The sequence below is a fragment of the Streptomyces sp. f51 genome (assembly GCF_037940415.1).
GTDB lineage: Bacteria > Actinomycetota > Actinomycetes > Streptomycetales > Streptomycetaceae > Streptomyces.
The window spans coordinates 5,091,454-5,148,676 of the sequence record NZ_CP149798.1 but is presented as its reverse complement, the minus strand read 5'-3'; the positions used below and the strand labels follow the sequence as shown (position 1 = coordinate 5,148,676).

Below are 57,223 nucleotides of genomic sequence, written 5' to 3'. Positions count from 1 at the left end.
CTCATCTCGATCCTCTCCAACAACGAGTTCGACAACATGAGCCCGCAGGACCGGCTGACGTTCGACCCGACGTTCATCAGCTTCGCGGGCATGACCCTCGGCCAGCTCGCGATGATCGTGTTCGGGGTGCTCGTCGTCGGCAACGAGTACAGCACCGGCATGATCCGCACCTCGCTCTCGGCGGTCCCGCAGCGGGGCACGTTCCTGTTCAGCAAGGTCGCCGTGGCGGCCGGCCTGGCGCTGGTGGTCGGCATGATCACCAGCTTCATCACGTTCTTCGTGGGCCAGGCGGCGCTCGGTACGCACCGGACGGCGATCAGTGATCCGGGGGTACTGCGCGCGGTGATCGGCGGGGGGCTCTACATGACGCTCATCGCCGTCTTCTCGATGGGGGTCGCGGCGATGCTGCGCTCTCCGATGCTCTCGCTCGGCATCCTGATGCCGTTCTTCTTCCTGATCTCCAACATCCTGGGGGCCGTGTCCGCGACCAAGAAGGTCGGCCGCTATCTCCCCGACCAGGCCGGCAGCAGGATCATGCGGGTGGTGCCACCCCTCGACGACACTCCCTACGGTCCCTGGGGCGGCCTCGGCATCATGCTCCTGTGGGTCGCCGTGGCCCTGGCGGGCGGCTACGCCCTGCTCAAGAAACGAGACGCTTAGGCCCCTGGGGGGCAGGTCGTCCGGGATCGCACCGACGCGGGGTCAGGTCACGCGGGGGCCAGGAACACGAGCCCCCGCCGGACCATCGGGTTCGTCCCCCGTCGGACCATCGGGCTCGTCCCCCGTCGGACCATCGGGCTCGTCCCCCGCCGGGCCGGGAGGCTGATCCCCGTCCCCGCTCCCGTCCTGGCCGGGAGGCTCGTCCCCCTCTGCGCCAGGAGGCTCGTCCCCGGCCGGGCCGGACGGCTCGCCTCCGCCCGAGTCGGGCGAGCCGTCCCCCGCCGGGCCGGGAGGCTCGTCCCCCGCCACGGCGGGGAGTTCGGTCCTCGGACCGGCGGCAGCTGCTCCCGCCGGTGGAGCCGGTGGTTCCGGGTCCGGGGTGTCGGGGGCCAGCAGGGCGTCGAAGTCGGGCCAGCCGGTCCACTTCCACACGTCCTTGCCGAGGTCGGGCTGGAGCGGCACGAACCGGCCGATCTCGAAGTCCCCCGCCTCCAGGTCGAACCAGCGTTCGTCGGCGACCTCGGTGCCGAGTCCGACGGTCCTGGCCGTCAGCCGGACGAGCAGCTTCACCCCGGACGAGGAGGACAGGTCCTTGCCCTGGATCCGGGAGAACGGCAGCCGGGGCACCGGCGCCTCGACCGGAATCCAGACCGTGAACGGGGCCCCTCGCTCGACCGCGAGCCAGCTCCGCTCGTCGGCCGGCTCGCCCTGCGCGTCCAGCACCTTCAGCCACTGCTTGTAGATGACGAGGCTGCCGTCGTGCGGGGAGGTCTCCAGATAGCGCAGATGGGCACGGGCCCTCAGGTCGACGACGGACAGGTTGTCGAACCGGTTGTAGAAGCGGACGGCGATGATGGCGTCGTCGCTGTCCGCGTGCCGCCGCGAGTAGCCGGGGAAGTCGGCGGTCCAGGCCCGCGAGATGCTGGCCCGCCGCCGCCACACGAAGGGGCGCAACGCGAACAGCTTGATCAGGACGATGCCCAGCAGGACCGCCGGCACCAGCGCGCCGGTCACGGACGCGAGCGTGGCGAGCAGCTGATGGGCGGTGCTGTCCGGTTCGGGGGCGAGGCTGTCGGTGCCGACGAAGGCCCGCAGCACGCCCAGACTGAGATCGAGCAGCCGCTCCCCGTCAGAGAACCGCTCCGCCATCGATCGCGCCGAGTGCTCGGTCAGCGTCCAGGCCGCCGCCACGACGACCGAGAGCCCGGCCAGCGCGCCGAGCGCCATCAGCAGCAGCGCGTGCACGGTGCGCCCCGCGATCCACCAGCGAACGGACATGCGGTAGCGCGGGTGCGCCGCTCCCCGCACCGCTACGCCCCGGGGTCGTCCCAGCCTCCGCAGCACCTGCCTCATCGGCCTCAACTCGCTTCCCCCGTAACCGATTTCGCCCCCACGCATACAATAAGGGCGACATCATTCCCGGTGTCGGTTCCGGCCAACCGCGCCCAGCCGGGGAGACCGGGGCCCACGCCGGGTACATCTCGGGTGAAGGCCCAGGTTCATCTCGCGTGAAAGGCTGTGCCCGCATGCGCGCGACACCACCCCCGGAGGGCGTCACCGTGACGACGAAGGACCGAAGCCTCGAAGCGCTGGGCCTGAGCGACGTGCCCGCGAAGAAGCCCCTCACCTATCCCGGCCGGCCCACCACCGAGCCGTCCCTGCTGACCGGCGGCGAGCTGCTCCAGCTGGACGTGCGCCCGCTGCGGCTCGGCGAGTGGTTCGTGGAGGAGCGCCAGGCGCAGCAGCGGCTGGACGAGGCCCTGGCCGACCTGGGGCAGGTGGGTACGGGGCTGCGCCACCCGGTCATCGCCGTCGGCTCGAACGCCTCTCCCGGGCAGGTCGCCCACAAGCTGACCCGCCTGGGCATCCCGGCGACCGTGCCGATGGTCCCGGTGCGGGTGGGCGGGATCGGCGTGGGCTGCTCCGGGCACATCAGCCCGGCCGGTTACGTGGCCGGGACGCCGTACGTGGACCGCGGCGCCGAGACGACGCTCGTGGTCACCTGGCTGGACTCGACGCAGCTCAAGGCCGTCGACGACACCGAGTTCCCCGACTACCGCCGGGCGATACTCCCCGGCGACGCGTTCACGATGACGATGCCGTCCGGGGAACGGCTCGGCGGCGCGTACATCTACTTCAGCGCGCACGGCGTGCTCGCCGATCCGGAGACCGGGCGACCCCGCCCCGGCGGTGGCGACCAGTCCGAACTCCTGGCCGCCCTGCTGGCCGGATCCGGGCGCCTGCGGGAGCTGCTCGGGCCCGACCCGGCGGCCTGGGTGCGCCGCGCGGGCGCGGACCGGTCGCTGCGCGAGGCGGGCACGCTGATCTTCGGCGAGGAGGGCTGGGTGCTGCCGCAGACCGACTTCCTGCCCTACCTCGACGAATCGGCCGAGCTGCGGCTCTACGACGACCTTCCGCCGCTGGACGATTCCCTGCCGCGGCACCCCTGACTTTCCTCGTCGGCGGGCCGGACGCGCATTCCCTTTCCCGCCCGATTTCCCGCCGATCAAGAAAGTCGGGTACCTGACAGGACACCCGTACGAGCCGTCGCCCTCTACTGGATCTTTCACCGTCCGATGGGCGCGACTTTACTTTCCCTTGAGTGGAACCGTCGGCGCCCGGATATCCTCCTAACCCTTACGGGGGCGTGCGCCCCGACGTCCTGAACCTTTCGATGGGTGCGGAGCATGATCGAGGCAGTCGGCCTGACGAAGCGCTACGGCGCCAAGACAGCCGTGTACAACCTTTCCTTCCAGGTCCGGCCGGGTGCCGTCACCGGGTTCCTCGGGCCCAACGGCTCGGGCAAGTCGACGACGATGCGCATGATCCTCGGCCTCGACAATCCGACCTCCGGTCAGGTGACGATCGGCGGCTTCCCCTACCGCAGGCTGCCCAACGCGCCCCGTCAGGTCGGCGCGCTCCTCGACGCCAAGGCCGTCCACGGCGGCCGCAGTGCCCGCAACCACCTGCTGAGCCTGGCCCAGCTGTCGGGCATCCCGGCCCGCCGCGTGGACGAGGTGCTCGGTGTCGTCGGTCTCCAGGACGTGGCGCGAAAGCGCTCCAAGGGCTTCTCGCTCGGCATGGGCCAGCGCCTCGGCATCGCCGCCGCGCTCCTCGGCGACCCCCAGGTGCTGCTCTTCGACGAGCCGGTCAACGGCCTCGACCCCGAGGGCATCCTGTGGGTGCGCAACCTGATGAAGGCGCTGGCCTCCGAGGGCCGTACGGTCTTCGTCTCCTCGCACCTCATGAGCGAGATGGCGCTGACCGCCGACCACCTCATCGTGATCGGCCGCGGCCAACTGCTGGCCGACCAGAGCATCAAGGACTTCATCTCGCACAACTCGGCCGACTTCGCCCGGGTGCGCACCCCGGAGACCGAGCCGCAGCAGCGCGAGAAGCTGACCGCCGCGCTGACCGAGGCCGGCGGCCAGGTGCTGCCCGAGCAGGACGGCGCGCTGCGCGTCACCGGGCTGCCGCTCCCCCGCATCAGCGACCTCGCGCACTCCGCCGACGTCCGGCTGTGGGAGCTGTCGCCGCACCAGGCCTCGCTGGAGGAGGCGTACATGCGGATGACGCAGGGCGCCGTCGACTACCGCTCGACCGTCGACCAGAAGGCCGGGCTCCAGCAGCAGCTGCCGCCGGGCGCGATGCCGCCGCCGCAGATGCCGGTGGCGGGCCAGGGCCAGCCCGGCTGGTACGCGCCGCTGCCGCCGCAGCAGGGCGGGCAGCCGTTCGCCATGCCGCAGTCCGGACCGTACGGGGCTCCCGCGGCCCCCGCCGCCGCTCCCGGCCCCTACGGCGCTCCGGCCGCCCCCGGCGCCGCGGACGTCAACCCGTACGCCCAGGGCCCCGCGGGCACCCCGGCACCCGCCGCCGCCCCGGCGCCCGCCGCGGCTCCCGAGCCCGCTCCGGCCGCCGCTCCCGAAGCCGCCCCCACGCCCGCGCCCGCCGCCGACCTGACCAAGCCCGAGGACGCCCGATGAGCACGCCCCAGCCCCCGATGCCGCAGCAGGCGGCCGCCGCCCCCGCCTGGCAGGCGGCGCCCGGCACGTCGTACACCTCGCCGATCCCCGTCACCCGCACCCACCTCGGGCACGCGCTCAACTCCGAGTGGACGAAGATCAAGTCGGTGCGCTCCACGATGTGGACGCTCGGCACCTTCCTGCTCCTGGTGGTCGGCATCGGCTTCCTGGTCGCCGTGCAGACCACGAACGAGGACTTCACGGACATCCCGTTCACCGTCCCCGCGTTCATCGGCCTGCTGCTCGGTCAGATCTGCCTGCTGACGCTGGGCGTGCTGGTGGTCTCCTCCGAGTACGGCACGGGCATGATCCGTACGACGTTCACGGCCTCGCCGCAGCGGCACCGGGTGCTCGCCGCCAAGCTGATCATCTTCTTCGCGGTCGCGTTCGCCGTCTCGGCCCTGTCGATCGGGCTCATCGGCCTGTTCACCGCGAGCCTGCACAGCGGCGACGCCCACGCCCCGTGGGGCGCCACCGTCTTCATGGGCGCGCTGTACGTCTCGCTGCTCGGCGTGCTCTCGCTCGCCGTGGGCTCGATGATGCGTCACTCGGCCGGCGCGATCACCACGATGCTCGGCGTCGTGCTCCTGCCCTCGATCCTGCCCGCGTTCCTGATGATGTCCGACACCCTGCGGACGATCGGCGAGAAGATGCAGGAGTACGCCGCCATCAGCTCCCTCGCCAAGGTCTTCCGGCTCAACGAGGAGCAGGGCAACGGCGTCGCCCAGCTCGGCCTGCTCGCCGCGGTCACGGCGGTGGCCGTCGCCGCCGCCTTCGTGCTCCTGGAGCGCCGGGACGTGTGACGACCGCACCCGGGCGGCGACGAGAGGCCGGAGGGACGGCCCAAGTCGCCTAGAACCTGGGCGCGTTACGGGACCGCTGCACCCGCGAGGTGCGGCGGTCCTTCGCGTTCCAGCAGGCCTTGTGCCAGTGCCGCCGCTCGTCGACGCCCGAGTGCTCCGGCCAGGCCACCACGTGCGGAACGCCGGAAGGGATCAACTGGTCGCAGCCGGGGCACCGGTAGGTCTTGCCCTGCGCGCTCGCGCCCGCCACGTGGCGCACGCTCCACTCATCGCCCTGCCAGCTCTCCGTGGACTGCCAGCCGCCGTAACGGTCCGACGAGTCCTCCTCGGGGCTCCTGCCGGACGAGCCGGCGTCCTTCGGACGGTTGCGACGCGGGGACAAGGGACACCTCACGGAGCTATACAGGGGGCAGGGGCCGACTCAAGCCTACGCGGGACGCACAGGGGTACGCGTACTCCGCCAACCCGCACAGATCCCCCCTCGGACCGACCTCGGGCCGTCTCCGGACAGCCCAATTCCCAGACAATCCGCAAATCTCTCCGCAAGGCCGTGTCTTCGGCACGTGTCAGGCGGTTATGCCGGTCGGGGGAGCTCCGTGTCGGAGCCGAGGAAGCAGGAAGTTCGATGCACGTTGGAAGTTTTGTACTGGGCGCCCAGTTCCCTGGCCAGGGCCAGGGAGAGGCCCTGCACCGCGCGGTGCGGTCGGCCGAGGTCGCCGAAGAGGCCGGGCTCGACGCGGTCTGGCTGGCCGAACACCACTTCGTGCCGTACGGGACATGCCCGTCGGCCGTCACACTCGCCGCGTATCTGCTCGGCCGCACCGACCGCATCAGGATCGGCACGGCGGTCAGCGTGCTGCCCACCGTCCACCCCGTGGCGCTCGGCGAGCAGGCCGCCCTGCTGCACCTGACGTCCGGCGGGCGGTTCTCGCTCGGGGTCGGCCGCGGCGGCCCCTGGGTCGACCTGGAGGTCTTCGGCGCCGGTCTCGCGGCCTACGAACACGGGTTCCCCGAGTCACTCGATCTGCTGATTCGCTGGCTCCGGGAGCCGACCGTCGCGGGCGGCTCCGAGCGGTTCCCGTTCCGTGAAGTCCCCGTCGTACCACGCCCGTCGGAGGCGCTGAGCGGAGCTCCGGGCCCCGAGGTGGTCGTGGCGTGCACCTCGCCCGCGAGCGTCCGGCTCGCCGCCGAGCGCGGACTGCCGATGCTCCTGGGCATGCACGTCGGGGACGAGGAGAAGGCCGAAATGGTCGCACTGTGGCGCCGGCACGCGCGCGCGGCGGGCCGTCCCACGGACGAGATCCTCACGGCCGCGCACGTCTCCGCCGGCGTCTGCCAGATCGCGGACCGCCGCACCGACGCCGTCGAGACGCTCGTGAAGGCGATGCCGGGCTGGCTGAAGCAGGGACTGGACGCCCATGTGACGGTGGACGGCCGCGCCCGCTCGATGCGGGACCCGGTGGCGTACACCGAACTGCTCTGCGGGCTGCACCCGGTGGGCACTCCGCGGCTGTGCGCGGACCGGCTCGCGGCGACCTCGGAGCGGACGGGCATCACACGGTTCGCCCTGCTCGTCGAGGGCTCGGGCGACCTGGCGGCGACCGAGGAGAACGTACGGCGGCTCGGGGCCGAGGTGCTGCCCCAGCTCGGGTGACCGCACGGAGTCCGGCCCGACGGGCCGGACACGCGGGGAGCTTGCCGCTCCAGTACCAATGCACCTCCCGCGTACGGAGCGGCAAGCAATGCGGCATCAGTGCGTCAGCAGTCCCTGAACTCCGGGGACTGGTTGAGCAGCTGACTGCGGACCGAGGTGAAGCGTGCCAGTGTGTCGTCCACCGATTCGTCCAGTGGGAACACCGCCACCCGGTGGCAGTTCTGGAAGGCCAGCCGCACTCCGAAGTGCCGCTGTAGCGCGCCGCGTATCGCGTCACTCGCGAGCGCACGCAGCAACTGGCCACGTGCCTGCTCGTCCGGCGGAGGCGTCTGGTTGTCGGCGAAATTGCCGCCGTCGACCTTCAGCTGGGCCACCAGGGAGCTGATCATCTCCCATGCGTAGGGCAGGGAGGTCCGGACGCAGTCGACGAATTCAGCTTCATCGACCTCGCCTCGCTCGGCCTGTTGGAGTAGGGCCGGTGAGACGTCGAGCGACATGGGTACTCCTCTCGCACCCCCATACCTCGGGGGTTGCCGGACAGGGACGGGGATCGCGATATCGAACACGCTGAGTACATGTATCGCGACCTCCCGTTCATACGGTAAGCATCGGCAGGTAACGGCACCAGGAGAATGGGCACATAGCGAACGCGCGGTAGGCCGACAATCGGCCACGGAGGAACACGGAACCTTCAGGATCAATGGGGTGACCCGCGAAAACGCCGGGCCGGGCCCGGCGGAGCCGCCCCGTTGGACAAATGGGGCGAACCGCGGATGCCACCTCGGGCCGGGCGCCGGAGGGGGTCACGGGACGGGGCCGGGAATCGCGTGCACCACCGCCGGTCGAGTAGCGTTGCCGACCATGCGTCTCGTCATTGCCCGCTGTTCCGTGGACTACGCGGGCCGGCTCACCGCCCATCTCCCGTCGGCGCCCCGCCTGATCCTCGTGAAGGCGGACGGCAGCGTCTCGATCCACGCGGACGACCGGGCCTACAAGCCCCTCAACTGGATGTCGCCGCCCTGCACACTGAAGGAGGGGTCGGGCGACGACGAAGGCGTCTGGACCGTCATCAACAAGGCGGGCGAGAAGCTCATCATCACGATGGAGGAGATCCTCCACGACTCCTCGCACGAACTCGGCGTGGACCCCGGCCTGATCAAGGACGGCGTGGAAGCGCACCTCCAGGAGCTGCTCGCCGACCGCATCGAGACCCTGGGCGAGGGCTACTCCCTCATCCGCCGTGAGTACATGACGGCCATCGGTCCCGTCGACATCCTGTGCCGGGACGCCGAGGGGCAGACCGTCGCCGTGGAGATCAAGCGCCGCGGCGAGATCGACGGCGTGGAGCAGCTCACGCGGTATCTGGACCTGCTGAACCGCGACCCGCATCTCGCGCCGGTCCGCGGCGTCTTCGCGGCCCAGGAGATCAAGCCCCAGGCCCGCGTCCTCGCCACCGACCGCGGCATCGGCTGTACGGTCCTGGACTACGACGCCCTGCGCGGCATCGAGGACGACAAACTGCGTCTGTTCTGAGCCCCCCGGGTTCGTATACGGCGGGAGGGCCGGTCCGATGTCCGGACCGGCCCTCCCGCCGTTCACGCCCGCGGTCCGGCCGTACGTCCGGACCGTACGGTCAGATCACCGTGCCGCCCGGCGACGTCGTGGCCGGGCCGCTGCCGGCCGGCGTCGCGTCCGTGGCGTGCGGCGCTCCGGTCGACACGGGGCCGCTCGCGGTGTCGGTGGTGCCCGGGCTCGACGACTCGGTGGCCGACGGCGAGGTGGAGCCCGAGGGACTCGGGGAGGTCGCGGAGGGCGAAGGGCTCGTCTTCGAGGGGGACGGGGACGGCCGGTGCGTGGGCCGCTTCGACGGCGACGAGGACGGCGAGTTCGAGGGCCGGCCGGTGCTCGTGTGCGTCCCGCTCGGTTCGGCGGAGGGCCGCCGGCTCCCGGTGGCGGAGGGCGTCGGGTCGTCCGAGGTGCCGTACGTGCCGTCGGGGCCCGGGTCGGTGGGCTTGGGCACGGAGCTGGGAGAGGAGTCGTCGCCCTTCTTCGGCGTGTCCGCGCCCAGACTGTCGTCCTGCGCGTCCTGGGTGGCGGACGGGTTGACGCCGACCTTCTCGGACGGGGTGTCGTTGCCGTGGTCGGAGGTCGCGCCGAGGGTCACCACGGTCCCGAGGACGGCGACGAGGAGCGCGCCCGCGCCCGCGGCCACCAGGTTGCGCCGGGTGCCGTCGACCAGCCGCCCCGCGACGCCGCGCGGCTTGGCCCCGGGAACGCCGGGGCCGCCCGCGCGGGAGAGCATCACGGTGTCGCCGGACGGGTCGGTGACGGCGTACGCGTACGGGACGCCGCCGGGGGGCGACATCGACTCCTCGTGACGCGCGTCCGGCACCTCCTCGCCCGCCGGGGTGCCCCCACCGGTCAGCTGGAGGGGTCCTGAGCGGTCGGCGACCAGCGCGAGGGCGCGGCGGCCGGCGGTGATGCCCCGCTTGTCGGCGAGCTCGCCGCGCAGGGCGACGGAGGCCTCCAGCTCGGCACGGGACCGGTCCAGCTGGTGGCCGCAGAGCGCGATGACGCCCAACTCGTGGTGGAAATAGGCCTGTTCACCGATGTCGCCGGCCAGCTCGGAGGCCTCGACCCCGAGGCGCAGGACGCGCTCCCAGGCGCTCCAGTTCAGCCCCGAGGCGAAGGCGGGCGCCGCGGTGCGGGCGAGCCGGACGGAGGCCGCTTCCTCGCCCTCCTCCAGCGGCGCGGTGGTGACCGGGACGAGCACATCCAGGGCGGCGAGCACCGCGTCCGCCTCGGCGCAGACCCGCTCCGGGGTGACCGAGGGGTGCCCGGCCCACCAGGTGTAGTGGCGGGCGGCGGCCAGCGCGCTCTCCTGGAGCGTCTCCGCGTATCCGGAGGCCAGCAGCTGGGCCTGCACCCCGGCGGCCAGCCGGTAGCGGGAGCCGACCGGGGAGACCAGCGCGGAGGCGGCGAGCTCGGCGAGCGCGGCGTCGGCGTGGGTGTCGCCCACGAGCGCGGGCAGATGGGCCTGGTGGGGCACCTCGCCGCCGAGCGCGACGGCGAAGCGCAGGGTGGCGCGCGCCGACTCGCTGAGCCGGGAGGCGAGCAGCGCGGCGGGCGCGGCGCCCTCGGCGAGGGAGGGCAGCGGTACGTCGGCGCCGTCGCCGCCCTGGAACGGGACGTCGGCCGGGGCCTCCTGGAAGACCCCGTACTCGTCGAAGGCCTCTTCCCTGGCCTGGAGCCGGTCGCGCTGCCTGAGCAGCGCTCCGGCCTGTATGAAGCGCAGCGGCAGGCCCTCGGACTCGAACCAGAGGTCGCCCGCCCAGTTCGACTCGTCCTCGCTCAGGACGCGTCCGACGGCACGCTCGAGGAGTTCGAGACCGCCGCTGCGGTCGAGTCCGCCCAGGAGGACCTCTTCGACCTCGGCCTGGGCCGAGGGATGGGGTATGTCCGGGGTGGCCGCGATCACGAAGGCGCACTCGGGGGTGGCGTCGAGCAGCATGTCGAGGGCGCCGCCGCCGATCTCCGCGTCGTCGAGGATGACGACCGCGCCGATCTCGCGGACCAGCACGAGCAGTTCGTCGTGATCCGGACGGTGCAGGGGTGCCTCGTAGACGGCGGCGAAGAGGTCGTGGAGCACGTCGCTCGCGGTGCGCCCGTAGCCGGAGAGGCGGACGACACCGTCGGGCGCGAGGTCCGAGCAGTCCTCGGCGACGGCGTCCAGCAGGACGGTGCGGCCCGAGCCCGAGGGGCCGGTGAGCCGTGCCGAGCGTCCGCGCGCGAGGAGGCGTACGAGCTGCTCGCGCTCCTCGTGGCGTTCGAGGAGCGGCAGCCGCGGCTGTGCCGGGCCGGGCGGTGCGGGCGGCTGGGCCGCGCGGGCCAGTTCGGCGCGTTCGGCGGCGCCGTACTTGGCCGGCGTCCCGGGCCGCTCGTGCGGCGGGCAGTTCTCGATCTCGCTGCCGTCGACGGGGTTGACCGTGAGGGCGAATTCGCCCGCCACGAGTCTGACGGTGCGCACGGGTGCGGGTTTGTGCTGTCCCAGGTCGGCTGCGAGGGGGTCGCGCGGCGGGCGCGGGCGAGTCACCTGGCCCTCGTCGTCCTGACCGTAGTCCTCGGAGCCCCGGTCGATCGGGTCCATGTTCCAAGCCCCCCAAAAGCGTCGTGTGCCGATGCCCTCCCGGCCTGGCTGCACAGCGCTTCGTCGCTTCTGGTCCGGTGCCCGCTCGTAGGGTTTCGGTCGGCGGGCAGCCGAACCCTAAACCTTCGCACAGTATCTACGAACAGGCGGGGTACCGCGCCGTCCGAACCGTCACAGCTTCGTGAGGATTGTGCACGTGGCAGGCTCGGCGCACCGGTCGGGGCGCGGTTTGGTGCGGCGCTCGGGGCGTGCGCGGTCGCACACGCGGAGCGAGGGGGCGCCGCCGGCTCGGGTCACACCCGGGGCAGCGACTCGACCCCGATACCGCCCTCGATCGCCAGGATCCGGTGCAGCCGGGTGGCCACCAGCAGACGCTGCATCTGCGGCGGCACTCCGCGCAGGACGAGCCGTCGGCCGCACCGCCCGGCACGCCGGTGGGCCCCCATGATGACACCGAGGCCGGTGGCGTCCCAGGAGTCCAGCTCGGACAGGTCCAGCACGAGATCGCCCGCTCCGTCGTCGACGGCCGTGTGCAGGACCGTGCGGGCGTCCGCCGCGCTGCGTACGTCGAGGCGGCCCCCGACGACCAGCTCGGCGTGGTCGCCCCTGATGTACATATGCGCTCCCCGAGAATGCGTCTCGTAACTCCGCGTGTGTCTGTTTCCGCGTCTTCGCGTCTGCATGTTGTGCATGGTCTGACTGCCTGAGGGCCCCGGAGGTTGCCGTCTGTAAGCGAACCGATACCGAATTCACCTCATGGAGTGACATCCGAGAGGTGTGCGCGGTGTCCGTGGCACATGCGGCGGCCGGATCCCGGCCGCCGCATGATCGTTCAGTGCTTGTAGAAGCCCTGCCCGCTCTTGCGCCCGATGTCACCGGCGTCAACCATCCGGCGCATCAGCTCCGGCGGGGCGAACTTCTCGTCCTGGGTCTCGGTGTAGATGTTGCCGGTGGCGTGCAGCAGGATGTCGACGCCCGTGAGGTCGGCCGTGGCGAGGGGGCCCATGGCGTGGCCGAAGCCCAGCCGGCAAGCGAGGTCGATGTCCTCGGCGGTGGCCACGCCCGACTCGTACAGCTTCGTCGCCTCGACGACGAGGGCCGAGATGAGACGGGTGGTCACGAAGCCGGCGACGTCGCGGTTGACGACGATGCAGGTCTTGCCGACGGACTCGCTGAACGCGCGGGCGGTGGCGAGCGTCTCGTCGCTGGTCTTGTAGCCGCGGACCAGCTCGACGAGCTGCATCATCGGGACCGGCGAGAAGAAGTGCACGCCGACGACCCGCTCGGGGCGCTCCGTGGCCGCCGCGATCTTGGTGATCGGGATGGCGGAGGTGTTGGAGGCGAGCACGGTGTCGGGGCGGACGATCTTGTCCAGCGCCTGGAAGATCTCGTGCTTGACCTCGAGCTTCTCGAAGACCGCCTCGACGACGATGTCGGCGTCGGCGGCGGCGTCCAGGTCGGTGGTCGCCGTGATGCGCCCGAGCGCGGCCTCCGCGTCGGCGGCGTCCAGCTTGCCCTTGCCCACGAACTTGTCGTACGAGGCCTTGATGCCGTCGAGGCCGCGGTTCAGCGCCTCGTCCGTGACATCGCGCAGAACGACGTCCCAGCCCGCCTGCGCGGAGACCTGGGCGATGCCGGACCCCATGAGTCCGGCTCCGATGACGGCGAGCTTCCCAGCCACTCAGACTCCCTTAACACGCTGCTTGTGTATGCCTCTTCGGCGGAGAGTAGCGTTCGGAAGGGGGCGTGAAACCGGTAAGTAACGCGTGTCACGGTCTCAGGGCGTGAGACACCCGTCACGTCCCGTCCCGTCGGCCGGACGAACGCTCGCCGGCCGACTCCGCGCCCTGTGATCCGCACCTCGCGGGCACGGCGCCTCCCGGGCCCGCGAGGCCGTCTAGATTGACTCCATGGTCAATCTGACGCGCATCTACACCCGGACCGGCGACCAGGGCACCACCGCCCTCGGGGACATGAGCAGGGTCGCCAAGACCGATCTGCGGATCTCGGCGTACGCCGACGCCAACGAGGCGAACGCCGTCATCGGCACGGCGATCGCGCTGGGCGGCCTGGAGGACGAGGTCGTCCAGGTCCTCACCCGCGTCCAGAACGACCTGTTCGACGTCGGCGCGGACCTGTCGACGCCGGTGGTCGAGGACCCGAAGTTCCCGCCGCTGCGGGTCGAGCAGTTCTACGTCGACCGGCTGGAGGCGGACTGCGACCTGTTCAACGAGCGGCTGGAGAAGCTGCGCTCCTTCATCCTGCCCGGCGGCACCGCGGGCGCCGCGCTCCTGCACCAGGCGTGCACGGTCGTACGCCGGGCCGAGCGCTCGACCTGGGCCGCGCTGGAGGTCCACGGCGAGGCGATGAACCCGCTCACGGCCACCTACCTCAACCGGCTCTCGGACCTCCTGTTCATCCTGGCCCGTACGGCGAACAAGGACACCGGCGATGTCCTGTGGGTCCCCGGCGGGGAGCGCTGAGCGACTCCGGACCCCATCCGTCACACCGGACGAAGGGCGTCCGCGCCGGACTCGAAGGTCACTTCGGGCCCGTGCCGCGGGCGCCCTTCGCCGTCCCCGCCGACGGCTCCGGCGGACCCCCGACAGGAGCACGAAGGCCCACGTCAGCCGCCCGCCGGGGCCTCGGCATCGCGTGTTGGAGCGCCAATGTGCCGTGTGCTCAACGGAGTTGAGACTCCATCACGAGAGCGAAACAGTGGTCCAGACCTATTGACCCATGGTCCAGACCTTCCTATTCTCACGGCACCGTGGGTGTGAAGGCTCAGTCACGCCCCTCCCCCTCCAACTCCCCCGAGGAGGCGCGGAATGCGCTTCAGACAACGCGCGACGGCAGGGCTCGCGACCCTGCTGCTCCCCCTGGCCGGCCTGGTCGGCCTCGCGAGCCCCGCCCAGGCCGCGACCACCGCCACGGCCACCTACGCCAAGACCCAGGACTGGGGCACCGGCTTCGAGGGCAAGTGGACGGTCACCAACACCGGCAGCACCGCCATCAGTTCGTGGACGATCCAGTGGGACTTCCCCTCCGGCACCTCGGTCACCTCGGCCTGGGACGCGGACGTCACCAGCTCCGGCAACCACTGGACCGCCAAGAACAAGTCCTACAACGGCAGTCTCGCCGCCGGGGCCTCCGTCTCCTTCGGCTTCAACGGAGCGGGCTCCGGCTCCCCCTCCAACTGCACCCTGAACGGCGGCAGTTGCGACGGCGGCACCACCGTCCCCGGTGACAACGCGCCCTCCGCGCCCGGCACCCCCACCGCCTCCTCCATCACCGACACCTCGGTGAAGCTCTCCTGGAGCGCGGCCACCGACGACAAGGGCGTCAAGAACTACGACGTCCTGCGCGGCGGCACCAAGGTCGCGACCGTGACGACGACCTCGTACACGGACACCGGCCTGACCGCCGGCAACGACTACTCGTACACCGTCCAGGCCCGTGACACCGCCGACCAGACCGGTCCGGTCAGCGGCGCGGTCGCGGTGCACACCACCGGCGGCACCACCGACCCGCCGCCCACCGGCAAGGCCGTCAAGCTCGGCTACTTCACCGAGTGGGGCATCTACGGCCGCAACTACAACGTCAAGAACCTGGTGACGTCGGGCTCGGCCGCCAAGATCACGCACATCAACTACGCCTTCGGCAACGTCACCAACGGCCAGTGCGCGATCGGCGACTCCTACGCCGACTACGACAAGGCCTTCACCGCCGACCAGTCGGTCAGCGGCGTCGCCGACACCTGGGACCAGCCGCTGCGCGGCAACTTCAACCAGCTGCGCGAGCTGAAGGCCAAGTACCCGAACCTCAAGGTCCTCTGGTCCTTCGGCGGCTGGACCTGGTCCGGCGGCTTCGCCCAGGCGGCCGCCAACCCGGCCGCGTTCGCGGACTCCTGCTACAACCTCGTGAAGGACCCCCGCTGGGCCGATGTCTTCGACGGCATCGACATCGACTGGGAGTACCCGAACGCCTGCGGTCTCTCCTGCGACACCAGCGGCGCCGCGGCCTACAAGAACCTGATGCAGGCCCTGCGCGCCAAGTTCGGCTCGAACAACCTGGTCACCGCGGCCACCACGGCCGACGGCACCTCCGGCGGCAAGATCGACGCCGCCGACTACGCGGGCGCCTCGCAGTACGTCGACTGGTACAACGTGATGTCGTACGACTTCTTCGGAGCGTTCAACGCGCAGGGCCCGACCGCCCCGCACTCCCCGCTCACCTCGTACAGCGGCATCCCGACGCCCGGCTTCACCACCGCCGACGCGATCGCCAAGTTCAAGGCGAAGGGCGTGCCCGCGAGCAAGCTGCTCATCGGCATCGGCTTCTACGGCCGCGGCTGGACCGGGGTCACCCAGGCCGCGCCCGGCGGCACGGCGACCGGCCCTGCGGCCGGCACCTACGAGCAGGGCATCGAGGACTACAAGGTCCTCAAGACGTCCTGCCCCTCCACGGGCCTCGTCGCCGGCACGGCGTACGCCTACTGCGGCAACAACTGGTGGTCGTACGACACCCCGGCCACCATCGGGACGAAGATGTCGTGGGCCAAGAGCCAGGGCCTGGGCGGCGCCTTCTTCTGGGAGTTCAGCGGTGACACCAGCAACGGTGAACTGGTCAGCGCCATCAACACCGGCCTGAGCTGATCACCGGACCGGGACACCGGTCCGCAGCACACCAAAAGAACCGCGGGCAGACCTCAGGGTCTGTCCGCGGTTCGCCGTTGCGGGGGGCCTCAGGCGACGTTCACCCTCTGGCCGGGCGGAGCCGCCTCCAGCCACGCCAGGAAGCCCGTGAGCGCGTCCTCGCTCATCGCCAGTTCGAGGCGGGTCCCGCGGTGGAGGCAGGCCAGGATGATCGCGTCGGAGAGCAGCGCGAGCTCCTCCTCGCCGTCCGCGGCACGGCGGCCGGCCACCTCGATCGCCGAGCGTTCGAGGAGACGGCGCGGGCGGGGGGCGTACGAGAAGACGCGGTACCACTCGACCCGGTCTCCGTTGTAGCGGGCCACGCCGTAGCTCCAGCCCTTGCCGCTGGGGTCACCCTTCTCGGGGACGTCCCAGCGGAGGCTACAGTCGAACGTTCCGCCGGAGCGCTGGATGAGCCGGCGGCGGAGGCCGAAGACGAACAGCCCCACCACCACGAACGCCACTACCACTCCGCACACAGTCAGAGCGAGGACCATCGACACCGACCTCCTCGTCTCCTAGGTAACGGAAAAGAAAAAACGTCCGGATTTGCCTCAGCCGCGGCCAGGGCCGGAGTGATCCGGTCCCAGCCGCGGCTGAGTCAAAGCCTTGCACAGTGCTCCCCCGGCGCCTGACGGGCCGGGGTCGCACCGATCGTCAGTGGTTCGCCACCGCACGCAGACGGACGTCCGCACGACGCTCGGCGGACGCGTCGGCGTCCGACTTCGCGCGCTCGAGCGCCCGCTCCGCACGCTGGACGTCGATCTCGTCCGACAGCTCGGCGATCTCGGCCAGCAGCGACAGCTTGTTGTCGGCGAAGGAGATGAAACCGCCGTGCACCGCGGCGACGACCGTTCCACCATCACTCGTACGAATGGTCACCGGGCCCGACTCCAGCACACCGAGAAGCGGCTGGTGACCGGGCATGACGCCGATGTCGCCGGACGTGGTACGCGCGACGACCAGGGTGGCCTCGCCGGACCAGACACTGCGGTCCGCGGCGACGAGCTCGACGTGCAGCTCAGCAGCCAAGGTGGGCTCCTCGGGTCACCACCCGGCGTTGCTGCCGGGTGTTGGGTCAAAGTCTAGTAGGCGTATGGAGGGGGAAGGACCGCACCCCGCGAGGTGCGGCCCCGCCCCCTCCTCAAGAACACGAGGTTCAGGAGACGCCGAGCTCCTTGGCGTTGGCCTTGAGGTCCTCAATGCCACCGCAGAGGAAGAACGCCTGCTCCGGGAAGTGGTCGTACTCGCCGTCGATGATCGCGTTGAAGGCCGCGATCGACTCGTCCAGCGGGACGTCCGACCCGTCGACGCCGGTGAACTGCTTGGCGACGTGGGTGTTCTGGGACAGGAAGCGCTCCACGCGACGGGCGCGGTGGACGGTGAGCTTGTCCTCCTCGCCCAGCTCGTCGATACCGAGGATCGCGATGATGTCCTGAAGGTCCTTGTACTTCTGGAGAACCGACTTGACGCGCATCGCGGCCGCGTAGTGGTCCGCCGCGATGTAGCGGGGGTCCAGGATGCGGGACGTGGAGTCCAGCGGGTCCACGGCCGGGTAGATGCCCTTCTCGGAGATCGGACGGGAGAGAACCGTCGTCGCGTCGAGGTGGGCGAACGTGGTGGCCGGGGCCGGGTCGGTCAGGTCGTCCGCGGGGACGTAGATCGCCTGCATCGAGGTGATCGAGTGACCACGGGTCGAGGTGATGCGCTCCTGGAGGAGACCCATCTCGTCGGCCAGGTTCGGCTGGTAACCCACCGCGGAGGGCATACGGCCGAGCAGGGTCGAGACCTCGGAACCGGCCTGCGTGAAGCGGAAGATGTTGTCGATGAAGAACAGCACGTCCTGCTTCTGCACATCGCGGAAGTACTCCGCCATGGTCAGACCCGCGAGGGCCACGCGCAGACGGGTGCCCGGGGGCTCGTCCATCTGGCCGAAGACAAGGGCGGTCTTGTCGATGACGCCCGAGTCCGACATCTCCTCGATGAGGTCGTTGCCCTCACGGGTGCGCTCGCCGACACCGGCGAACACGGAGACACCGTCGTGGTTGTTGGCGACGCGGTAGATCATCTCCTGGATGAGCACCGTCTTGCCGACACCGGCACCACCGAACAGACCGATCTTTCCACCCTTGACGTACGGGGTGAGAAGGTCGATGACCTTGACGCCGGTCTCGAACATCTCGGTCTTCGACTCGAGCTCGTCGAAGCGCGGGGCCTTGCGGTGGATGGACCAGCGCTCGCCCGAGTACTTCTCGTCGGAGTTCAGCACCTCACCGAGGGTGTTGAACACCTTGCCCTTGGTGAAGTCGCCGACCGGGACGGAGATGCCCGTGCCCGTGTCGGTGACCACGGCCTGGCGGACCAGACCGTCGGTGGGCTGCATGGAGATCGTGCGGACCAGGCCGTCACCCAGGTGCTGGGCGACTTCCAGGGTCAGCGTCTTCTTCTCGCCGGCGTTGGCCGGGTCGGCCACCTCGACGTGAAGGGCGTTGTAGATGTCCGGCATCGCGTCGACGGGGAACTCCACGTCGACGACCGGGCCGATGACCCGGGCGACGCGGCCCGTGGCAACGGCCGTCTCAGAAGTCGTCGTCATTACTTGTCACTCCCCGCGGTCGCGTCGGCAAGGGCTGCGGAGCCACCGACGATCTCGCTGATTTCCTGGGTGATTTCGGCCTGGCGGGCCGCATTGGCAAGTCGGGAGAGCGTGGTGATCAGGTCTCCCGCGTTGTCGGTCGCCGACTTCATCGCGCGGCGCGTGGCGGCGTGCTTGGAAGCAGCCGACTGGAGCAGCGCGTTGTAGATACGGCTCTCGACGTAGCGCGGCAGGAGGGCGTCAAGGACGTCCTCCGCCGACGGCTCGAACTCGTACAGCGGAAGGATCTCGCCCTCGGGCGCCTCTTCCGCCACCTCTTCGAGGCGAAGCGGCAGCAGCCGGCCGTCGATGGCCGTCTGCGTCATCATCGAGACGAACTCGGTGTAGACGATGTGGAGTTCATCCACGCCGCCGTCCGCCGTGTCCTTCTCGATGGCCTCGATCAGCGGACCCGCGACCTTCTTCGCGTCCGCGTAGGTGGGCTCGTCGGTGAAGCCCGACCACGATTCCACGACCTTGCGCTCGCGGAAGTTGTAGTGGGCCAGACCGCGGCGGCCGACGATGTACGTGTCGACCTGCTTGCCCTCGGCCTCAAGACGGGCGGTCAGCTGCTCCGCCGCCTTGATGGAGTTGGAGTTGAAGGCGCCGGCCAGTCCGCGGTCGCTCGTGAGGAGCAGAACCGCGGAACGGGTCGCCGTCTCCGCCTCCGTGGTCAGCGGGTGCTTGGTGTTCGAGCCGGTGCCGACCGCCGTGACCGCGCGGGTGAGCTCGGTCGCGTACGGCGTGGAGGCCGCCACCTTGCGCTGCGCCTTGACGACGCGCGAGGCGGCGATCATCTCCATCGCCTTGGTGATCTTCTTGGTCGCGGTGACGGATCGGATGCGACGCTTGTAGACCCGGAGCTGGGCTCCCATGAGTCAGGTCCCTTCCTTACGTCACTTGGCGGCGGCCGGAGCGTCCTCGCCGAGAAGCTTCCCGTCCGAGGTCTCGAACTGCTTCTTGAACTCCGTGATGCCGTCGGCGATGGCGGTGAGCGTGTCGTCCGACATCTTGCCGCCCTCCTTGATGGAGGTCATGAGGCCCTGCTCCTTGCGGTGCAGGTACTCCAGGAGCTCCTTCTCGAAGCGGCGGATGTCGGCGACCGGGACGTCGTCCATCTTGCCGGTGGTCGCGGACCACACGGAGACGACCTGGTCCTCGGTCGGCATCGGCTGGTACTGAGCCTGCTTGAGCAGCTCGACCAGACGCTGACCGCGCTCCAGCTGCGACTTCGACGCGGCGTCCAGGTCGGAACCGAAGGCGGCGAACGCCTCCAGCTCGCGGTACTGGGCCAGGTCGAGGCGAAGACGGCCGGAGACCTGCTTCATCGCCTTGTGCTGGGCGGAGCCACCGACGCGGGAGACCGAGATACCGACGTTCAGGGCCGGACGCTGGCCGGCGTTGAACAGGTCGGACTCCAGGAAGCACTGGCCGTCGGTGATGGAGATGACGTTGGTCGGGATGAACGCCGACACGTCGTTCGCCTTGGTCTCGACGATCGGCAGACCCGTCATCGAACCGGCGCCCAGGTCGTCGGAGAGCTTCGCGCAGCGCTCCAGCAGACGGGAGTGCAGGTAGAAGACGTCGCCGGGGTAGGCCTCGCGGCCCGGCGGGCGGCGGAGCAGCAGGGACACGGCGCGGTAGGCGTCGGCCTGCTTCGAGAGGTCGTCGAAGATGATGAGGACGTGCTTGCCCTCGTACATCCACTGCTGACCGATGGCCGAACCGGTGTACGGCGCAAGGTACTTGAAGCCGGCCGGGTCGGACGCCGGGGCGGCGACGATGGTCGTGTACTCCAGCGCGCCGGCCTCTTCGAGGGCGCCACGCACGGAGGCGATGGTCGAACCCTTCTGGCCGATGGCGACGTAGATGCAGCGGACCTGCTTCTTGGTGTCGCCCGAGCGCCAGTTGTCGCGCTGGTTGATGATCGTGTCGACGGCCAGCGCGGTCTTGCCGGTCTGACGGTCACCGATGATCAGCTGACGCTGGCCACGGCCGATCGGGGTCATCGCGTCGACGGCCTTGTAGCCCGTCTCCATCGGCTCGTGCACCGACTTGCGGACCATGACGCCCGGGGCTTGCAGCTCGAGGGCGCGGCGGCCGGACGTCTCGATCTCGCCGAGGCCGTCGATCGGGTTGCCGAGCGGGTCGACGACGCGGCCGAGGTAGCCCTCGCCCACGGCGACGGACAGCACCTCACCGGTGCGCTGCACCGGCTGGCCCTCTTCGATGCCGCTGAACTCGCCGAGGACGACCGCACCGATCTCGCGCTCTTCCAGGTTGAGCGCGAGGCCGAGGGTTCCGTCCTCGAACTTCAGCAGCTCGTTCGCCATGGCCGAGGGAAGACCCTCGATCTTGGCGATACCGTCGCCGGCGACGGTGACCGTACCGACCTCCTCGCGCGAGGCCGCGTCCGGCTGGTACGACTGGACAAAGTTCTCCAGTGCGTCCCGGATCTCCTCCGGCCGGATCGTGAGCTCCGCCATCTGGGTTCCCTGCTCTCCTTGTTGGGCCCGAAGTTTCACTTTGGGGGGATGGGGGACTCCCCCCGATGAGAGGTGAATCCTCTGCACGGCCCAACCAGGGCCGTAATTGCCTACTGCTTGTGTGATTGCTAGCTCGCCATGCGGCGGGCGGCGTCCTCGAGACGGTCCGCGATGGAGCCGTTGATGACCTCGTCGCCGACCTGCACCCGGATCCCGCCGAGGACATCGGGGTCCACGTCGAGGTTGAGGTGCATCGGACGGCCGTAGAGCTTGGCCAGAGCGGCGCCGAGGCGCTGCTTCTGTCCGTCGCTCAGCGGCACCGCGGAGGTGACCACGGCGACCATGCGGTCGCGACGCTCGGCGGCGAGCTTGGACAGGGACTCGAGTCCCGCTTCCAGGCTACGTCCGCGGGGCGCGGTCACGAGGCGCGTCACCAGACGCTCGGTCGTCACGTCGGCCCGGCCGCCGAGCAGGCTGCGCAGCAGCTCGCTCTTGGCCGCCGTGGTGGCGGCCCGGTCGGTCAGCGCGGCGCGCAGCTCGGTGTTCGAGGCGACGATCCGGCCGAAGCGGAACAGCTCGTCCTCGACGTCGTCGAGCGCGCCCGTCCGCTGCGCCGCCGTGAGGTCGGCGGTGGCGGCGAGTTCCTCGAGGGCGTCCACCAGGTCGCGGGGCTGCGACCAGCGGGAGCGCACCATGCCGGACACCAGGTCCGCGGCGCTGCCGCCCACCTGGCCGCCGAGCAGGCGCTGGACCAGCTCGGCCTTGGCCTCGCCGGGCTGCGCCGGGTCGGTGAGGACCCGACGCAGCGACACCTCGCGGTGGAGCAGCGTGGTGACCGCGGCCAGCTCGTCGGCGAGCAGGGCCGCGTCCACGGACGTCGAGTCCGTCAGCGCGTCGAGACGCTCACGTGCGGCTGCGGTTGCCTCGCGGCTCGCTCCGTGTGCAGTCATCGAGCCGCCTCGGCCTTCTCCTCAAGCTCGGAGAGGAAACGGTCGATGACACGGCTCTGGCGGGCGTGGTCCTCGAGGGACTCGCCGACGAGCTTGCCGGCCAGGTCGGTGGCAAGCGTGCCGACGTCCTGACGCAGCGACTGTGCGGCGGCCTTGCGGTCGGCCTCGATCTGCGTGTGGCCGGCGGCGACGATCTCGTCGCGCTGCCGCTGGCCTTCCGCGCGCATCTCGGCGATGAGCGTGGCGCCCTGCTCCTGTGCGTCCTGGCGCAGGCGCGCGGCCTCGTGACGGGCCTCGGCGAGCTGAGCCTTGTACTGCTCGAGCACGCTCTGGGCCTCGGTCTGCGCGGCCTCGGCCTTTTCGATACCGCCCTCGATGGCCTCGCGACGCTGCTCCAGAACCTTGTTGATGTTCGGGAGCAGCTTCCAGGCCAGGAAGCCGAAGACGATGACGAAGGCGAGCAGGCCGATGACAAGCTCGGGAATCGGCGGGATGAGAGGGTTTTCCTTCTCGGCCGCCAGAATGAGCATGTGGCTCATGTCAGTGCCTTTCGTCTAGTGGGCTGTCGCTGATCGGGTGGATCAGGTGCCGTAGACGAACGGCATGACCAGACCGATGAGGGCGAGCGCCTCACAGAAGGCGAAGCCGAGGATCTGGTTGGCGCGGATCAGACCGGCGGCCTCGGGCTGACGGGCGAGAGCCTGGGTGCCGTTACCGAAGATGATGCCGACGCCGACGCCGGGGCCGATGGCCGCGAGGCCGTAACCGATCGAGCCGAGCGAGCCGGAGACAGCGGCAAGGGTCTGGGACATGCCAGTTCTTCCTTTTCTTTACGGACCGGTGGGGGTTGGCCACCGGACGACTGCGGGGTCGAGAGAGGGGCGCCGCTCAGTGGTGCTCGGCCAGCGCGCCCTGGATGAAGGTGCAGGTCAGCAGCACGAACACGTACGCCTGAAGGGCCTGGATGAACAGCTCGAAGGCCGTCATGACGATGACCATGATGAACGAGACGCCCGAGTAGACGATCCCGAGGCCGTTGAGCAGGTACCAGGTGGCGATCGTGAACAGCAGCAGCAGCGTGTGACCCGCGAACATGTTCGCGAAGAGTCGCACCGCGTGAGTGAACGGCCGGACGATCAGGTTCGAGAGCAGCTCGATGAACATGGCCAGCGGGAGAACCGGGCCGAGCGACTTGTCGTAGCCGCTGAAGTTCTTGAACGCTCCGACGAATCCGTGGCGCTTGAACGTCAGGGACACCCAGACGATGTAGACGATGCCGGCCAGTACCGCGGGGTACGAGATGATCGCCGTGACCGGGAACTGGGCGACCGGAATGATCGACCAGAGGTTCATCATCCAGATGAAGAAGAACAGCGAGACGACCAGCGGGACGTACTTCTCGCCCTCCTTCTTGCCGATCGTCTCGTAGACGACGCCGCGCCGGATGAAGTCGTAGCCGGTCTCGGCCACCATCTGGAGCTTGCCCGGGACGACCTTCGGCTTGCGGAAGGCGGCCCAGAAGAAGGCGACGACGACGAGCGAGCCGAGCAGCGCCAGGAGCATCGTCTTGTTGAAGTACAAGTTGCTGTCCCCGTTGCCCCAGAGGGGCTCGAACAGGAACGAGTGCAGGCCGGGTGCCGGGAAGCCACAACCGTTGTTCTCGAAGATGTGGCAGTCGGTCTCGAAAGCGAGCACCTGCGTCGGGTCAGCACTCACCGCGGGCTCCTTCAGCGTGGCGCATAGGTACGGCAACCTCGTTGTGTCGGCGCGGCGCGCAGCCGCGGTTCGGCACTGGACTGGTGTTACGGATGTGGGGGCGGCAGAGGGGCATCAAGCCTCGCGATCGAACAGGCGTCAGCTCAGATGCCCGCGCCCGCGATGCCGCAGTTGGCACCGGACGATAGCAGGATCTCCTACGTGCACTTATCCCGGCCCTACCCCTCACGACGAGTGCCCCTTGTTCTCGGGCTTTTCGGCCTTCGAGGAGTCGGGTTCGACGTAGAGGATCTTGGCCTTCATATGGGCACGCGCCTGGGCGCCGATCCACACGAGGGTGGTGGCGACCAGGGTGAGCGCGAAGGACTTGGGATTGAACAGCGATGTGTTCTTGAACGCGGCGACAAAGATGAACAGCAGAAGAATCTGCGCCGTGTAGAGCAAGAGGCCCATCGCCTGGAACAAGTGCGGAAGCGATTTGGCAGTGCGCTGCAAAACGTAGAGGCCCAGCCCCATGAAGAGGATCACGACCAGCGTCGCGACGATCGCCCCGAGCGCTCCCTTGCCGCCGGCGACCACACCGCTGACGACGGCGGCAATCGCGCCGACGGCAGCTGTGGGTACAGCGGCCTGAAGGAGGATCCGGGCGTCATTGGACGGCATGGCGGCAACTCCGCTTGCTAAGGGGGGCGTGTCGTCATGGACGAGCGTAGTCCCGGGCTGAGAGAGAACCTCACGCCAAAGGACCGTCGTACAGGGGTCCTTCGGCTCTGCCCTGGGTTCTCGTGAACCGTATCACAAACTATTTGATGAGGTCTTTACCTGGTTGGTGTGCTGACTGTCACACATGAGAGTGAAGCTGCGCGTCTGTGCATTTCAAGCGCCGCTTTGTCTGTTATTGGGACGCTTTACTACCCCACGATTTGGTCACGCGTTAGTCAGATTCTTACCTTCGGCTCAGCGCGAGGACTCGGCCTCACGCCGGTCGAGGAGCCGCGCACGGGTACCGATGGCCGTCGCTCCGTTGACTCCCGCGACTCCCGCCGCCGCCGGAGCACGGTGCTCGCGCGCCTCCTCCGGCTCGCCTGCGGGCGCCGCCTCGTGGGTCACGGGCGCACCGTCCTGGGCGGCCGCGGCGGCCCTGCGGCGCCGGTAGCGGGGCGGCAGGAGGTGCTCGGCCCAGCGCGGGGCACGCGGCGTGAAGCGGGGCAGCAGAAGCAGTACGAGACCGACGGCGCTGAGCGCCGCGATGGCGAGCACGCTCCACATGGCACCGGAGTTGACCGAGTACGCGAGAGCGCCGAAGGCGATCAGCGCCGACCAGAAGTACATGATCAGGACCGCGCGGCTGTGCGAGTGGCCGACCTCCAGGAGGCGGTGGTGCAGATGTCCCCGGTCGGCGGCGAACGGCGACTGCCCGCGCCAGGTGCGCCGCACGATCGCGAGCACCAGGTCGGCGGCCGGGATCGCGATGATCGTCAGCGGCAGCAGCAGCGGGATGAACACCGGCACCGTCTGGTGCACGGTGTTGCGCTCGGAACCGGAGAACAGGTTCATCACGTCGGGGTCGATCTGCCCGGTGATGGAGATGGCGCCGGCGGCCAGCACCAGACCGATCAGCATGGAACCCGAGTCGCCCATGAAGATCCGCGCGGGGTGCATGTTGTGCGGCAGGAAGCCCAGGCACATGCCCATCAGGATCGCCGCGAACAGCGTCGCGGGGGCGGCGGCCTCGATGCCGTACGAGTACCAGATCCGGTAGGCGTACAGGAAGAACGCGGCGGACGCGATGCACACCATGCCCGCGGCCAGTCCGTCGAGACCGTCCACGAAGTTGACCGCGTTGATGGTGATGACGACGAGCGCCACCGTCAGCAGCGTGCCCTGCCACTGGGTCAGCGCGACCAGCCCGACGCCCGGGATCGGCAGCCACAGGATCGTCAGGCCCTGCATGACCATCACACCGGCGGCGATCATCTGGCCGCCCAGCTTGATCAGGGCGTCGATCTCGAACTTGTCGTCCAGCACACCGATCAGCCAGATCAGCGCGGCTCCGGAGAGCAGGGCGCGCGGTTCGTTTGAGTTCGAGAAGACCGCGTTGAGGTTCTTCAGGTGGTCCGCGACCAGCAGACCGGCGCACAGCCCGAAGAACATCGCGATGCCGCCGAGCCTCGGCGTGGGTTCACGGTGCACGTCGCGCGCCCGGATTTCCGGCATGGCTCCGGCCACGATCGCGAATTTCCGTACCGGCCCTGTCAGCAGGTACGTCACCGCGGCCGTGATGCAGAGCGTCAGCAGGTATTCACGCACGGGCTTCCCCACAGGTCTCGCTGGCCATCACAGCCCCACACCCTAGCGATGCACGCATATGGTTGAGGACTTTCGGGTAGCGACGATGGTTGCACGTGTGGCTGTGCGGTCCGGTACGCGTACCCCCGGTCAGTCCGGATAAGGCGGAAATCTACCGGTGAGATCCCGCACCTCGTCCCGTGCCCCGCGGCCGTCGATCTCGTCCCGCAGCACCCCGGCGAACAGGGCCGCGACCCGTGCCATCTCCGGCTCGCCCATCCCCTGGGTGGTCAGCGCGGCGGTCCCGAGCCGCAGGCCGCGGGTGTCACCGTGAGGCAGCGCACAGGTGTCGAGGACCATACCGGCGGCGGCGAGCCGGCCCCGCGCCTCGCGTCCCTCGACGCCGAGCGGCGCGGGATCCGCGACCAGCAGATGGGTGTCGGTGCCGCCCGTGGTGACCACGAGCCCCTCCGCCTCCAGACCCGCGGCCAGCACCCGCGCGTTGGCGGTCACCTGATGGACGTACGCCGTGAAGGCCGGGGTCGCCGCCTCGCCGAACGCGACCGCCTTGGCCGCGATGGTGTTCATCTGCGCACCGCCCTGCGTGAACGGGAACACGGCCCGGTCGACCCGCTCGGCCAGTTCGCCGCCGCACAGGAGCATGCCGCCGCGCGGCCCCCGCAGCACCTTGTGGGTGGTGGCGCACACGACATCGGCGTACGGCACCGGGTTCGGCGCCGCCCCGCCCGCGACGAGGCCGATCGTGTGGGCGGCGTCCGCGATGAGATAGGCGCCGACCTCGTCGGCGATCTCCCGGAACAGCGCGTAGTCGATGTGCCGGGGATACGAGATCGACCCGCAGACGACGGCCTTGGGGCGGCGGGCGCGGGCCAGGGTGCGCACCTGCTCGTAGTCGATCAGCCCCGACTCCGCCCCGACGCCGTAGCCGACGAAGTCGAACCAGCGTCCGGAGAAGTTCGCGGGCGATCCATGGGTGAGGTGACCGCCGAAGGGCAGCCCCATCGCCAGAACGGTGTCACCGGGGCGCAGCAGGGCGGCGTAGGCGGCCAGAACGGCCGAACTGCCGGAGTGGGACTGGACGTTGACGTGATCGGCGCCGAAGAGGGCCTTGGCGCGGTCGACGGCGATCCGCTCGGCGACGTCGACGATCTCGCAGCCGCCGTGATGGCGGGCGCCGGGATACCCCTCCGCGTACTTGTTCGCCAGCGGCGAGCCGAGCGCGGCCAGCACGGCCGGTGACGTGAAGTTCTCGGCCGCGATCAGCTGGAGCGTGGTCGACTGCCGGTCCAGCTCACCGTTCAGGATCTCCCCGAGCTCGGGGTCCTGGCGGCTCAGTACATCCGCTGCGGGCATGGTGGCGACCGGCATGGTGGACTCCGGACATCTGCGGGGGGACGCTTATGTCCAATGTAGGACCGGGACCGGTGCAACGCCCGGTGTCACGTCCGCGCGGGTACCCCCGTCAGAGCGGTGACGACCGGATCCAGTGCCTCGTTGATCTCGTCCCCGATGGACCGGAAGAACGGCAGGGGCGCCCCGTAGGGGTCGTACACCTCGTCGGCCTCCGCGGTCGGGGCCAGCAGCCAGCCGCGCAGGGCGGCGGCGGCCCGCACCAGGGCCACGGCCCGCTCGACCACACCGTCCTCCAGGGGCGGCAGGGTCGCGGTGTCTATGGCGCGCACCAGCCGGGTGAACTCCTTGAGGGTGAAGGTGCGCAGGCCCGCGGAGTGGCCCATGGAGATGACCTGGGCGCGGTGGTCGCGGGTGGCCGTCAGGACCAGGTCGGCGCGGATGACGTGGTCGTCGAGGAGCTCGCGCCCCACGAAGCCCGAGGGGTCCGCGCCGAAGTCGGTCAGGACGGTCGCCGCGTTGGCCTCCATGGGCGCGCCCTCGTGGCCCCAGGTGCCGGCGCTCTCCACGATGAGCCCGCCCCACAGGGGGTCGCCCAGCCGGTCCGCCAGGGCATGCCGGGTCAGCCGCTCGGTGATCGGCGAGCGGCACACGTTGCCGGTGCTGACGTGGAGGATGCGGAAGGACCCGCTCGGGGATCCGCCGGACCCGGTGATCCCCGTGCCTATGCCACGCATGGGGATGCTCCCTGCTCGGGCCGGGCCGGGAGCCCGGAGGGCTCGGGGGCTGTCAATTCGCCACCTCGAGGTCGGGTACGACCTTGCGGAGCTCCTCCGCCGACAGGGCGCCCGCGCGCAGCAGGACGGGCACCTTGCCGGTGACGTCGACGATCGAGGAGGGCACGTTGCCGGGGGTCGGGCCGCCGTCCAGGTAGACCGACACGGAGTCGCCGAGCATGTCCTGGGCGGCGTCGCAGGTCTCCGGGGAGGGGTGGCCCGTGAGGTTGGCGGAGGAGACGGCCATCGGGCCGACCTCGGTCAGCAGCTCGATGGCGACGGGGTGCAGCGGCATGCGGATCGCCACCGTGCCCCGGGTGTCGCCGAGGTCCCACTGGAGCGAGGGCTGGTGCTTGGCGACGAGGGTCAGGGCGCCCGGCCAGAACGCGTCGACGAGCTCCCAGGCCATCTCGGAGAAGTCCGTGACGAGGCCGTGCAGGGTGTTCGGGGAGCCGATGAGGACGGGGGTGGGCATGTTGCGGCCCCGGCCCTTGGCGTCGAGCAGGTCGGCGACGGCCTCGGAGGTGAACGCGTCGGCGCCGATGCCGTAGACGGTGTCGGTGGGGAGGACCACCAGTTCGCCACGGCGGACGGCGGACGCCGCCTCACGCAGACCTGTCGTGCGGTCGGTCGCGTCGTTGGTGTCGTATCGCCGTGCCATTTAGCGGGCCTCCTCATACACGTACTGCTGGCTGGGGGTGCGAAGAAACGCGATGCGGGCGGACGCGCAGCGCGGGCGCGCGAAGGCGGCGCGCGCCGGGGCCGGACGGGCCGCGCTCACGGCATCGCCTTGCGGGCCGTCGCGAACCGCGGCCTGTTGTTGAGGTCCGGGTGGTCGGCCGCGTCGGCCCAGCCCCGCTCCTCGGTGAAGATCCAGGGCACCTGTCCGCCCTGGGTGTCGGCGTGCTCGATGACGACGACACCGCCGGGGCGCAGCAGCCGGTGCGCGGTGCGCTCGATACCGCGGATGAGGTCGAGTCCGTCCTCGCCGGAGAACAGGGCGAGCTCGGGGTCGTAGTCCCGGGCCTCCGGCTGTACGTACTCCCATTCGGTGAGCGGGATGTACGGCGGGTTGGAGATCACCAGGTCCACCTGGCCGTCGAGGTCGGGGAACGACGTCAGGGCGTCTCCCTGGCGCAGGTCGACCCTGGACCCCTCGACGTTCTTGCGCGTCCACTGGAGGGCGTCCTCGGACAGCTCCACGGCGTGCACGCGCGAGCGCGGGACCTCCTGGGCGAGGGCGAGCGCGATGGCGCCGGAGCCGGTGCACAGGTCGACGATCAGCGGCTCGACGACGTCCATCGCGCGGACGGCGTCTATGGCCCAGCCCACGACCGACTCGGTCTCCGGGCGGGGCACGAAGACGCCGGGCCCCACCTGGAGTTCGAGATAGCGGAAGTAGGCGCGCCCGGTGATGTGCTGGAGCGGCTCGCGGGCCTCGCGGCGCGCGGTCACCTCCCAGTAGCGGGCGTCGAAGTCCACGTCCTTGACGGTGTGCAGCTCGCCCCGCTTCACGCCGTGCACGAAGGCGGCGAGCTCCTCCGCGTCGTTGCGCGGCGAGGGCACGCCGGCGTCGGCCAGCCGCTGGGTGGCCTGGGCCACTTCCGCGAGCAGCAGGTTCACGCTGGTCCTCCGGGCTGAGCTGTTGTCGTGGGTCGTGCGGTGATTACGCTGCGGCGAGCTTGGCGGCCGAGTCCGCGTCGACGCAGGCCTGGATGACGGCGTCGAGCTCTCCGTCGAGGACCTGGTCCAAGTTGTACGCCTTGAAGCCGACGCGGTGGTCCGAGATGCGATTCTCCGGGAAGTTGTACGTACGGATCTTCTCGGAGCGGTCGACCGTGCGGACCTGGCTGCGGCGGACGTCGGAGGCCTCACGCTCCGCTTCCTCCTGCGCCGCCGCGAGGAGCCTGGAGCGCAGGATACGCATGGCCTGCTCCTTGTTCTGAAGCTGGCTCTTCTCGTTCTGGCAGGAAGCGACGACTCCGGTGGGAATGTGCGTGATGCGCACCGCGGAGTCGGTCGTGTTGACGGACTGGCCGCCGGGGCCCGAGGAGCGGTAGACGTCGATCCGCAGGTCGTTCGCGAGGATCTCGACCTCGACCTCCTCGGCCTCGGGCGTGACGAGCACGCCGGCGGCGGAGGTGTGGATGCGGCCCTGCGACTCGGTGGAGGGCACGCGCTGCACGCGGTGCACGCCGCCCTCGTACTTCAGGCGGGCCCAGACGCCCTGGCCGGGCTCGGTGGCACCCTGGCCGCCCTTGGTCTTCACGGCGACCTGGACGTCCTTGTAGCCGCCGAGCTCGGACTCGGTGGCGTCGATGATCTCGGTCTTCCAGCCGATGCGCTCGGCGTAGCGCAGGTACATGCGCAGCAGATCGCCGGCGAACAGGGCGGACTCGTCGCCTCCGGCGCCCGCCTTGATCTCCAGGATGACGTCCTTGTCGTCGCTCGGGTCGCGCGGGACCAGCAGCAGGCGGAGCTTCTCGGTGAGCTCCTCGCGCTGCTTCTCCAGGTCCTTGACCTCGGCGGCGAAGTCGGGGTCGTCGGCGGCGAACTCCTTCGCCGTGCCGATGTCGTCCCCGGTCTGCTTCCAGGAGCGGTACGTCGCGACGATCGGGGTCAGCTCGGCGTAGCGCTTGTTGAGCTTGCGCGCGTTGGCCTGGTCGGCGTGGACCGACGGGTCAGCGAGCTTCTTCTCCAGATCGGCGTGCTCGCCGATCAGTTCCTCGACCGCCTCGAACATCTCCGGCTCCAATGGACTGTCCCCAGCTCCGGGAAGGGCCCGGGGACGTAGGTACGGCGTGGGGTTCCCCTATTCGACCGTGTCGAGAGCCCGGGGAGGGGGCTGGACCGCAAAGCGCCGGTCCCGGCGTCCCCCGTGCGGGGGACTCCGAAGACCGGCGCTGTGGGCTCGCTACTTGCTGGCAGCGGCAGCCTTGCCGAAGCGGGCCTCGAAGCGGGCCACACGGCCACCGGTGTCGAGGATCTTCTGCTTGCCCGTGTAGAACGGGTGGCACTCGGAGCAGACCTCGGCACGGACGGTGCCGCTGGAGATCGTGCTGCGGGTGGTGAACGACGCGCCACAGGTGCAGCTGACCTGCGTCTCGACGTACTCGGGGTGGATGTCGCGCTTCAAGGTGTCTCCTAGTTTCGGGAGGGCACCGGGTCGCCGCCGCTGGATGCGGATGCGTGAACCGGGGCCGACGTACCAGTCTGCCAGGACTGGCCGTATCCCCCAAAACGGGGGGACGCGGCGATCTATTCCCCCGGGGGCAGCGCGGGGCCCGGGCGGTGGCCACGAGGGGCCCGCACGGGGCCCGCACGCAGGTCAGCCGGGGTTGACGACGCCCTTCGCGGTGCCGGTGGCGGTTCCCTCGGTGGCGGCCTTCGGGATCGGCCGGTCGGCCTTGAGCGCCTTCCAGACCATCGCGGCCTTGGCCTTGTCGACCAGGACGCGGTTGCCGTCGGCGGGGTCGTACTGGACGGGCATCGTCACCATGTTCATGTGGGACGCGCCGATGCCCTTGAGGCCGCCGGCGAAGGAGGCGAGGTCGGTGACGCTGCCGATGTCGGAGTCGGTGGTCACCGTCTTGGTCGCGGTGTCGGCGAGGTCGTACAGCTTTTTCGGGTTGGACAGGAGCCCGATGTGCTTGACCTGGCCGACGAGGGCCTTCATGAACGCCTGCTGGAGCTGGATGCGGCCGAGGTCGGAGCCGTCGCCGACGCCGTGCCGGGTGCGGACCAGGCCGAGCGCCTGCTTGCCGTTGAGGTTGTGCGATCCGGCGGTCAGACGCAGATGGCTCTCGTGGTCGGAGATGGCCTTGGTCGTGGTGACCGTCACGCCGCCGAGGTCGTCGATGAGCTTCTGGAAGCCGCTGAAGTCGATCTCGACGTAGTGGTCCATGCGGATGCCGGTCATGGACTCGACGGTCTTCACCGCGCAGGCCGCGCCGCCGGTCGAGTAGGCGGAGTTGAACATCGCGCCGGAGACCGCTCCGTGGACGGTGCCCTTGGAGTCGGTGCAGGAGGGCCGCCCGACGAGGGTGTCACGGGGGATGGAGACCACACTGGCCCGCTTGTGGCCCTTGTACACGTGGACGATCATCGCGGTGTCCGAGCGGGCGCTGCCGTCGTCGGCGCCGCCGCCCAGCTTCTTGTTCGTACCGGAGCGGCTGTCGGAGCCGAGGACCAGGATGTTCTCCGAGCCGTTGTCGACCTTCAGGGGCCGGTCGCTGCCGAGCGCCTGGTTGATGTCGACGCTCTTGAGGTTGCCGTTGAGCTTGAAGAACAGATACCCGGCCCCGGCGCCGCCGAGCGCCACGACACCCGCCGCGGTCCAGGCCGTGATCATCAGGGCCTTGCGCCGCGTGCTGCGGGGCCCCCGGCGGCCGCCGGGGCGGCGCGGGGTGCTGTTGCCCGGCTCGCCCGGTATGGCGGGCTCCGGTGTGCTCTCGGCAGGCATATGGCTCCTCGGTTGCTCTGCGGTCGGTTACCCCCTGCTTTCAGGGACAGGCCCATCTGGTCGTGACGAGGCGTACCGCTCCATGGTCACTCCGTACGGTCAGACGGGGAAACTCGGGAAAGGGTTGCACGACGAAAAGTGCCCACCGCGTGACGCGATGGGCACTCCTCGTGATCGGCCGGAGCGGGGAGAACCCCGCTCACCTGCGATGTCAGCCGAAGATGTCGTACTGCTTGAAATCGGTACCTACCGAGATCCTTGTGGCAAAGATCTCGGTGGTGGCCTTTCCGGTCCCGGGGTACAGGTAGAGCGTGCCGCCGGGGGTGCGGGCCAGGAAGTCGGCCTTGCCGTCGCCGGTCACGTCACCGACGGCGTCGAAGGCGTTGTAGCCGGCCCAGGTGCGCACCTTGACGCGGGTGGAGAAGGCTCCGCTGCCGGTCTTGCCGGTGCCCTTGTACAGGTAGACGTACGAGCCGGTCTTGCTGCGCGCGATGAGGTCGGCCTTGCCGTCGCCGGTGAAGTCGCCGTGTCCGCGCACCGAGTTGTACTGGTTCCAGCCGGTGCCGACCTGGACGCGCGCCGAGAAGGTGCCGTTGCCCTTGCCCGGGTACTCCCACATGACTCCGGCGGAGTCGACGGAGAGGATGTCGGGCAGGCCGTCGCCGGTGAGGTCGCCGGGGGCGATGATCCGGGCGCGGGTCTTCCAGTTGGTGAAGAGCTTGTCCGTGGCCGAACGACCCGTCGAGGCCAGGATGTGGACCCAGTAGACGTCGCCGGTGGCGCTGTCACGGACCACGAGGTCCTGGATGCCGTCACGGTCGAGGTCGGTCTGGAGCACGACGTTCACGCCGTCCCAGTTGCCCTGCGACACCCGCGCGGCGAACGAGGTGCCGTTGGAGGTCTTCTCGTAGCCCGTCCTGGTCGACGCGTTGCGGACCCACAGGTCGGCCTTGTGGTCGCCGCTGAAGTTGGTGTCCTCGACCCGTGGCCAGGCCGCGCCGACGTAGGCGCTGACCTTCGAGAAGACGCTGTACGCGCCCTTCTTGACGCAGTTCTCGACGCCCCAGGAGACGACGCCCACGATGCGTCCGTTGACGATCAGCGGGCCGCCGGAGTCGCCGTTGCAGGCGCTGGTGGTACGGGCGTCCGTGCCGGATGCCGGGTCGCCCGCGCAGATCATGTGGCCCTCGACGAAGGCATCCACGCCACCGAGGACCGACCGCATGGCCGTGTTGCACGTGCTGTCCGAGTTGATCGGCAGCGTGGCCGTCTTCAGCGTCTCGGAGATGTCCTGGGTGGTGGAGGTGGTGCGGCCCCAGCCGTAGAGCGTCGCCTTGGTGCCGGCCGCATACGACGCGGTGTCACCGGAGGTCGTCATGCGGATCGGCTTGACGGTGACCGGGGTCGCCAGCGTGATGACCGCGATGTCGTTGTTGATGGTGCTGGGGCTGTAGGACGGGTGGGTCCACTGGCGCGAGACGCCGCTGACCGTGCCGTTGTGCAGGTCGGTGTTGCCCGCCGAGTCGGTGGTGGGCAGTTGGGCGGTGTTCGTGACGACGGCACCGTTGGCCGCCCAGTCGTAGGTCTTGCCGTTCTCGTCCTTGGTGCAGTGCGCGGCCGTGAGGATCTTCGTCGGGGAGACGACGGAGCCACCGCAGAAGAAGCCGATGTCCTTGGCCTCGTCGTAGTACCAGAGTTGGGCCATCCACGGGGCCGTGGTGATGGCGGTCGTCTGGCCACCGATGATCTTCGGGTCCACGTGCGCCGGGGTCGTGGAGGCGCTCAGGGACACCTTCGGGGCCGTCCGGCCCGCGGTGTCGTCACCGGCCACGGCGCCCGCGACGCGCTTCTCCAGCGCGGCCCGGGACGGCGTGGCCTTCGCGAGGTTCACGGTGGGCAGGGACAGCGTCGCCGGGCCGGGCGCGGCGTTCGCGGACGACATCAGGAGCGCACCGGCGACGACGGCGGCGAGGCCCGCCGCGGCGACCGGGACGGCGATCCGTATGCGGCGTCTGTGCCGACCGCCCCCGGACATGGACGTATCCACTCAAGTCCCCCCTCAGAGATAAGAGTTCAGATCTGGTTCAGCAGAAGTTCGAAGGCGCGATCGTACACGTGTCCCGGACAGCGCAGAGGGCCGCCCCCGTCACCCAGGGTGACGGGGGCGGCCCTTTGCGGTTCCGCCCTGCGAATCCCGGTCGTCGAGGACCGGGGACGCGAGGAGATCAGTCGTTGCCGTTGCCCGGCGACGGCGTGGTCTTCTGGATCTGGAGCAGGAACTCGGCGTTCGACTTCGTCTGCTTCATCTTGTCGAGCAGCAGCTCGATCGCCTGCTGCTGGTCGAGCGCGTGGAGCACGCGACGCAGCTTCCAGGTGATGGCGAGCTCGTCGCTGCCGAGCAGGAGCTCTTCCTTGCGGGTACCGGACGCGTCGACGTCCACCGCCGGGAAGACGCGCTTGTCGGCCAGCTTCCGGTCCAGCTTGAGCTCGGCGTTGCCGGTGCCCTTGAACTCCTCGAAGATGACCTCGTCCATGCGCGAGCCGGTGTCGACGAGCGCGGTGGCCAGGATCGTCAGCGAGCCGCCGTCCTCGATGTTGCGCGCGGCACCGAAGAAGCGCTTCGGCGGGTACAGCGCGGTCGAGTCGACACCACCGGACAGGATGCGGCCGGAGGCCGGGGCGGCGAGGTTGTACGCGCGGCCCAGACGGGTGATCGAGTCGAGCAGCACGACGACGTCGTGGCCCAGCTCCACCAGACGCTTGGCGCGCTCGATGGCGAGCTCGGCGACCGTGGTGTGGTCCTCGGCCGGACGGTCGAAGGTCGAGGAGATGACCTCGCCCTTGACCGACCGCTGCATGTCGGTGACCTCTTCCGGACGCTCGTCGACCAGGACGACCATCAGGTGGCACTCGGGGTTGTTGTGCGTGATCGCGTTGGCGATCGCCTGCATGATCATGGTCTTGCCGGTCTTCGGCGGGGCCACGATCAGACCGCGCTGGCCCTTGCCGATCGGCGCGACGAGGTCGATGATGCGGGTCGTCAGCACACCCGGGTCGGTCTCCAGACGGAGCCTGTCCTGCGGGTACAGCGGCGTGAGCTTGTTGAACTCCGGCCGGCCGCGGCCCGAGTCGGGCGCCATGCCGTTGGTGGAGTCCAGGCGCACGAGCGCGTTGAACTTCTCGCGGCGCTCGCCGTCCTTGGGCTGACGGACCGCGCCGGTGACGTGGTCACCCTTGCGCAGACCGTTCTTGCGGACCTGGGCCAGGGAGACGTACACGTCGTTGGGACCCGGCAGGTAGCCCGACGTACGGATGAACGCGTAGTTGTCGAGGATGTCGAGGATGCCCGCGACGGGGATCAGCACGTCGTCGTCGGCGACCTGCGGCTCGGCGATCTCGTCGCGTCCGCGACGGCCACGGCGGTCCCGGTAACGGCCCCGACGGCCACGGCGGCCGCCCTCGAAGTCGTCGTCGTCCTGCGGTCCGTTGTCACGCGGGCCGTTGTCACGGGGGGCGTTGTCACGCGGCTGCTGGCGGTCCTGACGGCCACCGCCCTGCTGCTGACGGTCCTGGCGCTCCTGACGTTCCTGCCGCTCGGGACGCTGCTGGCCGGCGCCCTGGCCGCCCTGCTGCTCGTCGCCCTTGTTCGGGCGGCGGTCGCGGCCGCCACGGTCGCGGTCGCGGCGGTCACGGCGCTCGCGACGGCCGTCGGCGCCCTCGGCGTCGCCCTGCGTCTCGTTCTTCGCCTCGGCGGCGACCGTCTCGGGGCTGCCCGCCTCGGCGGTGGCACGGCGACGGCGGCGCTCGGCGGGGGCGTCGTCTCCCCCGCGGTCGGCCTCACGCTCGGCCTCGCTCGCGCGGGAGGGGCCGCCGGCCGGCTGGCCGGGGATCTCGATCTGCTGCTGGGAGACAGCCTTCTCGGCGGCCTTCTCGGCCTTGTCGACGGCCGGGGCGGCGGCCTCGTCACCCGTACGGGCCTTCGAGGTGGTCCGGCGCTTCGGCTTGGTCTCGGCGGCGTCCGGCGCCGTCTTGGCGGGAGCGCCGCCGCCGGCCTGGGCCTCCTTGATGACCTCGATCAGCTGGCTCTTGCGCATCCGCGCGGTGCCCCTGATGCCGAGGCCGGATGCGACCTGCTGGAGCTCGGCCAGCACCATGCCCTCGAGGCCGGTACCGCGGCGTCGCCTGGAGCCGGCACCGGTGGCAGGCGCGGAGGCGTCCGTGGCGGGCGCGGCAGCGGTCTCCTCGACACGTGCGCCCATCAGATCGGTGGTGTCGCTCACGAAGGGTCCTTCCCTGGAGCGGACGTCGGCCTGTCTGGCTCGGCGACCGGTTGTGCTGTCCGGCATTGGCCCTTGCTGTGTGGACCGTGCCGGGGCGGTGGTCCGCCAAAGCGGCGGAAGACATTGCTGGTGATGACGATTCCTGAGCCGTGGCACTGAGGTTCGGTGTCATCGGCTCGGTCACGCCGGTTCCGGAGCGTGCTCAGCACTGCTCAGCGCATAGCACCCAATGCAAGGCACGTAGCAGTTTGGGAGGCTCCCGGAAGAATGGGTGTCCCGGACAGGGACGCGAAGCACCTCGCCATGGTGGGGTCGGGTGCAGACTTGAGGTTAACACTACCGGATCCAACAAACATTCCCCCTCTCCAAATCCGGCAACCGTGCGTCGTCAATCGACCTCGACGGGTGCGAGGGGCAGCACGCACGCCCCCTGCGCATCGAGGTCCAGACGGTTGGCCGCCCAGCCCTGACCTGCGAGATCGGCCACCTTGTCGGCCGACGCGCGGTCCGCGAGCGCGAGGACGGTGGGGCCCGCGCCGGAGATCACGGCCGGGATGCCGTCGGCGCGCAGGCGCTCCACGAGAGCGGCGCTCTCGGGCATCGCCGGGGCGCGGTACTCCTGGTGCAGCCGGTCCTCGGTGGCGGGCAGCAGCAGCTCGGGGCGACGGGTCAGCGCCTCGACGAGCAGGGCGGCGCGGCCCGCGTTGGCGGCGGCGTCGACGTGCGGGACGGTGCGCGGCAGCAGACCGCGCGCGGTCTCGGTGAGGACGGGCTTTCCGGGGACGAAGACCACCGGAACGATGGAGTCCGCGGGGTCCATCCTGATGGCGCGCGCGGCGCCCGACTCCATCCAGGAGAGCGTGAATCCGCCGAGCAGACAGGCCGCGACGTTGTCGGGGTGTCCCTCGATCTCGGTCGCGAGCTCCAGGAGGGCGGTGTCGTCGAGCCTGCTGTCCCCGCCTATCGTCACCGCGCGGGCGGCGACGATGCCGGCGCAGATGGCGGCCGACGAGGAGCCGAGGCCCCGGCCGTGCGGGATGCGGTTGGCGCACACGATCTCCAGGCCGCGCGGCTGTCCGCCGAGCAGGTCGAAGGCGGTGCGCAGGGAACGTACGAGGAGATGCTTCTCGTCGCGCGGCAGCGTCTCGCTGCCCTCACCCGCGATGTCGATGTGCAGTCCTGAGTCGGCCACCCGGACGACCACGTCGTCGTAGAGCCCCAGTGACAGGCCGAAGGCGTCGAAACCCGGGCCGAGGTTGGCACTGGTGGCGGGGACGCGCACCCGGACGGCGGCGGCGCGGAACGCTGGACCGGCCATCGCTCGATGACTCTCCTTGAGCTGCGTGATGTACGAGATTTTCGAGGAACTGCGAGATGAACCACGACGGACGGGCACGTGGACCCGGGGTCCGCGATGACCGCGCGACACCGCGGCATATGCGGCGGGCGGGTTCGGTACAGCCTATCGAAGGAAGGTTCTGTGGCGACATAGGGCGCACAGGAGGCGCACGATGCGTGTCGTAAGCCCCTCGTGCACCCCCTGTCGGGTCGACATGGGGATGACCCCACGAACGGACGGTTCCCGTCGCCTTTCCGGCGGTTTCCCGTCCGCTCACGGCGAGTTCCCCCGTTCGCACGGCTCCCGCGGGCCCCGTACGGGACCGGTCGCGTCCGTACGGGACCGGTGGGCCCCGTACGGCTGCTGCGCGTCCGTACGGCGGGTGCGCCCCGGATGCCCCGCCCGGCGGAATCAGGCCGTTGTCGGCCCGACTTCACGCCGGCGGCCGGACCGGTGTGAAGCCGGGCCGGACGAAGCCCCGGCGCCTAGGCCAGACCGAGCCGCTCCGCCGCCGTCGCCGCGTCCACCGGGACCGTGACCGGCTGCGGAGCTCCCGCGACGGCCCAGTCGGGGTCCTTGAGACCGTTTCCGGTGACGGTGCAGACGATGCGCTGGCCCGGGTCGACCTTGCCCTGCTCGGCGGCCTTCAGCAGACCGGCGACGGACGCGGCGGACGCGGGCTCGACGAAGACACCCTCCTGCGCGGCCAACAGCCGGTAGGCGCGCAGGATCTCACGGTCCGTCACCTCGTCGATGAAGCCGCCCGACTCGTCCCGCGCGGCCAGCGCGAACTGCCAGGAGGCCGGGTTGCCGATCCGGATCGCGGTGGCGATGGTCGACGGGTCCTTGACGATCTCGCCGCGCACGATGGGCGCGGAGCCGGACGCCTGGAACCCCCACATGCGCGGGGTCTTCGCGGCCACGCCGTCGGCGGCGTACTCCGTGTACCCCTTCCAGTACGCGGTGATGTTGCCCGCGTTGCCCACCGGAAGGACATGGATGTCGGGCGCGTCGCCGAGCATGTCCACGATCTCGAAGGCAGCGGTCTTCTGGCCCTCGATACGCACCGGGTTCACCGAATTGACCAGCGCCACCGGGTAGTTGTCGGACAGCGAGCGCGCCAGCGTCAGGCAGTCGTCGAAGTTGCCGTCGACCTGGAGGATCTTGGCGCCGTGCACGAGGGCCTGGCCCATCTTGCCGAGCGCGATCTTGCCCCGCGGCACCAGGACGGCACACACCATCCCGGCCCGTACGGCGTAGGCGGCGGCGCTCGCCGAGGTGTTGCCGGTTGAGGCGCAGATGACGGCCTTCGCGCCCTCCTCCTTCGCCCGCGTGATGGCCATCGTCATCCCGCGGTCCTTGAAGGAGCCGGTCGGGTTGGCGCCCTCCACCTTGAGGTGGACCTCGCAGCCCGTGCGCTCGGAGAGCACCTGCGCGGGCACGAGCGGCGTACCGCCCTCGCGGAGCGACACGACCGGCGTGCTGTCGGACACCGGAAGCCGGTCCCGGTACTCCTCGATGATTCCGCGCCACTGGTGGGTCATTGCTCGTTACTCCCCTTCAACCCGCATGATGCTGGAGACGCCCCGCACGGTGTCGAGGCCGCGCAACGCCTCGACCGTCCCGGCGAGGGACGCGTCGGACGCTCGATGGGTGACGACGACGAGGGAGGCCTCGCCGTCCTTGCCCGACTGGCGCACGGTGTCGATGGACACCCCGTGCTCGGCGAAGACGGTGGCGACCTGGGCGAGGACACCTGGCTTGTCGGCCACGTCGAGGCTGATGTGGTACCGCGTGACGACCTCGCCCATGGGCGAGACGGGCAGCTGGGTGTACGCCGAGTCGCCGGGGCCCGTGGACCCGCCGAGCTTGTTGCGGCAGACGGCCACCAGGTCGCCGAGGACGGCGGACGCGGTGGGGGCGCCGCCGGCGCCCGGCCCGTAGAACATGAGCTGGCCGGCGGCCTCCGACTCGACGAACACGGCGTTGTACGCGCCGCGCACGGAGGCGAGCGGGTGGGTCAGCGGAATCATCGCGGGATGGACGCGCGCCGTCACCGAGCCCCCGTCGGCGGCCCGCTCGCACAGGGCGAGCAGCTTGATGGTGCAGCCCATGCCCTTCGCCGAGGCGAAGTCGGCGGCGGTGACCTCGGTCATGCCCTCGCGGTAGACGTCGTCGAGGCGCACCCGCGTGTGGAAGGCGATCCCGGCGAGGATGGCGGCCTTGGCGGCCGCGTCGAAGGCCTCGACGTCGGCGGTGGGGTCGGCCTCGGCGTACCCGAGCGCGGTGGCCTCGTCGAGGGCCTCCTGATAGCCCGCCCCCGTGGAGTCCATCTTGTCGAGGATGAAGTTGGTGGTGCCGTTGACGATGCCCATGACCCGGTTGATCTTGTCGCCGGCGAGGGACTCGCGCAGCGGACGGATCAGCGGGATGGCGCCGGCGACGGCGGCCTCGTAGTAGAGGTCCCTGCCGTGCTCCTCGGCCGCCGCGTGCAGGGCGGCCCCGTCCTGGGCGAGCAGCGCCTTGTTCGCGGAGACGACGGAGGCGCCGTGCTCGAACGCGGTGGTGATCAGCGAACGGGCGGGCTCGATGCCGCCGATGACCTCGACGACCACGTCGATGTCCCCGCGTTTGACGAGGGCGGTGGCGTCGGTGGTGACCAGGGCGGGGTCGATGCCCGCGCGCACCTTGGAGGGCCGGCGCACGGCCACGCCCGCGAGCTCGACGGGGGCGCCGATCCTGGCCGTGAGGTCGTCGGCGTGCGTCGTCATGATGCGAGCCACCTCTGAGCCGACAACCCCGCAGCCCAGCAGCGCCACCTTCAGCGGACGCGTACGCATCATCCGACCTCGTTTCCTCATACCGTCTTCGGTTGGACCAGTCTCACTCACCGGACGGGAGTTTCTACCCTTCGTCCGGATCGTGAGACGTCCATTTCATTTTTCTGAAAGGTGCCGACAGGAGATCTTGCGCCCGGTTCCGCACCGGACGGTCCGGGCTCCCGCCGTCGGGCCCCCGCGCCTCACCCGACGTCGAGACGCAGGAGGTCCTCCTCCGTCTCGCGGCGGACGATCACCCGGGCCGCGCCGTCCCTCACGGCGACGACCGGCGGGCGCAGCGCGTGGTTGTAGTTGCTGGCCATGGACCGGCAGTACGCGCCGGTGGCCGGCACCGCGATCAGGTCGCCCGGCGCCAGATCGGCCGGCAAGAACGCGTCCTTGACCACGATGTCCCCGCTCTCGCAGTGCTTGCCGACGACCCGCACGAGCATCGGCTCGGCCTCGGAGACGCGCGAGACGAGGGCGACGCTGTACTCGGCGTCGTAGAGCGCGGTGCGGATGTTGTCGGACATGCCGCCGTCCACCGAGACGTAGGTCCGCAGCCCGTCGAGCGGCTTGATCGTGCCCACCTCGTACAGCGTGAACGCGGTCGGGCCGACGATGGCGCGCCCCGGCTCCACGGAGATCCGCGGCGTACGCAGCTTCGCGGCCTCGCACTCACGCGTCACGATCTCGCTCAGCGCCTTGGCGATCTCGTGCGGCTCACGGGGGTCGTCGTCACTGGTGTACGCGATGCCGAGGCCGCCGCCGAGGTCGATCTCGGGCAGTTCGACCCCGTGCTCGTCCCGCACGGCGGCCAGCAGCGCGACCACCCGTCGGGCCGCCACCTCGAAGCCGGCCATGTCGAAGATCTGCGAGCCGATGTGCGAGTGGATCCCGACGAGTTCGAGCGCGTCGAGCGCGAGGGCCCGGCGTACGGCCTCGGCGGCCTGCCCGTCCGCGAGCGCGATCCCGAACTTCTGGTCCTCGTGCGCCGTGGCGATGAACTCGTGCGTGTGCGCCTCGACGCCCACCGTCACCCGGATCTGCACCCGCTGCCGCCTGCCGAGGGACTGCGCGATGTGGGCGACCCGCACGATCTCCTGGAAGGAGTCGAGCACGATCCGTCCGACCCCGGCCTCGACGGCCGTACGGATCTCGTCGGTGGACTTGTTGTTGCCGTGGAAGGCGATGCGGTCGGCGGGCATCCCGGCGGACAGGGCCGTCGCCAGCTCACCCCCGGAACACACGTCCAGGTTGAGCCCCTCCTCGTGCAGCCACCGCACGACGGCGCGCGAGAGGAAGGCCTTGCCCGCGTAGAAGACGTCGGCGTCGTGCCCGAACGCGGTGCGCCAGGCACGCGCCCGCTCGCGGAAGTCGCTCTCGTCGAGGAAGTACGCCGGAGTGCCGAACTCCTCGGCCAGTGCGGTGACTTCGAGCCCGCCGACGCGGACGGCACCGTTCTCGCCGCGGCTCACGGTGTGCGACCACACCTTGGGGTCGAGGGCGTTGAGGTCGGCGGGCGGTGCGCTGTAGTGGCCCTCGGTGAGGACGTCGGCGTGACGGGGCCCGGCGGGGTGCGCGGAACGGCTCATGTCTGTAGTGCTTTCTGCTTCGTCAAAGGTATTCGGGTGCGCTGATGCCGAGCAGGGACAGGCCACCGGCCAGCACCGCCCCGGCGGCTTCGGCGAGCGCGAGCCGGGCACGGTGGGCGGCCGAGGGTTTCTCGTCGCCGAGCGGCAGCACGGTGTACTGGAAACCGAGAACGGCGTCCGCGGTCACGACCAGATGCCGCGCCACCCGATCGGGCGCCCGGTCCCGCGCGGCGAGACGCAGGGCGTGCGGGTAGTCGGCCAGGGCGGCGAGGAGGTCGGTTTCGGCGGGGGTGGTGCCGAAGCGGGCGGGCGCGGGGGCCGGGGAGACACCTGTACCGGAGGTACCGGCGGGGACGCCGACCCGGCTCTGGCTCTGGCTCTGGCTGTTGTGCCCGTGACTGTGGCTGTGGCTGTAGCCGAGGGTGGCGGCGTTGCGGCGCAGGGCCCGGGTGCGGGCGTGGGCGTACCGGACGCGGAAGAGGGGGTTGCTCTCGCGCTGGAGAAGGTGGTCGGCGCTGATCCGGGGCCGGTCGTGCGCCGCGGGGTGGAGCAGCGCCCAGCGGGCGGCGTCGTGTCCGAGGAGGGCGGGGTCCTCGGGCGCGGGCACGGGCCGGAGGTTCACGGGCTCGGCGTGCCGGACCTCGGCGCGTCCGCCCTGGGTGGCGACGATCCGTACGAGGGCGTCGGCGACGATCTCGGCCCGGGTGTCATAGGGAACGCGCAGCTCGACGAGCTGTCCGGCGAGGGTGTCGCCGTACCCGTAGCGCGTCCCCTGTTCCAGGACCTGTTCGACGAGGCCGGCGGACGCGCCGGCGGCGAGGGTGATGTTGAGGAAACCGGGTCCGGTGACGGTCACCCCGGCGACACCGGGGTCACCCTCGATGTGCGGCCGCAATACCTCGGCGACGTCCCGGGCCGGCCGGCGCGCCTGCCCGGCCAGCCGCAACGCGACGTTCGACGCGTAGTCCCCGCACCCACCGGGCCCCGGCGGACCGACCGCCACGCTCGCGGGCACGGAGACGTCCAGCTCCCCCCCGTCGACAGCACGACGCACCGCGCACAGCACGGTACGAGAGAGCTCGACGGGAGTCACGGGACAAGCCTAGGGGAGGAGGGGGGTGGGAACGCGAGCCGGTTTGACGATGGTCCGGGATGTGGACGGGGGATGGGGGCGGGGTGGCTGCGCGGGGGGCGGGGGCGCCGGGGGCGCCGGTGCGGGCGTCGGCGGTGCGGGGAGGGGCGCGGCTCGGACGGACCGGGATCCCAGCCGGAGCCCGAACGGGTCCGAACGGGTCCGTCGCGACGGACCTGTTCGCGACGGCGAGGCGGGGTGGCCGGGGCGAGGCGGGATGGCCGGGGCGGGATGGCCGGGGCCTTCAGCGGACAAACGCGGCCACCCGACGCACGGAACCCCCCATGAACCTGAACCGGACCGGCATGCGGCGGCGGCTCCACAGCTCAGTGGTCGACGCGGAAGCGGTCGCCGCGGAACTCGATGGGGCGGCCCTCGGCGACAGGGAAGCCGATGAGGCGGAACTCGACGACGGGGAAGCCGATGAAGGGGAAGCCAATGACACGGCACTCGCTGAGGCGGGGGTCAATGACCGGTGCGCCCGGCCCGCTCGGTCTCCTCGACGGCACCGTCCGGCCCACCGCCACCCACCTCGCGCCGCTCGATCAACTGCCGTACGAGCCGGACAAGTTCGGAGGGCTCGAAGGGCTTGGCGAGAAAGGCGTCGACGCCGAGGTCGAGCCCGCTCTCGACCTCGTACTGCGTGCAGGCACTGACGATGGCGACGGGCAGATTCCGGGTCCGCGGGTCGGCGCGCAGCCGAGCGGCGGTACGGAGGCCGTCGAGCCGGGGCATCACGACGTCGAGGGTGACGACATCGGGCCGAACCTGGTGGACGACGTCCAGACACTCGGCACCGTCAGCCGCGGTCACGACCTCGAGACCCTCCAGCTCGAGGTTGACCCTGATCAGCTGCCGGATGACCTTGTTGTCGTCCACAACAAGCACCCGGCCGGACGCGCCTGACACAACTCGAGAGTAGGTCCGCGCCCACGCCCGCGTCCGGCTTTTCCCCACTTCCGCCCCGCCCGGCCCCCACCCCCCGCGCAGACCCGCACCTCACTCCCCCCACCCACCTCCGCAACACCACCCGCTCCATCCAAAACACGTGGCGATCACCCCTGAAAGAGCTGGTAGGGTTCTACCCGTCGCCGCACAAAGCGCCCGACACGCCCCCGTAGCTCAGGGGATAGAGCAACGGCCTCCGGAGCCGTGTGCGCAGGTTCGAATCCTGCCGGGGGCACTCGCCTAGGAACAGCAGAAATCAAGCGCTGACCAGGGCGGATGCCGACATGAGAGAGCGGGACCCAGTCTCACTGGGTCCCGCTCTTTGTCGTTGTTGCGCGCTGATCGCGATAGAGCTGCGATAGACCCGACTGCCCACTACCTTGAGATGGCTACGAGGCCAGGCAAGGCTTCAGGCGACGCAGGGCCAGCCCGCACGGATCACATCACTGGCGGCCCAAAAGGCTCGATCTTGGGGTTGGAGAAGACGCCATCGGGCCGCTTAGACCCTTCCTCGTGCTCCAAGCGGGCTGCCGCGGCCTCCGTGACCAGGAGGGCATACTTACCGGCTTCTTCCCTGAGTGGGACCAGCCCGTAGTCGGCATCCGCCTCTTCAGTCGATAGACCCAAACGATCCAGGGCTTGCTCAAATGTCGCGGCCGTGGGTAGGGTCACAGTGACGAGAAGTTTGCGATTACTCAGCATCTAAACCACCAGTCCAGGGCCTCATCGGCGCCGACGCAGCGTCTCCAGGACGCCACGCACATTGAGCAGCCCATATCCGTAATCGTTGCTGAAGACCGCCTCGTTACGGTCATCCGCAGTCCGCTTGATGATCCGCCGCAGCTCCTTCGGACTGACCCGCTCTGGCAACCACCTGGTTCGAAGCGCGGCCACCACGCCAGCGACAACCGGGCAGGCCGCAGATGTCCCTGAGTCAGGTGTCCCCGACCCGAACGCCTCCGAACCGAGGAAGTGCGTGAAGGAGCATACGTCCGGCTTCTCAACGTCCAGGCGCCCTGGGCCCTGTGATGAGTAACCCACCCGAGTTCCCTTGACATCTACACCGCCGATCGACAAGACCTGCGGATGCGAGTTTGCACCGACAATAGGACGACTCTCAAAACGACATCTGCCGTCGGGGTATTCCCTTCCACAGTTGCCTGCGGCGAAGACGAGATCCGCACCCGCGGCCTCCAGGCCTGCAACAGCCAAGTTAAAAGGGTGCGCAAGACTGTCTGAGTAGTTACCCGGGTGGCCAGGAGGGAAGTCGGTGTCGGGGTCGAAAACCCCCCAACTGTTGGTCACAACAAGGGTGCGCCTGTCGACTGGCAGACTAGTGAGCAGCCGGCGGAGATGAGCGTAGGCCGCGACAGCGTCGGACAGATACCCCTCCATGACGGTCCGCTCCCTGCGCCGCGATAGAAGCACGGACACGTCCAAAATGGTGGCGCCCGGAGCCGCGATGAGCGCATCGAAAGCACACATCGTGCCGTGGCCAACGGGGAACTCCCCTGGAAGATGAGGAACGCTCGGAGGACTCCAACTCTCAGCTGTGTCAATCGCAAAGTCTCCACGCGCTGTGGACAAGTGACCAGCATTGATACCCGTATCGACAACAGCAACAGGCACCGAGGTACCGGTCAGCCCCTCTCTTCCCAGCTCCTCAACAAGTAGCTGCCGAGCTACGTCCTCCCAGCTGCCATCGGGTGGGTCCCCGGGACGGACAGGAAGGGTTTGCACCGCCGCGTCGGAGAACACACCGATGATGTCCGGCCGTTGCATGGACAGTGACGCCAGACGCACTGCCAGTTCGTCATCTGCAATCTCGCCTCGCACAAGCACGCTTGCCTCGTCACGATTCAGCGAGAATGTGAGCGGCTGCCGAAGCGATAGAACACCTGGCTCCACAGGTACCGGTTTAGGCATCGCCACAGGGAGATAAGTGTGATCCACGACGACGCCGGGGAGATCACCGGCGACATCCGAAGGCGTTTGCTTGTCCGGTTCGTCGATGACTCCGGCAGTGATATCCGGAGCTACACGCATCTGAATTAGAACGCGCATTCGGCCACCAGCCTCAAAGGTAAGAGAACTAAGCGTCTCCAGGCTGCGGCTCCTCCAGCGGACGCGCCACCTGAGTGCATCAAAAGTGGATACGAGCCAGGACGCGGCAAATGCACGGAATTGTCCTTCCTCGCAGCAGCGACCTGCGGGGCGCCGGTAGCAGCACCGTGCCCCACGGAACACACTGGTCAACTGGACGGCGAATGAGTCGAGATGAGCAGGGCAACCGGGCGTGCCCTGAACCCAGCGCCCCATATCCGACATGGTCAGCTCACTCGTCCGGCCAATCGAGTTCCATCTCGATCTTCCTGTTCATGGCCTGTTCCTGGCCGTAGATACACCCTTCGTAGACACGGTGGATGACCTCCGGCGAGTTGCCGACCCTCCGGGCGACCTCGGCCACGGGCACACCGGCGTTCAGCCATGTCGTGATGCAGGTGTGCCGCAGGTCGTACGGCCGTCCCCCGTGGGTGGACGTCTGAAGGTCCGGTGGGAGGGCGTACGCGCGAGCATCCCGCCACACGCGCCAATAGGTGCTGCTGCCCACCAGACCTCCCCGTTCGTTCGTGAAGAGCCGTCCGTCCTTGGCCGTGCCGAACTCCTTCAGGTGGGCGCGGAGCATGGCAACGAGCGGCGGGGGTATCGGGACTGGCCGGTCTTCCTTGGCGTCCCTCGACTTCAGCCCGCGCTTGTCGTGGCGTTCTCCGCTGTCTGTCCATTGCTTGCCCGACACGGGGTGCGTGTCGTGAAGCGTCAGAACGCCCCACCCCTTCTCCGGAAGGAAGCAATCAGCCTTGCTGAGGCCTACAGCCTCGCTCGGACGAAGCCCCGCGAAGTACATGACCGCGTAGAAGCCCACCAGACGCCGACCCTTCTTGCGATCCCATGTCCCGACGTACGAGACCGAGGCGAGGAGTTGAGCAGCCTGCGTCTTGTTCACCAGAACGCGGGGGTCCACACGGTCCGATGAAGCACTCTTCACCCTCTTGATAGCGGTGAGTGGATTCTCCGTCAGAAGCTTGCGCTCGATGGCGTATTCAACTGCGGTGTTAAGCGCGCGCCGACGACGACGGGAGGTCTCCCCCGCCGCGGGGGTGCCGTCCAGTTTGAAGGAGATCCGATACTGAACATCGCGAAGGATCTTCGGGTCTTCCAACGAAGAGACGAGAAGCGATTTCCTTGAGATCCACCCGTAAGCGTCTTCAAGTTCCTCCGGCGGGTCAAGTTCGGCGTTCTTGGGAATGACCGCCCACCGGAAGGCGAGACGCAGCTCTTCCGGCGACGGAATTTTCTGTTCCTGCTCAACCAGAGCCAGCGTCACCGCGGCGAGCCCATCGGCGATGCCCTCACGGGTCTTGGCTGCGGCGGTCGGCCAGCGCATCGCCATGTACTCGCGACAGAACGCGAACCAGGGTAGTTCCTCACGGGCTTGCTCTGCACTGGCCTCGGCCCGTACCTCGGATTCAGGCAGACCGTCCGTGATGCGGAATGCCTCGCCACGACGCATTGCCTGCCACAGTTCAGATCTGCGGCTCTCTGCGAGCGCCACCGTGGCAAAGGTTGCACTACTTACCTTCCCTCCGACTTTCCAACGGAGTTGGTAGGGACGGGTCTTGCTCTGCGCCTTGGACACCTTCCACAGGCGGACATCGAGCGAAAACCCCTCCGGGGCCGAGCGGTTGTTCTGCTCGGCCCCACTGCCGGTGCCCTTCGTCACGCGCTCTCCTCCAGCGTCTGGAGCCACCGGCTCAGTTCGGACCGGCGGATGCGCACTGCGCCGTTCGGGAGCTTGATGGACTTCGGGCCCTTCTTGTACTGCCGCCAGCGGTAGAACGTCGCTCGCGGTACGCCTATCTCTTCGATCACTTCCGGGATGGTCAGCATCTCGTCGCGGGGCTTGGCCACGACTCCTCCTGGGGCGAGAGGGCAAGGGAAGGTGGGAACCAGCCGAGAGCCGCCACAGAAACCACGAAATACACAGAAACCCTGGATCGCGGGTCTGACCTGCGGCGATGCCGCACGGTGCAGGTCGTCACAGAAATCGCGGAAAGCTCCACAGAAATAGGCGGCCGGACCGGTACGGCCGGTGCCCGGTTATTTCTGTGGCTTCTCGGTTCGTTTCTGCGGCAGCGCACCGCAAGCCCCTGACGCGGCTGTCTGCGCTGGTCAGGGGCTTGCCGGGGTATTTCTGTGATTCTGTGGTTTCTGTGGCGGGGGTCAGGCGGTCGGGTCGGTCAGGCGGGGGTGGACCAGGTAGCGGGGGGAGGGTGGCCGGCCGCGTCCTCCGGTGCGGTGGGCAGCTTGGGCGCGCACGTATCCGTGGTCTTCCAGCAGGGCCAACACGGGGTCCAAGTCGTTGGCGGTGCGGAACTCGGAGCGGGAGAGCTTCACCATCAGGTCCCGCTTGCTGACCTCGCGCCACCCGTGGGTGCGCAGCGCTTCCAGCACGGTGCGGGCCCGTTCGGCGATGCGGTCGGCGCCCATCGAGTCGAACGCGGCGAGGCTGTGGCTGATGAAGTACTCGGCCAGCGCGATCGCGGCGCGCACGGTCGCTTCCGCCACGGGCACCGTGTGCCCCTTGGTCAGGTGTTCGGCGAGGTGGAGCAGGGCGGCCATGCGAGCGGTGGCGCCGACCAGCTTGCCGCCCCAGTCGCCGATCTGCCCCATGATGCCGCCGCGGGCTTCCAGCATCGGTTCCACTCGCGCCTGAAAGGCGGTGAGGGTGGCGACGGCCTCGGGAGTGAGCTGGATGAGGGCGGGGTCGGTCCACTCGGCAAGGAACAGTGTCAGGTCCAGGACGTGGCGCCGGTAGGTCTCCATCACCTGCTCGGGGATGGGGTCGGGCTCAATCTTGCGGCGGCCGACCAGCGACTCGGGAACCGAGTAGAGGAACCTGCCGAGCAGGCCGCGGCCCTTGAACCCGTCTTGCCGTCCGATGTCGTCCAAGACCTGCGGCTGGACGCACAAGCCCATGGTGAGGGCGGGGTGTTCGATGTATTCCTCGCGGGTCTGCCGGTCGACCTTGAGGCGGTCGCCGGCGTGGCCTTTGAGGAAGACGCCCATGTTGGGCTTGCCGGAGTAGCGTCCGGCGATGATGTCGAAGATGTCGCCCTCGGCGGACATGACGGCGATCCGGCCGCCCTGCTCCGCCATACGCGAGGTGACCGTCTCGGCCGTGGTGTCGTCGGCGAGCAACTGCGGTTTGGCCGGCACGGTCACGCTGTCCGCAGTCTGCGCCAGGGCGATCGCGGTGGCCACCAGTTGATCCCGCTCGTCCGTGCTCGCGGATGCTGCCTTGGCGGTGGCCTTGTCGGCCGCCTCCTTGGCGAGGCGCACGGTCATCTCGGCTTCCACGATGGCCGGTTGGGTCAGCGTGCGGAGTTGCTGTTCTGCCTCGTACAGCGGGTCCGTGAGCAGGCCGAACACGGCGGACTTGCGGTTGGCGGGCGGCAGCGAGACGACGACGTAGAGGTTGGTGGGCTCGCGCCAGTGCCCGCGCACCTGCACCTGCGACCGGCCGCCGGCCGCCGTGGCGAGCACGGACAGAGCGACACATCCGGCGAGGTCGACAGGGGTCTGTGTCTCCTCGGCGACTGCGGCCACGAACTCCCGCAGCCAGCCCGGCAGCGCGCCGACGGGGAAGGCGGTGAGCTTGCGCGGTCCGGCGAGTGGAACAGGGTCCTCCCACACGGGCACGGGCGGCTCTTCCAGGGTGGACAGTCCGGCCCACAGGTCGGGGCTGTCCACAGGCTGTGTGGTCATGAGGCCGCCCTCCCTTCGAGGGGGCTCAACAGCGGGCGACGGCCGTCGCCCCTCTGCGGGTCAGGACCAACGGCAGTGCGGACGCCTTCGGCGACGCCCTTTCGGTCGCCCACGGTCGCCCGCGATGGGCGCTGTACGGCGTTCTGCTGCCTTTTGAGATGAGTTCGGGACTTAACGGTCACGCCGCGCTCCTCTCGGCCGTCTGGAGACCGTTGGCGACCGCGCGGCGCGCGTAGCCCTCGGGCACACCGACGGAGACGGCCGCCGCGGCGATCTGCCAGCCGATAGCGTCCAGCCCGCACGGTCCGGGGCACTGCGCGTGCTGAGCTCCCAGGAACCGGGCGACACCGAACGCCTGTGAGGCGGCCCCGGATTCGGCGCGGGCGCGCACGAGGGCGAGGCCGCGTTCGAGGCCGGTGCGGATGTACTGCTCGGTGTGGCGGCAGCCGGTGGCCACCGTCCGATCCCACGTGGCGCCCGCAGGGAGGGAAGAGACCACCTCCCCGCGGGCGGGGGTGGTCTCTTCCCTCACGACCAAGGCGAGGACGGCAGGCGGCAGGGCGGCCATGATGCCGGTGCCAGGTCCGAGCCAACGGGCGTAGGACATGCTGGACTTTATGTCCACGCCCGCCCGCACTGCGTTGTGCGACGGCATGACGCCCTGGTACAGCCAGTGCTCACCGCGCGTCGTGACCACCGTGCGCGTGACCGGCAGCGTCTCGCGCGCCCACGCGACGGCCGTCGCGTTGTCGAGGTCGACCACAGTCAGCCCCGCACCTCCGGGGTGGTAGCCGGCGCACACGGCTTGACGCCATGCTGCTGCCCACAGAGGGGAGTTGATGACACTCAGGTCGGTGGTGGCTGCGGCCCACGCGTGGCAGACACCGGGGCACTGGCAGAGCCCCGCGCTCTTCATGTTCGGTCGGCCGCCGCAAGCATTCTTGGCGCACGCGCGGCAGTTCCCGAACGGGCCCTTCCCCTTCCGCAGAGGCAGCACCGGCACGCCGACCGCTGCCAACTCCAGCGCGGTACACAGGTGGTCATCGTCCAGGCGGTTCACGGCCCGTGGCCGCGGGGTCTTGCGGTCAGGTGTCATGCTGGAGGTCTCCTGTTTCTGTCGAAGGACGGAGAACCGGGGCGGTCGCGGTCTTTGGCGAGAGGCGACCGCCCCAGCCACATCTAGGCGATGTCCAGGGCGAGCTGAGCCAGTGCGGGACCCGCGGCTTCAGCCACGGTCGCGGCGAGCAGCGCGCGGTAGGCGAGTGCGGCTTGGTGGATGACGACGCCGTTGCCGAGGATCTTGAGCTGGTCGGAGCGGGAAAGTTCCAGGTCCGTGCCGGTGACCCAGCCGGGATCGGCGCCCATCATCCATTCCACGAACGCCGGGGACAGTCGGCGGTTGCCCTTGGTGCCCGCCTCGGTCGGCTCGGGCGCGGAACGTCCCAGCACTGCCTCCCAACGCCGGATGGCAGGCCCGTAGTCGGTGCCGTTGGTGGCCACCCACCGCCCGTCCAGGCGGACGGCCTGGCCGGGCAGGTAGTAGTTCCCGGCCGTGTCGCGCTGGTTGGGCCCTCCGTGCGGTCCGTCGGACGCCTTGGGAGTGGGCAGTAGGTTGACCACCACCTCGTTCAGCGGACGGGAGTTGGTGCCCAGCAGGTTGGAGGCGCCGGACTTCCAGTCGCGTGCCGCCGGTGTGGGCAGCAGGGTCACGGCGGTGCGCAGGTTCATCCCGCCCTGCCGCTTGGCAGAGGTTCCGGGGCCGCCGGTCCCGTCGGCCGCGGCCGGTGTCGGGAGCAGGGTCAGCTGGCCGTCGGGGGCAGCAAGAAGACCACTTCGTCCTCCAGCGTGGGCCCGTGCCCGCCCGCCTTGCGCTTGTCCGGGTGCTGGGGTCCCCCATTGCGTCCCAACTGTGAGGTGGGGGTCTTCAGTAGCGGGATACGCGACGGCGAACCAGCGGTCACGCCGGTGACAGGCGCCGACTTCGGGATCTCCAGCGCGTAGGCACATCCACCGCGCGTCGTACCCGAGCGCGGCCAGGTCGGCGGCGACGACGTCGAGTCCCCTACTGCGGATGGCGGCGACGTTCTCCAGGAAGACGAGGCGGGGTCGAAGGTGGCGAACGGCGTCGGCGATGGTTTTCCACAGTCCGGAGCGGTCACCGGCGATCCCTCCCCGAGGTCCGGCGTTGGAGATGTCCTGGCAGGGAAACCCGGCGGTCAGCGCCCGAGGGCGCGGCACAGAGGCGGCCAGCTCCGCGAAGTCGACCGCGGTGATGTCACCCAGGTTGCGCGCGCCGGGCATGCGCGCGGCCAGCAGCCGGGACGCGGCCGGGTCCTTCTCACCGACCAGGACCGTAGGCAGGCCGGTAACGGCTTGCACGGCCTGGTCCAGCGCACCGGACCCGGTGCAAAAGCTGATGTTGCCGCCCTCCGATGAAACGGTGGGGTGATGGGTCATGCTGGATGCCTCCAACAGGTCTGTTGCGGACTGGTTGGCAAGGGCGGCCCCGGATTCTTTGGCAAGAGGCGGGGGCCGCCCTTGGCACAGCTACTGGCTCTTGGCCCAAAGGACGTACTGCTGACGGACGTAGGCACGCGGGTCACAGAGCACCGGCTCGTCGTCCAGGTCCATGAGCTCTCGGGCAGCCTGTATGGCAAGGTCCGCGGCAGCGGTGGGGATGTCGTCGCCGTCGCTCTCGTCGTGCAGAGCAATGCGGTCGAGCAGGGCGGCCTTGCGCAGCCAGAACTCACGAGCAGGAAAGGCGCCGGACACCACTTCGCGGGCCGTCCGTGCGGTCCATCCGACCTCACGGACCATGCTCGGGGCAGTGTCGTACGCGGCTTCCGCCGTGGGCCAGTCCGCCGTATCGGCCGGCGCGTCTGCGGTGGGCAGATCGGCCCTGATGTAGAGGCGGTTCCGGTGGCCGTCACGCGTGGGGTAGACGGTCGCAGTGCCGGTCGTGAACGTGCCGTCGAGTGCGGCGACGACACGTTCGGTGTCCTGCGGGGCGCAGATGATGCGGATCTCGAACACGGGTGTCCTCTCCGGGGGTTCAGCCGTGGAAGTGGTTGCGCTTGATGACGGCCTTGCGGATGTTGACCGTGCTGCCGCGCCCGCCGCTGATGGAGCGGATCGGGGTGCGCCAGGCGAGGACCGCGAGCGCGATCCACATGACGGTGCCGGTGCCGAGTCCGGCGGCGGCGTTGACGACCTCGCCCACGCCGTAGCCGACGCCGGCGGCGAGGGCGCCGCCCCCGAGCCCGGCACCCATGAAGCGCTGGGCGATGGGGTCGAGGAGCGGGAGCGGGGTCAGGTCGCGCGGTTCGGGGCGGGCCATCGGGGCGGGGGCGAGGTGCTTGGGCATGGGGACCAGGCGGCCGTAGGCGTCGGGCACCCACACCACCGGGCCCCGTTCGGCGGCCAGTTCCACAGCCGCGGGGGTGGGCGCGTACAGGGTCAGGGAGGCCGGGTCGTACACCGGGGCGGCCGGGAAGTCCGGCCGCAGGGCTGGGGCGTGTTCGTTCACGGCGGGTCTCCTTCAGTTACCGAGGGCGGACAGGGCGTCGGCGGACGCTTGCACGACGTCGTGGATGGGTCCGTAGGCGCCGGTCCCGGCGACGAAGAACCCGAACAGGAACAGGACCAGGGCGGAGCCGCCGCCGGCGGACCGGGTTTTGACGGCGAGGGCGGACGCGGCGCCGAACAGCAGCACGGCGGAGATGTTCAGGATCATCGGGAGCCCTCCGGGCTGTCGGGGTTGGTGAACCGGGCGCGCATGTCGGCGAGCGCGCGGCGCAGGTCGGCGAGGCTGACCGGATCGGTGCGGAACCGGTCCGGGAGGTCGGCGGTCAGGAAGTCGCTCGTCTCGTCGTGGCAGACGATGACGGGCGACCGGCGGTGCGCAGGGTGGTGGGTCATGGCTGCTCTCCCGGGGTCAGTCGGCGGTGCCGGCGCGGTAGATGCGGGCCCACAGGTTGTAGAGGTGGCGACCGACGCGTATGCGCTTGCCGTGGCCCTGGCAGCGGCGGCACTGCTTGCCGCGCTTGAGGCGTCCTTTGCGGTCGGTCTTGAGCGCGTGGCCCATGCCGCGGCACTTGCGGCAGTCGCCGTACGGGCTCGCCGCACACAGACTCCAGTAACCGAGAGTGACGGCGAGCAGGCAGGCTCCAGCAAGGAGGAGGAGGGTCATGGGGTGCCCTTCCAGGCGGGTTTCCGGGTGTTCTCGCAGGTCGGGTGCTAGGTGCGAGGTTGCTGATCAGAGCCGGTTTGGGGTGCTAGCGGGGCTGCTAGGTCTAGCAACGGCGGGTGCTAGACCTAGCAGCGGTGCGCGTCAGTCTCCGGACCACTTTCCGTCACGCTGGGTGATGGCGGTGGTGATGTCGGCGCGGGCGATGCCGCGGCGGGTGGTGCCCTTGCCCTTGTCGGTGGTGCCCCAGACGTCCTGCGCGCTGATGCCGTGCGGGCGCAGGTTCGTGGTCACCGTCTCCGGCTTCCACCCGCCGTAGATCTCCGGCCGCAGCGCGGCGAGACGGGCGGCGACCTTCTCGTTCCACACCTTGTCCTCGTCGACTGCGACGACCCTGAGGATGTCGGCGAGCAGGTCGAACGCGGCCTCACCGCTCTCGGGACTTTCACCGATGGCGTGCCCGGTGATGTTCCCGTACGCCTCGCGCATCTTCCGGGCCCGCACGACAACCTGTTCGGCGCCGAGCGCGTCGACGAACGCGGACGCGACGATGCGCGGGTCGTCGCCCTCGCCGGCCATCCAGCAGATGCCGCGGTCGGTACGGGAGAACATCGTCGCCCGGTAACCCGCCTTGTACATCGACGTGCCGAGCACCATGTCGTTGGCGGGCTGACCCATCACCTTCAGGCAGAACCGCAGGACCGCGTTTGCCGAGATGCCGGTGGGCAGCGACTTCGCGTCCGGGCGCTGGGTGCCGAACAGGGTCACCATGCCCAGCGCCGGACCGCGCTTGCCCAGGTCGGTCGCGATCTCCTCGATCTCCGCCCCGTACTTCTCGTGCTCGAACGGGACCTGGCACTCGTCGAACCCGGCCACGATCGGGTGCAGCCCGAGCGACTTGTCGTTCGCCAGCTCGGGGGTGACCTTCGATTCCGGGCAGCGAGAGCGCGGCAGGGACTTGATGACCTTCGCCCTGCGGCGCAGCTCCGCCCGCAGCTCGCGCAGCGATTCGAGGACGTACAGGATGTCTTCGTCCTCGTCGCCTGCCCGGTAGCGGTGGCAGACCGGCTCCAGGGCACCGAAGTCGCCGGTGCCCTTGAAGTCGAACGCGTACAGGGCCGCCCGCGGGTCCAGCGCGGCGATGAGCAGGAACAGCCGCATCAGGAACGTCTTTCCCATCCGCGGGATGGACCCGACGACCACGCTCGCGAACATGAGCGTGACGGCGACGTCGCCCATGCGCTGGTCGTTGCCGAACACGACCGGCCTGAACAGATCGACGCTGCCCGACTTCAGCAGCGGCCAGGCGGGCTTGGTGGTCTCGTTCATGGGCTTGTCGCCCACCCACAGGATCAGCCGGCCCTCGTGCTCGGTCGGGTCGGCCGACGGCCACACACAGCCGACCTTGCGGCGCAGCCCGGACGCGAGCGGCTTGCGGGCCTCCATGATGTCCTCCGGGGTCACACCCCACGGGAGGTCGAGGTCGGCGCGGTAGCCGGGACCGTCGCGGGTGATCTCGGAGGTGAAGCGCATCCCGTTCATGTCGCCGCCCTTCTTGATGGCGGCCGACAGCTTCGCGTTGCCGATGTTGTCCAAAGCGCGCAGCACGATCGGACCGGTCAGCTTCTGAATCTCCGTCTTCAGCACCGCGGGCCCGATCACGGGGTGGTCCTGCGGGGAGCCCCAGAAACCGGCGACCAGCACCGCGGCCGATGCCAGCACGCCTAACCAGGCGGGGGCCAGCACGTACAGGGTCAGCGCGAACGCGGCACCGAAGACCAGCGCCACCGTGCTGACGAGCACGCGCAGGCGGACCCGTCCGTCGCGCTGCCGGGACAGTTTCAGGTACTCCGCGGTGTTCTCCCCCCGTACCTCGTACTCGCGCAGCGGCGCACCCTCCGCGTCCCACACCCACCGGTTGCTGTCCCGCACGAAACGGGCCGCACCGCGCGGCGCGTGGAGCGTGAGCTGGAGGGCGTACCAGGGGGTGCGGATGCCGTGGAACGCCGTGGCGTAGAAGGCATTGCCGGCCGCGCGCTCCGCGGTGGCCACGAAGCCAGGCTTCGAGGTGAGCCACGTCGGCAGGATCGGCCGACGCTTGTAGGTCGTGATCCCGGGAGAGGGAAGGTCGGGACGGTCGACCGGACGGGCGATCGAGTCGGCCGACTCCTCGTCGTCCGGGTCGTCCGACCCGGTGGGGCGGGAGTCGGGCAGCGGGTCGGCCGTCGGGGCGGCCGACCCGTCACAGGCGGATCGGGCCTTGTCGAGGTCGACCACGTCCGCGCCGGTGCCGGTGGTCATCTCGGCTTCGAGCCGGTTGAACAGTTCGTTGTCGTCGGGCTGGTTCACTGAAGGTTCCTTCCGGATACGGAGGGGTGAGCGGGGTCCGGCCGACGCTGTGGAAGGTGGGCGGACGGACCCCGCGAGCAGACG

General features: G+C 69.8%; 52 protein-coding genes and 1 tRNA gene (1 of these 53 cut by a window edge). 9 read left to right on the top strand and 44 right to left on the bottom strand.

Going from position 1 to position 57,223, the window contains the following annotated elements:
* Positions 1 to 660, top strand: the 3' portion of a protein-coding gene (locus WJM95_RS22600; protein ID WP_339131587.1) for an ABC transporter permease. It extends 108 nt beyond the left edge of the window; the window shows 660 of its 768 coding nt (coding positions 109–768); its start codon lies off the left edge, out of view; it ends in the stop codon at positions 658 to 660.
* Positions 661 to 702: 42 nt separating this feature from the next.
* Here WJM95_RS22600 and WJM95_RS22595 read toward each other — a convergent pair whose 3' ends face one another.
* Entirely contained in the window at positions 703 to 1,938 is a 1,236-nt protein-coding gene (locus tag WJM95_RS22595; protein WP_339131585.1) for a hypothetical protein, read from the bottom strand.
* Positions 1,939 to 2,186: 248 nt separating this feature from the next.
* On the opposite strand from WJM95_RS22595, the gene WJM95_RS22590 reads away from it, so the two are divergent.
* From WJM95_RS22590 to WJM95_RS22580, 3 genes are all read left to right on the top strand, one after another.
* The gene (locus tag WJM95_RS22590; RefSeq protein WP_339131584.1) at positions 2,187 to 3,110 is read left to right on the top strand and encodes a hypothetical protein; all 924 of its coding nucleotides are present in this window, start codon (positions 2,187 to 2,189) and stop codon (positions 3,108 to 3,110) included.
* 237 nt (positions 3,111 to 3,347) lie between these two features.
* Positions 3,348 to 4,643 (top strand): ABC transporter ATP-binding protein, encoded by a 1,296-nt coding sequence (locus WJM95_RS22585; RefSeq protein ID WP_339131583.1) that lies wholly within the window; start codon positions 3,348 to 3,350, stop codon positions 4,641 to 4,643.
* Positions 4,640 to 5,485, top strand: coding sequence for an ABC transporter permease (locus WJM95_RS22580; RefSeq protein ID WP_339131582.1), 846 nt, complete (start codon positions 4,640 to 4,642; stop codon positions 5,483 to 5,485). The genes WJM95_RS22585 and WJM95_RS22580 overlap by 4 nt, the downstream gene beginning before the upstream one ends.
* 49 nt (positions 5,486 to 5,534) lie before the next feature.
* On the opposite strand, the gene WJM95_RS22575 is transcribed toward WJM95_RS22580, so the two are convergent.
* Complete coding sequence (locus WJM95_RS22575; protein WP_339131581.1) at positions 5,535 to 5,867, bottom strand: ATP/GTP-binding protein; 333 nt, start codon at positions 5,865 to 5,867, stop codon at positions 5,535 to 5,537.
* A gap of 243 nt (positions 5,868 to 6,110) precedes the next feature.
* On the opposite strand from WJM95_RS22575, the gene WJM95_RS22570 reads away from it, so the two are divergent.
* Complete coding sequence (locus WJM95_RS22570; RefSeq protein WP_339131580.1) at positions 6,111 to 7,139, top strand: LLM class flavin-dependent oxidoreductase; 1,029 nt, start codon at positions 6,111 to 6,113, stop codon at positions 7,137 to 7,139.
* 104 nt (positions 7,140 to 7,243) lie between these two features.
* On the opposite strand, the gene WJM95_RS22565 is transcribed toward WJM95_RS22570, so the two are convergent.
* Positions 7,244 to 7,636 (bottom strand): SCO5389 family protein, encoded by a 393-nt coding sequence (locus tag WJM95_RS22565; RefSeq protein ID WP_339131579.1) that lies wholly within the window; start codon positions 7,634 to 7,636, stop codon positions 7,244 to 7,246.
* A 364-nt stretch (positions 7,637 to 8,000) separates the two neighbouring features.
* Here WJM95_RS22565 and nucS point away from each other — a divergent pair, with 364 nt between their 5' ends.
* Entirely contained in the window at positions 8,001 to 8,672 is a 672-nt protein-coding gene (nucS, locus tag WJM95_RS22560) for an endonuclease NucS (RefSeq protein ID WP_339131577.1), read from the top strand.
* Between the two features lie 100 nt (positions 8,673 to 8,772).
* Here nucS and WJM95_RS22555 read toward each other — a convergent pair whose 3' ends face one another.
* The 3 genes from WJM95_RS22555 to WJM95_RS22545 all read right to left on the bottom strand — a co-directional run bounded on the left by WJM95_RS22555 (position 8,773) and on the right by WJM95_RS22545 (position 12,967).
* The gene (locus tag WJM95_RS22555) at positions 8,773 to 11,286 is read right to left on the bottom strand and encodes an ATP-binding protein (RefSeq protein WP_339131576.1); all 2,514 of its coding nucleotides are present in this window, start codon (positions 11,284 to 11,286) and stop codon (positions 8,773 to 8,775) included.
* Between the two features lie 293 nt (positions 11,287 to 11,579).
* Positions 11,580 to 11,903, bottom strand: a complete 324-nt coding sequence (locus WJM95_RS22550; protein WP_329301685.1) for an STAS domain-containing protein — start codon at positions 11,901 to 11,903, stop codon at positions 11,580 to 11,582.
* Positions 11,904 to 12,118: 215 nt separating this feature from the next.
* On the bottom strand, positions 12,119 to 12,967 hold the full coding sequence (locus WJM95_RS22545) for a 3-hydroxyacyl-CoA dehydrogenase family protein (protein ID WP_339131575.1): 849 nt from the start codon (positions 12,965 to 12,967) through the stop codon (positions 12,119 to 12,121).
* Positions 12,968 to 13,196: 229 nt separating this feature from the next.
* Here WJM95_RS22545 and WJM95_RS22540 point away from each other — a divergent pair, with 229 nt between their 5' ends.
* Both WJM95_RS22540 and WJM95_RS22535 read left to right on the top strand, forming a co-directional pair.
* Entirely contained in the window at positions 13,197 to 13,769 is a 573-nt protein-coding gene (locus WJM95_RS22540; protein ID WP_103550959.1) for a cob(I)yrinic acid a,c-diamide adenosyltransferase, read from the top strand.
* Positions 13,770 to 14,114: 345 nt separating this feature from the next.
* The gene (locus tag WJM95_RS22535) at positions 14,115 to 15,941 is read left to right on the top strand and encodes a glycoside hydrolase family 18 chitinase (protein ID WP_339131574.1); all 1,827 of its coding nucleotides are present in this window, start codon (positions 14,115 to 14,117) and stop codon (positions 15,939 to 15,941) included.
* A gap of 89 nt (positions 15,942 to 16,030) precedes the next feature.
* Here the strand turns inward: WJM95_RS22535 and WJM95_RS22530 are convergent, their stop codons facing one another.
* From WJM95_RS22530 to WJM95_RS22405, 26 genes are all read right to left on the bottom strand, one after another.
* Positions 16,031 to 16,477 carry a DUF2550 domain-containing protein gene (locus tag WJM95_RS22530; RefSeq protein ID WP_339131573.1) on the bottom strand — a complete coding sequence of 149 codons (447 nt, stop codon included), beginning with the start codon at positions 16,475 to 16,477 and terminating at the stop codon, positions 16,031 to 16,033.
* Between the two features lie 160 nt (positions 16,478 to 16,637).
* Positions 16,638 to 17,012 (bottom strand): F0F1 ATP synthase subunit epsilon, encoded by a 375-nt coding sequence (locus WJM95_RS22525; protein ID WP_339131571.1) that lies wholly within the window; start codon positions 17,010 to 17,012, stop codon positions 16,638 to 16,640.
* Between the two features lie 127 nt (positions 17,013 to 17,139).
* Positions 17,140 to 18,576, bottom strand: a complete 1,437-nt coding sequence (atpD, locus tag WJM95_RS22520; protein WP_339131570.1) for a F0F1 ATP synthase subunit beta — start codon at positions 18,574 to 18,576, stop codon at positions 17,140 to 17,142.
* On the bottom strand, positions 18,576 to 19,490 hold the full coding sequence (locus WJM95_RS22515) for a F0F1 ATP synthase subunit gamma (protein WP_339131568.1): 915 nt from the start codon (positions 19,488 to 19,490) through the stop codon (positions 18,576 to 18,578). The genes atpD and WJM95_RS22515 overlap by 1 nt, the downstream gene beginning before the upstream one ends.
* 21 nt (positions 19,491 to 19,511) lie before the next feature.
* Positions 19,512 to 21,101, bottom strand: coding sequence for a F0F1 ATP synthase subunit alpha (gene atpA, locus WJM95_RS22510; protein ID WP_339131566.1), 1,590 nt, complete (start codon positions 21,099 to 21,101; stop codon positions 19,512 to 19,514).
* 128 nt (positions 21,102 to 21,229) lie between these two features.
* Positions 21,230 to 22,051: a F0F1 ATP synthase subunit delta gene (locus WJM95_RS22505; protein ID WP_339131565.1), complete on the bottom strand. Its 822-nt coding sequence runs from the start codon at positions 22,049 to 22,051 to the stop codon at positions 21,230 to 21,232.
* Positions 22,048 to 22,590 carry a F0F1 ATP synthase subunit B gene (locus tag WJM95_RS22500; protein ID WP_339131564.1) on the bottom strand — a complete coding sequence of 181 codons (543 nt, stop codon included), beginning with the start codon at positions 22,588 to 22,590 and terminating at the stop codon, positions 22,048 to 22,050. The genes WJM95_RS22505 and WJM95_RS22500 overlap by 4 nt, the downstream gene beginning before the upstream one ends.
* Before the next feature lie 42 nt (positions 22,591 to 22,632).
* Complete coding sequence (gene atpE / locus WJM95_RS22495) at positions 22,633 to 22,863, bottom strand: ATP synthase F0 subunit C (RefSeq protein WP_028804225.1); 231 nt, start codon at positions 22,861 to 22,863, stop codon at positions 22,633 to 22,635.
* Between the two features lie 76 nt (positions 22,864 to 22,939).
* Positions 22,940 to 23,767: a F0F1 ATP synthase subunit A gene (atpB, locus tag WJM95_RS22490; RefSeq protein ID WP_339131560.1), complete on the bottom strand. Its 828-nt coding sequence runs from the start codon at positions 23,765 to 23,767 to the stop codon at positions 22,940 to 22,942.
* Positions 23,768 to 23,992: 225 nt separating this feature from the next.
* On the bottom strand, positions 23,993 to 24,430 hold the full coding sequence (locus WJM95_RS22485) for a hypothetical protein (protein WP_339131559.1): 438 nt from the start codon (positions 24,428 to 24,430) through the stop codon (positions 23,993 to 23,995).
* 294 nt (positions 24,431 to 24,724) lie between these two features.
* Positions 24,725 to 26,077 carry an MraY family glycosyltransferase gene (locus WJM95_RS22480; protein WP_339131558.1) on the bottom strand — a complete coding sequence of 451 codons (1,353 nt, stop codon included), beginning with the start codon at positions 26,075 to 26,077 and terminating at the stop codon, positions 24,725 to 24,727.
* A gap of 129 nt (positions 26,078 to 26,206) precedes the next feature.
* Entirely contained in the window at positions 26,207 to 27,430 is a 1,224-nt protein-coding gene (gene glyA, locus WJM95_RS22475) for a serine hydroxymethyltransferase (protein ID WP_339131557.1), read from the bottom strand.
* Positions 27,431 to 27,516: 86 nt separating this feature from the next.
* Positions 27,517 to 28,164, bottom strand: coding sequence for a protein-tyrosine-phosphatase (locus WJM95_RS22470; protein WP_339131556.1), 648 nt, complete (start codon positions 28,162 to 28,164; stop codon positions 27,517 to 27,519).
* A 52-nt stretch (positions 28,165 to 28,216) separates the two neighbouring features.
* Entirely contained in the window at positions 28,217 to 28,864 is a 648-nt protein-coding gene (locus WJM95_RS22465) for an L-threonylcarbamoyladenylate synthase (RefSeq protein ID WP_339131555.1), read from the bottom strand.
* Between the two features lie 116 nt (positions 28,865 to 28,980).
* Positions 28,981 to 29,826 (bottom strand): peptide chain release factor N(5)-glutamine methyltransferase, encoded by an 846-nt coding sequence (gene prmC, locus WJM95_RS22460; RefSeq protein ID WP_339131553.1) that lies wholly within the window; start codon positions 29,824 to 29,826, stop codon positions 28,981 to 28,983.
* A 43-nt stretch (positions 29,827 to 29,869) separates the two neighbouring features.
* On the bottom strand, positions 29,870 to 30,946 hold the full coding sequence (prfA, locus tag WJM95_RS22455; RefSeq protein ID WP_339131552.1) for a peptide chain release factor 1: 1,077 nt from the start codon (positions 30,944 to 30,946) through the stop codon (positions 29,870 to 29,872).
* 171 nt (positions 30,947 to 31,117) lie between these two features.
* A complete protein-coding gene (gene rpmE / locus WJM95_RS22450) occupies positions 31,118 to 31,339 on the bottom strand; it encodes a 50S ribosomal protein L31 (RefSeq protein WP_328553393.1) in 222 nt (73 codons plus the stop codon).
* Between the two features lie 192 nt (positions 31,340 to 31,531).
* Entirely contained in the window at positions 31,532 to 32,665 is a 1,134-nt protein-coding gene (locus tag WJM95_RS22445; protein ID WP_339131549.1) for an LCP family protein, read from the bottom strand.
* A 211-nt stretch (positions 32,666 to 32,876) separates the two neighbouring features.
* Entirely contained in the window at positions 32,877 to 34,700 is a 1,824-nt protein-coding gene (locus WJM95_RS22440) for a trypsin-like serine protease (protein WP_339131547.1), read from the bottom strand.
* 190 nt (positions 34,701 to 34,890) lie between these two features.
* A complete protein-coding gene (rho, locus tag WJM95_RS22435; RefSeq protein ID WP_339131545.1) occupies positions 34,891 to 36,945 on the bottom strand; it encodes a transcription termination factor Rho in 2,055 nt (684 codons plus the stop codon).
* Between the two features lie 388 nt (positions 36,946 to 37,333).
* Positions 37,334 to 38,263: a homoserine kinase gene (gene thrB, locus WJM95_RS22430; protein WP_339131544.1), complete on the bottom strand. Its 930-nt coding sequence runs from the start codon at positions 38,261 to 38,263 to the stop codon at positions 37,334 to 37,336.
* 506 nt (positions 38,264 to 38,769) lie between these two features.
* Positions 38,770 to 39,828: a threonine synthase gene (thrC, locus tag WJM95_RS22425; protein ID WP_339131543.1), complete on the bottom strand. Its 1,059-nt coding sequence runs from the start codon at positions 39,826 to 39,828 to the stop codon at positions 38,770 to 38,772.
* 6 nt (positions 39,829 to 39,834) lie between these two features.
* Positions 39,835 to 41,124 (bottom strand): homoserine dehydrogenase, encoded by a 1,290-nt coding sequence (locus WJM95_RS22420; protein ID WP_339135764.1) that lies wholly within the window; start codon positions 41,122 to 41,124, stop codon positions 39,835 to 39,837.
* A 182-nt stretch (positions 41,125 to 41,306) separates the two neighbouring features.
* The gene (gene lysA / locus WJM95_RS22415) at positions 41,307 to 42,698 is read right to left on the bottom strand and encodes a diaminopimelate decarboxylase (RefSeq protein ID WP_339131542.1); all 1,392 of its coding nucleotides are present in this window, start codon (positions 42,696 to 42,698) and stop codon (positions 41,307 to 41,309) included.
* Positions 42,699 to 42,720: 22 nt separating this feature from the next.
* Positions 42,721 to 43,791 (bottom strand): DALR anticodon-binding domain-containing protein, encoded by a 1,071-nt coding sequence (locus tag WJM95_RS22410; protein WP_339131540.1) that lies wholly within the window; start codon positions 43,789 to 43,791, stop codon positions 42,721 to 42,723.
* Positions 43,792 to 44,295: 504 nt separating this feature from the next.
* The gene (locus WJM95_RS22405; protein WP_339131539.1) at positions 44,296 to 44,787 is read right to left on the bottom strand and encodes a response regulator; all 492 of its coding nucleotides are present in this window, start codon (positions 44,785 to 44,787) and stop codon (positions 44,296 to 44,298) included.
* Positions 44,788 to 44,941: 154 nt separating this feature from the next.
* Between WJM95_RS22405 and WJM95_RS22400 the strand changes: the two genes are divergently transcribed.
* Positions 44,942 to 45,013: transfer RNA gene (locus WJM95_RS22400), tRNA-Arg, on the top strand.
* A gap of 488 nt (positions 45,014 to 45,501) precedes the next feature.
* Here WJM95_RS22400 and WJM95_RS22395 read toward each other — a convergent pair.
* The 12 genes from WJM95_RS22395 to WJM95_RS22340 form a co-directional block, all read right to left on the bottom strand.
* Positions 45,502 to 46,824 (bottom strand): S8 family serine peptidase, encoded by a 1,323-nt coding sequence (locus tag WJM95_RS22395; RefSeq protein WP_339131538.1) that lies wholly within the window; start codon positions 46,822 to 46,824, stop codon positions 45,502 to 45,504.
* 289 nt (positions 46,825 to 47,113) lie between these two features.
* Positions 47,114 to 48,559, bottom strand: coding sequence for a tyrosine-type recombinase/integrase (locus tag WJM95_RS22390; protein WP_339131537.1), 1,446 nt, complete (start codon positions 48,557 to 48,559; stop codon positions 47,114 to 47,116).
* Positions 48,556 to 48,747 carry a helix-turn-helix domain-containing protein gene (locus tag WJM95_RS22385; protein ID WP_101400676.1) on the bottom strand — a complete coding sequence of 64 codons (192 nt, stop codon included), beginning with the start codon at positions 48,745 to 48,747 and terminating at the stop codon, positions 48,556 to 48,558. The genes WJM95_RS22390 and WJM95_RS22385 overlap by 4 nt, the downstream gene beginning before the upstream one ends.
* Positions 48,748 to 49,059: 312 nt before the next feature.
* Positions 49,060 to 50,604 (bottom strand): YfjI family protein, encoded by a 1,545-nt coding sequence (locus tag WJM95_RS22380; protein ID WP_339131536.1) that lies wholly within the window; start codon positions 50,602 to 50,604, stop codon positions 49,060 to 49,062.
* 178 nt (positions 50,605 to 50,782) lie between these two features.
* A complete protein-coding gene (locus WJM95_RS22375) occupies positions 50,783 to 51,700 on the bottom strand; it encodes a bifunctional DNA primase/polymerase (protein ID WP_339131535.1) in 918 nt (305 codons plus the stop codon).
* A gap of 83 nt (positions 51,701 to 51,783) precedes the next feature.
* Entirely contained in the window at positions 51,784 to 52,983 is a 1,200-nt protein-coding gene (locus WJM95_RS22370) for a DNA cytosine methyltransferase (protein WP_339131534.1), read from the bottom strand.
* A gap of 168 nt (positions 52,984 to 53,151) precedes the next feature.
* Entirely contained in the window at positions 53,152 to 53,637 is a 486-nt protein-coding gene (locus tag WJM95_RS22365) for a hypothetical protein (protein WP_339131533.1), read from the bottom strand.
* A gap of 19 nt (positions 53,638 to 53,656) precedes the next feature.
* Positions 53,657 to 54,130: a hypothetical protein gene (locus tag WJM95_RS22360; protein ID WP_339131532.1), complete on the bottom strand. Its 474-nt coding sequence runs from the start codon at positions 54,128 to 54,130 to the stop codon at positions 53,657 to 53,659.
* Positions 54,131 to 54,142: 12 nt separating this feature from the next.
* Positions 54,143 to 54,337, bottom strand: a complete 195-nt coding sequence (locus WJM95_RS22355) for a hypothetical protein (protein ID WP_339131531.1) — start codon at positions 54,335 to 54,337, stop codon at positions 54,143 to 54,145.
* Positions 54,334 to 54,522, bottom strand: coding sequence for a hypothetical protein (locus WJM95_RS22350; RefSeq protein ID WP_339131530.1), 189 nt, complete (start codon positions 54,520 to 54,522; stop codon positions 54,334 to 54,336). Before WJM95_RS22350 ends, WJM95_RS22355 begins: the two co-directional genes overlap by 4 nt.
* Positions 54,523 to 54,538: 16 nt before the next feature.
* Positions 54,539 to 54,793, bottom strand: a complete 255-nt coding sequence (locus WJM95_RS22345) for a hypothetical protein (RefSeq protein ID WP_339131528.1) — start codon at positions 54,791 to 54,793, stop codon at positions 54,539 to 54,541.
* Between the two features lie 141 nt (positions 54,794 to 54,934).
* On the bottom strand, positions 54,935 to 57,139 hold the full coding sequence (locus WJM95_RS22340) for a cell division protein FtsK (RefSeq protein WP_339131526.1): 2,205 nt from the start codon (positions 57,137 to 57,139) through the stop codon (positions 54,935 to 54,937).
* Between the last annotated feature and the right edge of the window lie 84 nt (positions 57,140 to 57,223).

Excerpts from the sequence above, each read along its gene's own strand:
- WJM95_RS22595 (WP_339131585.1), bottom strand. The coding sequence starts at position 1,938 with ATGTCCGTTCGCTGGTGGATCGCGGGGCGCACCGTGCACGCGCTGCTG.
- WJM95_RS22590 (WP_339131584.1), top strand. The coding sequence starts at position 2,187 with ATGCGCGCGACACCACCCCCGGAGGGCGTCACCGTGACGACGAAGGAC.
- WJM95_RS22585 (WP_339131583.1), top strand. The coding sequence starts at position 3,348 with ATGATCGAGGCAGTCGGCCTGACGAAGCGCTACGGCGCCAAGACAGCC.
- WJM95_RS22580 (WP_339131582.1), top strand. The coding sequence starts at position 4,640 with ATGAGCACGCCCCAGCCCCCGATGCCGCAGCAGGCGGCCGCCGCCCCC.
- WJM95_RS22570 (WP_339131580.1), top strand. The coding sequence starts at position 6,111 with ATGCACGTTGGAAGTTTTGTACTGGGCGCCCAGTTCCCTGGCCAGGGC.
- WJM95_RS22565 (WP_339131579.1), bottom strand. The coding sequence starts at position 7,636 with ATGTCGCTCGACGTCTCACCGGCCCTACTCCAACAGGCCGAGCGAGGC.
- nucS (WP_339131577.1), top strand. The coding sequence starts at position 8,001 with ATGCGTCTCGTCATTGCCCGCTGTTCCGTGGACTACGCGGGCCGGCTC.
- WJM95_RS22555 (WP_339131576.1), bottom strand. The coding sequence starts at position 11,286 with ATGGACCCGATCGACCGGGGCTCCGAGGACTACGGTCAGGACGACGAG.
- WJM95_RS22550 (WP_329301685.1), bottom strand. The coding sequence starts at position 11,903 with ATGTACATCAGGGGCGACCACGCCGAGCTGGTCGTCGGGGGCCGCCTC.
- WJM95_RS22540 (WP_103550959.1), top strand. The coding sequence starts at position 13,197 with ATGGTCAATCTGACGCGCATCTACACCCGGACCGGCGACCAGGGCACC.
- WJM95_RS22535 (WP_339131574.1), top strand. The coding sequence starts at position 14,115 with ATGCGCTTCAGACAACGCGCGACGGCAGGGCTCGCGACCCTGCTGCTC.
- WJM95_RS22530 (WP_339131573.1), bottom strand. The coding sequence starts at position 16,477 with ATGGTCCTCGCTCTGACTGTGTGCGGAGTGGTAGTGGCGTTCGTGGTG.
- atpD (WP_339131570.1), bottom strand. The coding sequence starts at position 18,576 with ATGACGACGACTTCTGAGACGGCCGTTGCCACGGGCCGCGTCGCCCGG.
- WJM95_RS22515 (WP_339131568.1), bottom strand. The coding sequence starts at position 19,490 with ATGGGAGCCCAGCTCCGGGTCTACAAGCGTCGCATCCGATCCGTCACC.
- atpA (WP_339131566.1), bottom strand. The coding sequence starts at position 21,101 with ATGGCGGAGCTCACGATCCGGCCGGAGGAGATCCGGGACGCACTGGAG.
- WJM95_RS22505 (WP_339131565.1), bottom strand. The coding sequence starts at position 22,051 with ATGACTGCACACGGAGCGAGCCGCGAGGCAACCGCAGCCGCACGTGAG.
- WJM95_RS22500 (WP_339131564.1), bottom strand. The coding sequence starts at position 22,590 with ATGAGCCACATGCTCATTCTGGCGGCCGAGAAGGAAAACCCTCTCATC.
- atpE (WP_028804225.1), bottom strand. The coding sequence starts at position 22,863 with ATGTCCCAGACCCTTGCCGCTGTCTCCGGCTCGCTCGGCTCGATCGGT.
- WJM95_RS22485 (WP_339131559.1), bottom strand. The coding sequence starts at position 24,430 with ATGCCGTCCAATGACGCCCGGATCCTCCTTCAGGCCGCTGTACCCACA.
- glyA (WP_339131557.1), bottom strand. The coding sequence starts at position 27,430 with ATGCCCGCAGCGGATGTACTGAGCCGCCAGGACCCCGAGCTCGGGGAG.
- WJM95_RS22470 (WP_339131556.1), bottom strand. The coding sequence starts at position 28,164 with ATGCGTGGCATAGGCACGGGGATCACCGGGTCCGGCGGATCCCCGAGC.
- WJM95_RS22465 (WP_339131555.1), bottom strand. The coding sequence starts at position 28,864 with ATGGCACGGCGATACGACACCAACGACGCGACCGACCGCACGACAGGT.
- prfA (WP_339131552.1), bottom strand. The coding sequence starts at position 30,946 with ATGTTCGAGGCGGTCGAGGAACTGATCGGCGAGCACGCCGATCTGGAG.
- WJM95_RS22445 (WP_339131549.1), bottom strand. The coding sequence starts at position 32,665 with ATGCCTGCCGAGAGCACACCGGAGCCCGCCATACCGGGCGAGCCGGGC.
- WJM95_RS22440 (WP_339131547.1), bottom strand. The coding sequence starts at position 34,700 with ATGTCCGGGGGCGGTCGGCACAGACGCCGCATACGGATCGCCGTCCCG.
- thrB (WP_339131544.1), bottom strand. The coding sequence starts at position 38,263 with ATGGCCGGTCCAGCGTTCCGCGCCGCCGCCGTCCGGGTGCGCGTCCCC.
- thrC (WP_339131543.1), bottom strand. The coding sequence starts at position 39,828 with ATGACCCACCAGTGGCGCGGAATCATCGAGGAGTACCGGGACCGGCTT.
- WJM95_RS22420 (WP_339135764.1), bottom strand. The coding sequence starts at position 41,124 with ATGCGTACGCGTCCGCTGAAGGTGGCGCTGCTGGGCTGCGGGGTTGTC.
- lysA (WP_339131542.1), bottom strand. The coding sequence starts at position 42,698 with ATGAGCCGTTCCGCGCACCCCGCCGGGCCCCGTCACGCCGACGTCCTC.
- WJM95_RS22395 (WP_339131538.1), bottom strand. The coding sequence starts at position 46,824 with ATGCGTGTAGCTCCGGATATCACTGCCGGAGTCATCGACGAACCGGAC.
- WJM95_RS22380 (WP_339131536.1), bottom strand. The coding sequence starts at position 50,604 with ATGACCACACAGCCTGTGGACAGCCCCGACCTGTGGGCCGGACTGTCC.
- WJM95_RS22375 (WP_339131535.1), bottom strand. The coding sequence starts at position 51,700 with ATGACACCTGACCGCAAGACCCCGCGGCCACGGGCCGTGAACCGCCTG.
- WJM95_RS22355 (WP_339131531.1), bottom strand. The coding sequence starts at position 54,337 with ATGATCCTGAACATCTCCGCCGTGCTGCTGTTCGGCGCCGCGTCCGCC.
- WJM95_RS22350 (WP_339131530.1), bottom strand. The coding sequence starts at position 54,522 with ATGACCCACCACCCTGCGCACCGCCGGTCGCCCGTCATCGTCTGCCAC.
- WJM95_RS22345 (WP_339131528.1), bottom strand. The coding sequence starts at position 54,793 with ATGACCCTCCTCCTCCTTGCTGGAGCCTGCCTGCTCGCCGTCACTCTC.